The sequence below is a fragment of the Aureibacillus halotolerans genome (assembly GCF_004363045.1).
GTDB classification, from domain to species: domain Bacteria; phylum Bacillota; class Bacilli; order Bacillales; family DSM-28697; genus Aureibacillus; species Aureibacillus halotolerans.
In genome coordinates this window covers 6,327-63,997 of the sequence record NZ_SNYJ01000015.1, presented here as the reverse complement: position 1 = coordinate 63,997, position 57,671 = coordinate 6,327, and the positions used below count along the sequence as shown (strand labels likewise).

Sequence of the window (57,671 nt, the reverse complement as noted above, 5' to 3'; positions counted from 1 at the left end):
CGGTTTCAAATCTATAGAACAGTTTTGACTAATTCAAAAATTACCTTCAACGCTGGGTTGTGCTTGAGAAGAAACAAGGTGCCCGCTTCGTCAAAATACTTCGCTTTCCGCGGGCACGGCTTCAGCTTCCTCGGAAAGCAAGCTTTCCTGCGGGATCTTCAGCTCGCGCTGTTCCCGCAGGAGTCTACGTATTTGACTACGCTGACGTTTGCTTCTGCGTACATTGTTTTTTTTATTGCTCTCGTTAACGGAGAAAACGGAAAAGCGAGTTGAATCGATTTGCTTTAACAAACAAGACAAGCAAGTGCATCGTTTCATGCAAAGTTACATCACCGAGTGCAGTATTGATGCAGCGGTGGACTTATGTTTAGAAAACTCGCGCAGTGTGAATTCAACTTCAACGCTTGCTGTGCTTGAGTGGAAGCAAGGTGAGATAGATCAATTGACCTCTCCAAAACAACGCATGTTGAATTCAGTAAATAGAATGGTGTCGATGCTCACATCCTGTATTTCTAAAAGATCGTCTTACAGTAAAGAAGCTGACTTCTACTAAAGAGTCTTTTTTTAACTGTGATTAAATCATAAATGCGGATCATTAAAAGCAGCTACTAGCGAGACTCCAGCGAGACCACACTGCGCACGAAGTGCCGAGGAGGCTCGCAGTTCGCCCAGCGGCAAAAAAATCAGATGAGGTACTTTCGAATCGATGATGCACTTGTACCCTTTAGGGTGAAAGCGAGCTTATGGCAACTTGTATAGAAAGCAACCCCAACAATGAATTGCAGATTTATCCATCTATATCTAAGCGTGTCTACCAAATGTAAGGTGCGAAAGTTGAGATTAAAGATGAAACAGTTTACGTATCGTTTCTTTGTCAATTGTTCCATGGGGTCCAAAAGCATAAAAATAACGGAGTTGCCATTGTTGTGTTTTCACTGCCTGCTTGTTTACGGGTTTCGTCCACGGTGGATAGACACGGAAGGCCGTCTTTCCTTTTTTGCTATTGTGAGACATAATTCCCTTCTCGATGAGTACTGTTTTATCCAACACAAACTGGCCATGGTTATGAAAATCACTTACACCTATAACGACATAATCTACAGAATCAGTGCTATCAAATGGGATAATGATATCGATAGGACGTTTCCATACTGTGACAAACTGACCTATTTTCGTTGGTGTTGTCTTTGCTTCACGAAAAACGATCCCTTTTCCTTCAAGTTCAAGACGACAAGCACCATACGCAGCACTTTCTTGTTCTCGAATCGCCTTCTTCGTCACTGACATTCCAATAGGTTCATAAACTTGTGTAATAGCCATTTCCAAGTGATCTGGTATAACTTGGTCAACAATTTGCCCCGAATTATCCGATTTATAAGTAGTCATATACCCTTCTTTCTTAGGATTTGATATGTCGTTTTATATTCCCCATGAAACGAAAGCCATAGAAATTGCTTTAATCGTATGTGTTTATACAAAAAAAGACGAGCGAGAACTCGATCTACCATCGAGCCCCGTTCATCTTGGCTTTGTCCCTTCTGCCCACAATGCCCTTATTTTTTCACAGCTTGCAGTGAATCTTGAATAAATAGGTTCGCTATCGAAATGAGGAGTGCCGCAAAAAGGGCCATGACAAAGTTGCTAAGCACAAATGCGTCTCCCATAATAGCCGCTGTCAAATAAAGCGTCGCGCCATTGATGACCAATAAAAACAAACCTAAAGTCAAGATCGTGACAGGCAATGTTAAAATGACGAGAATTGGTTTGACGACCAAGTTTAATATGGAAAGAAGGAAACTGGCCAATAATGCAGCACCAAGCGAGGCAACTTCAATTCCGTTAAGTAGACTGGACATTGCCAACAGTATGCAGGCCGTCACAAGCCATTGCACTAGCCATCTCATCCATTTTCCTCCTTACCCGCCTCGTGTTAAACAGTACGTTCCTTATCTATGGTGTGGACAGTCACTCCACCTGTCCTTGCCGTCGCCACAAGCAGCATCGGGGTAGGTGAGTTTCCCTTTTCAAAGGCAAGTCGTTTCTTAACAACTTCCTTTACATCCTCAAGAACACGAACCTCCGGCAGGTTCACATTCAAATCTCCAAACGTTGAATGCAGTTTCCCCGTAACGGCTACATGCTCAGGCAGTCGAATATCGATTGAGCCACTCGTCGTATTGATCTTCAAATGTTCCGCTTCATTTTCTAATGCTACGGAAATGTTTCCGTGGAAGCTGGACGACACGACACGTTGAAAAGCTCCACGAGCCAAGATTGTTCCATTTACTGTTTCTAGATCAATCGAGTCCGACTGTCCCTCCATATGAATATGGCCATTGACGGTTTCAACTTCCACGTTATCAAATGCCATCTGGGTTTGACTTATTCCACCATTCGTACTTTTAAAGTAGGCGGTTTTACTAGCGATATTGTTCCCTTTTAAAGCACCGTTAAACAATTTTATTGAAATACGATCTAGCTTATGAGAAGGAATGTACACCTTACAATCGGCTTTGATCGTTTTTTCCTCAAGCCGGAACGTAAAACGTCCATCCTCAAAGTCGACACGCGTTTGCTTCATAAATTGCTGCTTTGCCTGTTCTTTATAGGTCACATTGTACACACGCGCATGACATTCAATTCGAACTTCATCAGACGTCGTTGGCACAACTTCAAAATCGCCATTATACAAGTACACGTCAAATTCATGTAAGGCCGTATCATGATACAGGAACGTATGGTGAACTTCTTCGTAAGATCCAAAATTAAGATCCAAATCCAGGTTACGAATTTTACCAACGGCTTCTCCAAAATAATCAGACCATCTCATTTTTTTTGAAGAATGATGCGAGCGAGGCTCATCCTCATCCTCAACAATATGAACATGAGGGGACAAAAACCGCTCTTCTTCTTTTGGAGAATCTGCTTCTTTCGGAGCATCCGCCGCTTTTGGTTTCACTGGTTCATCAAATGGCTTTTCCTGAAATGATGGCTCCTGCTGCTGCTTTTCAGACCGATGCTCAGATTCGAGCAATACGAGTGCTTCATCTATTGTAAGTGTACCTTCTTTGACTTTGTTCAATATCGCCTTACGCTGCTCTTCGCTCATGGGACACCCTCCTGCTTTTTTTTCATTGTAAGCAATACGGCAACTCGCTGGCATCCTACTGAAGACTTAGACGTACTAAGTCTTTTGGAAATCAGTCTATTTAAAGTGTCCTCCACTTCACATTGTATTTACAGGCACTTCTTTCTGTGAAGCTGTACTAATTTGTCTATCTGTCCGCTCCTGATCACGTTTCAATACAGGTTTCAAGTAATGGCCCGTATGCGATTCTGCTACATTAGAAATTTCTTCGGGCGTCCCCGTAGCAACGATTGTACCACCGCCGTCGCCGCCTTCTGGTCCAAGATCGACCAGATGATCAGCCGTTTTTATCACATCAAGATTATGCTCAATGACAAGAACGGTATCGCCATTATCAACGAGTCGCTGCAACACAACAAGAAGCCTGGAAATGTCATCGACGTGAAGTCCGGTCGTAGGTTCATCAAGAATATATAAGGAACGTCCGGTAGATCGTCTGTGCAGCTCAGATGCTAGCTTGACACGTTGTGCTTCCCCACCTGACAGAGTCGTTGCCGGTTGTCCTAACGTAATATACCCGAGACCAACGTCTAAAATGGTTTGTAGCTTTCGATGGATTTTCGGAAAATTGGTAAAGAACGCGACCGCATCCTCAACTGTCATCCCTAAAACATCCGCAATACTGCTCCCTTTGTATTGGACCTCTAATGTTTCACGATTGTACCTTTTCCCATGACAAACCTCGCAAGGCACATACACATCAGGAAGGAAATGCATTTCAATTTTAATGATGCCATCCCCTCGGCAAGCTTCACAGCGTCCGCCTTTTACGTTAAAGCTAAATCGTCCTTTTTTATATCCACGCACCTTCGCTTCATTTGTTGCCGCAAATACATCGCGAATGTCATCGAAAACACCTGTATAGGTGGCAGGATTTGAACGTGGCGTCCGACCAATCGGTGATTGATCAATATCAATCACCTTGTCGAGGTGATCCAAACCGGTCATTTCTTTAAAGGCACCTGGCTTAATTTTTCCTTTGTTCAGCTTTTGAGCCAAATTTTTATAGAGTATTTCATTGACAAGCGTACTTTTCCCCGAGCCACTCACACCAGTGACACACGTGAACATGCCAAGCGGGAAGGAGACGTCTACATTCTTCAAATTGTTTTCTGACGCACCCTTTACTTCAATGACCCGACCATCAGCCTGCCTACGCGTTGTTGGGAGTGGAATAAAACGATCGCCAGAAAGATACTGTCCTGTCAACGATTGCTCCATTTTCATAACCTCTTGTGGGGTACCACTGGCGATGATTTGGCCGCCATGGACGCCCGCACCAGGTCCAACATCGATTAAATAATCCGCAGCCAGCATTGTGTCCTCATCATGCTCGACAACAATTAACGTATTTCCCAGGTCTCTCATTGATTGAAGCGTCGTAATTAGCCGGTCGTTATCTCGTTGATGAAGGCCAATGGATGGCTCATCGAGAATGTACAACACACCAGAAAGGCGTGATCCGATTTGTGTAGCAAGCCGGATACGCTGAGCCTCTCCACCGGATAAAGTACCAGAAGCCCGACTCATTGTTAAGTATTCAAGTCCGACATTGACGAGGAAGTTTAAGCGCTCTGATATTTCACGAACGATTAACTTGGCGATTTGTGTTTCTTTCTCTGTGAGTTCAAGCGTCTCCACCCATTCCGCCGACTCTCGGATGGAAAGGTTGGTTACTTGACTGATGTGTCGATGATTCACCTTGACCGCAAGAGCTTCTTTTTTCAAACGATGCCCTTTGCAAGTTGGGCATGGCTTTTGTGACATGTATTTCTCCATTTGCTCACGAATGTAATCAGAGCTCGTTTCACGATAGCGTCGCTCGACATTCTTAATGACGCCCTCAAAATGAATATATTGCTCACGAACACGTCCAAAATCATTTTCATGACGAAAATAAATTTTTTCTTTGCCGCTTCCTTTAAGAAGAATGTCCTTTTCTTTGCTCGTCAATGAATGGAATGGAACGTCCATATCAATGCCAAAATGATCGCATACACTCTTCAGAAGCTCCGGATAATATTGTGAACTTGTTGGTTCCCAAACAGCAATAGCATGCTTTTTTAACGTCTTAGAAGGGTCTGGAACAATCAAATCGACATCAACCTCAAGTCGATTGCCTAAACCATCACAGGATGGACAGGCCCCAAACGGTGAATTAAAAGAAAACAAGCGTGGCTCTAATTCTCCAACGGAAAAGCCACAAAGGGGACAGGCGTGATGCTCGCTAAACAAAATTTCTTCGTCATCAATAACATCTATCATCACCTGACCTTCACCTAAACGTAAGGCGGTCTCTAAAGAATCGGCAAGGCGCGAAGCAAGACCGTCTTTGACAACCACACGATCAATGACCACTTGGATGTCGTGCTTTTTATTTTTCTCAAGCGAAATCTCCTCATCCGCATCCATCATGACGCCGTCGATACGCACACGAACATACCCTTGTTTTTTTATATCCTCTAGCACTTTTGCATGCATGCCTTTTTTGCCAGAGACTATTGGCGCCAATACTTGCATTTTTGTCCGCTCAGGATATTCCATCAACCTGTCGACCATCTGCTCAACGGTTTGCGAGGTAATTTCAACATCATGATTGGGACAGACTGGTCGCCCAACGCGCGCAAACAAGAGGCGAAGATAATCATAAATCTCCGTAACCGTTCCCACCGTTGAACGAGGGTTTTTACTCGTGGTTTTCTGGTCAATGGAGATTGCAGGAGAAAGACCTTCAATAGAATCAACATCCGGCTTGTCCATCTGTCCTAAAAATTGACGTGCGTAAGCGGATAACGATTCAACATACCGTCGCTGCCCTTCTGCATAAACTGTATCAAACGCAAGCGATGATTTCCCAGATCCAGACAAACCAGTCATAACGACGAGCTTGTCTCTCGGAATGGTAACATCAATGTTTTTCAGATTGTGGGCACGCGCCCCTTTAATTACTATTTTATCTGTTGCCATCAGGCTCATCCCTCCGCTTTAAGCTCAAGAAGCGCATCACGAAGCTCGGCAGCCTTCTCGAAATCGAGGGCTTTTGCGGCTTCCTTCATGTCATGTTCCATTTGTTCAATGACACGCTGCTTTTCTTTCTTCGTGAGCTTTTTCACCGATTTTTCTGCACTGTAATTTGCGTCTTCCTCTGCAACCATTGTTGCTTGAATCAATCCGCGAATCTCTTTTTGTATCGTTTGTGGAACAATATTGTGTTCCTGATTGTATTTTTCCTGAAGCTTTCGTCGACGGGCAGTTTCATCAAGCGCTACTGTCATCGCATCCGTCATTTTGTCAGCATACATGATGACGTGTCCGTTTGCATTACGCGCCGCTCGCCCCATCGTCTGGATAAGCGAGCGTTCAGAGCGTAGAAACCCTTGTTTGTCTGCATCAAGAATCGTCACAAGCGACACTTCTGGGATATCAAGACCTTCTCTCAGCAGATTGATCCCAATGAGTACGTCATACTTGCCAACACGCAAATCGCGGATAATTTCTACACGGTCTAACGTCTTAATCTCTGAATGCAAATACGCAACCTTCACACCCACATCCTTTAAGTAATCGGTTAGGTCCTCCGACATCTTTTTCGTCAGCGTTGTGACGAGTACACGCTCATTTTGCTCTGTACGTATTCGAATTTCAGCAAGTAAATCATCAATTTGCCCTTCAATTGGACGAATCGAAACGAGTGGATCTACCAGACCTGTTGGACGAATAATTTGTTCGACATAGTCTGGGGCATGCTCATGCTCATAATTCCCAGGAGTGGCAGACACATAGACGAGCTGATGAGACTTTTCTTCGAATTCCTCGAAGGTTAATGGACGGTTATCCATGGCAGAAGGCAAACGAAACCCATGGTCTACGAGCACCTGCTTCCTCGCTTTATCTCCATTAAACATGCCACGGATTTGCGGCAACGTCACATGTGACTCATCAACCATCAGCAAAAAGTCTTCAGGAAAATAATCGAGCAATGTATATGGGGTTGATCCTGCTTCACGGAGCGTCAAATGACGTGAATAGTTTTCAATGCCGGAGCAGAAGCCTATCTCCCGCATCATTTCCAGGTCATAATTCGTCCGTTGTTCAAGTCGTTGCGCTTCTAATAGCTTCCCTGCCTCATGCATAGCTGCCAACCGGTCCTTGAGCTCAGATTCGATGCGTTCAATCGCCACTTTCATTTTTTCTTCACGTGTAACGAAGTGGGAGGCTGGGAAAATGGCTACGTGTTCTCGTTCTCCGAGCACTTCACCTGTGAGCGCATCAACCTCGCGAATACGATCGATGTCGTCGCCAAAAAACTCTACACGCAAGCAGTGCTCATCATGGGACGCCGGAAAAATTTCAACAATGTCTCCACGGACACGGAAAGTGCCGCGCTGGAAATCAATATCATTGCGTGCATATTGAATATCAACCAGCTTACGAAGCAACTGATTGCGTTCTATCGCTTGACCAACGCGTAATGAACAGACCATTTCGCGATATTCTTCAGGTGAACCTAAACCATAGATACAGGAAACACTTGCCACAATAATGACATCCTGCCGTTCAAATAATGAGCTGGTTGCCGAGTGGCGAAGCTTATCGATTTCGTCGTTAATGCTTGAATCTTTCTCTATAAACGTATCAGTTGAAGGAACATAGGCCTCTGGCTGATAATAATCATAATAGCTAACAAAATATTCGACGGCGTTATTTGGAAAATACTCTTTGAACTCACTATATAGCTGACCTGCAAGGGTTTTATTATGCGCGATCACAAGCGTCGGTTTATTCACTTCTTGAATGACATTGGACATCGTAAACGTTTTACCTGTCCCTGTTGCACCTAGTAAAGTTTGGTGCCGCTTTCCCTCTTGAAGTCCTTTAACTAATGCTTCAATGGCTTTGGGCTGGTCCCCTTGTGGGCTATATTTTGATACGACTTCAAGCTGACGCACAGTGCATGTCCCTCCATTTCAACTCTTCATAATGTACCTATTGTATCACAACAAAGTGAATAACAACAAAAATAAACGAACGGGTATTCGTATAAAAAAACCCATTTTTTCACTTCAAATGAATGTCTCATCGTTCTTGTTTTTTCAGTTTAGACTGTACGGTTCAATCTTGGAACTCGTATAGAAGCAGCACGGTAATTGTCTCTTGTTCATCCCAATGATCGTGAATTTGGGAATCCATTCGTTAAGATGACCATCCTTATGGCAAACCAGACGACGTGCTCTGTCATTTATTTTGCCCGTGGATGAGATTCGACAAACCCGATACCGTTGATTTCCAAGAAAATGAAAAAGAGACCAATCCCCATGGTACTTTTTGGATTGGTCTCCTTCTCTTCTTCCTTCTCAAGAAAGCTACGTCGCTTTAATAAATTCCCCTAGCTATAAACGCTCATCCTTTGCTACCGGTTAACGCTATCCCTTCAATAATCTGCCGTTGCGCAAAGACATACACCAGTAGGACCGGAACGACTGAGATTGTCGTCCCTGCCATGAGCAGAGCCCAATCCGCTGCGTATAGCCCTTTAAAATAATTCAGGAGCAATGGCACGGTGTACAGCTCTGGTGAAGAAAGAAAGACGAGTGGCTGAATAAAGTTATTGTAAATTTGGATGAACGCAAAGATGCCAAAGGCGGCAAGCGCTGGTCGAACGAGCGGCAAGATCACATGCCAGTATATGCGCATTGGATTTGCTCCATCAATAACAGCGGCTTCTTCGACATCATCTGGAATGCCTCGGATAAATTGGCGAAGCAAGAACACACCGAAGGCATTAAAAATCGCGTTTGGTACAATGACAGAAAGATGGGTGTTGAGCCACCCCAACCATTCCATAATTAGATAAAGCGGAATCAATGTCACTTGCATCGGCACCATCATTGTGGATAGAAACAGCAAAAACAACGCTTCTCGACCAGGGAAGGACAATTTTGCGAAAGCATAGGCTGCCATTGAGGCCGTGATCATCTGTGTCCCCACAACAAGGATAGAAATATAAAACGAGTTGAAATAGGCGCGACCAAAAGGCATCGCCTGAAGTGAATTCGTGAAATTCTCCCAAATAAATTGGGAAGGAATAAGCGTTGGAGGAACAGAAACAATTTCGGCAAAAGTTTTAAAGGAACTTAACACCATCCATAAAAATGGAGCGACCATAAGGGAAGACGCAACGATAAGGATGATGTGTAGCAGAATGCGTCCCCCGCGCACACGCCTCGTTTGTGATTGTGTCTGAGTCTGTTCGTTAACACGATCCAATTCTGTCGTTTTAGCCCTCATAGTGAACCCACCTTTTCGACCCTGCAAACTGAATGAGTGTAAAGATTAAAATGAAAACAAATAAAATGACCGCTGCGGAGGCACTTGCTCCAAAGTCGAACTTACGAAAGGCAGAATCGTACACATGAAACACAAGCGTGTAGCTCCCCTTCCCTGGTCCTCCATTCGTCATAACAAAAGCTTGATCAAAGACCTGAAACGATGTGATGACACTCATAATCGCCACAAAAAAAGTGGTTGGGGAAAGCAAAGGTAGCGTAATAGTGAAAAACTTGCGAATCGGTGAGGCACCGTCCATTTCTGCGGCTTCATAGTATGTTTTGGAAATGCCTTTTAGTCCTGCTAAAAAGATGACCATGTTGTAGCCGAGTTGCCACCAAATACTGAGGATGGCAATGGAAGGGATGACCCAGGTTGTGCTCGAAATCCAGTCGGGTCCATTGATGCCAAAGTTCGCTAGAAATTGATTGATAATGCCGATCTCTGCATTGTAAATCCACATCCAGATCACCGAGATGGATACAGAACTCGTGACAACTGGAGCGAAGAAGCAAAAACGGTAAACGCTTTTGCCTTTACTATTATTTAAAGCAAGCGCAACAAGCAGGGCTAGAAAAATACTCGTTGGTATATAGAGTAATGAATAATACAATGTGTTCTCAAGTGCTGTTTTAAAGGCTGGGTTTTGAAATTGAAGAATAAAGTTCTCTATGCCAACAAATTCTGGTGAACCAAAACCATTCCAATCCGTTAAGCTTAATCCGAAAGCAAACAATAAAGGAATAAATGAAAAAGCAATCAGCCCAATGAGTTGCGGGGCAATTAGCAAGTACCCCCATTTTCGACGCGATCGATTGTGCATAACATTTCCTCCTTAGTCCTCTAAATCCTCAGCCTGTGCTTTCTTCATAAAGCGTGCCATCTCTCCGGCGTCTTTTAATGTCTCTTCTACACTTTTTTCCTGTATGAACATCAACTCATAAATATCTTGAAGCTCTACGGACAAACTGGGAATCCTCGCTTCATGATTTAGCACTTGTCCATGTTTCCGAGATTGGTTTAAATAGTAAGCATGCTCAGGCGGTGCGCCTTCAATAATGTCATCTAATGTGTTTACAGATGGAACGGCATTTCCGTTATCTGAAAGCCGCACCTTTTGTCCTCGAGTCGATGTGTAAAAGCTCGCAAATTTCTTGGCAGCTTCTGGATAGGGCGTGTCTTTATTGACGCCCATATAAGCGATTGAAATAAACGATTTTTGCTCCACATCACCATTGGTTGGAAATGGCACATAATCAAATTCCAAATTCTCAGCCTCGAGAAACATTGGCGTTAGCCATCTCCCAGCCGCGACCATAGCCACCTGTTTCGACAAAAACAACGCTTCTTGTCCTTGCCCTTGTGGAAGTGATCCAGCAAACATCGCATAGTCATTGTCGATAAGAGAGCGCATGTAGTGAAAGGCTTCTTCTGTTTTCGGGTCTTTATCGATCACAACATTGCCTTCCTCATCAAACATTTGTCCGCCATTCGCCCACACCCAATTGTAAATGCCTGTGGCGTTCGCATCCTGGACAAAGGCATATTTCCCACCAGCTTTTAATTGCTCTGCCACCTCTGTAAACGTGTCCCAAGTCCACTCTCCATTTTCATAGAATTGCTGCGGTGAGGGGATGCCCAGCTCTTCAAAGATCGTTTCGTTGTAATACAACAGATTGGGGTTCGTGTCAGGAGGAAGCGCGTAAATGGTTCCTTCCATTTTAGCTGGCCCCCAAACTGTATCTGGAAATTCAGTCAAATCGACATAGCTTTGATCGCTCTGCAAAAACTCTGAAAGTGGCAGCAGCGTGTCGTTGTTCACAAGGAAGCCAATTTGTGTGTCGCTTATATAAAAAACATCCGGTGCTTGCCCCCCTTGCAATCGTGTAACGAGCGACTGATCATACGTTCCAGAAGGGGAAGGGACAAGGGTGACCTCAATACCGTCCTCCAGCTCATTAAACTCATCCACTGCACGTTGATACACGTCAAGCTCTGCAGGATTGCCCCACGCGGTAAAGGTTAGCTCCTTTATCTCGCCTCCTCCAGTTCCCACTGTTGGCGCCGAAGAACATCCAGAAGCTACTAAACTAAAACTGATCATTAACAGCGCTGCGATAAAAAAGTTACGTTTCATTTTGGGTCCCCTTTCTAAGTAAGCGCTTTCAAACCCAAGGATAACATACCCATTTAAGGATCGCAAAATGAAATTTTATTCTATTGTGTATACAACTTAACGCACAAAATAAAAACAAAGCGATCGTTTCCATCTTACTTGATGGTTGTGATCGCTTTGCTTTTCGGATCTATTCATCGATATCAGTAGGGACTTCCTTGTCAGCAGGAACAAAAAGAAGACCTAGTGAGTAATGATCGTTTTCAAAAAAAGCGCGTTGGACGAATCGAGGCTCTCCTCGTTGATCGCTCACCTGCATTTTTGTATAGGCCCGATTGATATGTAGGGCGTCATAAAACTCATTTTCCGACGTCACAGACTGGTCATTGACGCGCTGTATCAACTCACCTACTAGAATCTCCATATCCTCTGCCGGTGTGCCTGGCAGGATAGCCAGAACACGCAAACCCTCATTAGAAATTGTATAATATGGGCTTTTCCTGCGGTCATTGTTTCGACTAACCATCGTAATAGTTAAGCGACCACCAATGGCAATAATGGCAGCGAGCAAGCTGAGAAGAGGAAAATATAGCGCACCTATTGCCAAAGCACTGACGAATAAGGCCAACCAAGCAACCTTTTGTGATAGCCCATCTTTGAGTTGGGGCTTTGCGACACCTTCAACACTTGTATGTAAGCCAATCGGAAGAGGAAATAGTAGAAAATGCACTGGGAAATCAGGAACAATGGGCAATGAAAGCAATGGCCAGTAATCTCCAAAGGCAAGCACGCCTTCGCCACTAGGAACGAGCAGCATGACAGGGAGCAGCCATACTCGCTTCACGCTTTGTCTCCCTTTCCATTTTCCTCGCTTACTTCGATGGATCGTAGGCGAGGCCGAGGCCGTTTGTTTCCTGCGGATGAGCCACCACTCTGCCCAAAGAAGCAGTGCCATCAGTAGCGCTAATGAAAGGGTTGTTGCCGGCGAAATAAACATCCAGTCTGGTACCAGACCACTTACTTGCCCTGTCCATCCTAAAAAAATCAGTACGCTGAACGTATAGGCTGCCGATAAAAATCCACTTCCGCCACACAACGCCACAATGCCTACAAGCAAGGAAAATAACCATAATGCATTGGTTTCAACGCCAACACCAAAAAGCAACACTACTGCACTCACGACTAAAGCTGCTAGAGATGATGGCCAAAGCAAGTGCAAGAGCTCGTGTATGGCGTCTTGTATACGCGTGTTAAACATTCGTCGCTCTCGCTGAACGCGCCACCACCCTTGGATCGCGGCAGCGAGGATAAGCACATAAAGCAATGGTTGAAGAAAAAAGCCGCCGATTCCGAACAAACCTTCAATTACGTATTCCACTTTAGCACCTCCAAGAGCAAAGACATCAGAGTGCAGACAGCATTGCTTCTATTCTCTGTAAAAAGCTAATTGACACAACGCAAAACCTTGTCCAATGAGGAGTTGCCACGATGGCAATGTGCTCCGGACAAGGCTAGGCGCGAGCGGTTGCCAACAGCCTGAAGTGACGAGGAAGCTTATTGCGATACCACATCAAGCGCCTTGTCCAGCTGTTTGTCTCCTTCTTGAGAACGAATCTTTTCAACTAGGCTTTGTTGCAACAGTTCACCTGTCTCTGCCGTTAGTTCACCGCTTGCTTCGATGTTATTTTCCTGTTGAAACGCTTTGACCGCACTTGTCGTTTCCGTTGAAAAATAACCATCTGTGCGTCCAGGATCGAAGCCTAAACCTTTTAACATCAGCTGTGCGTTTTCAATCGCACTACCTGTAGAATCTTGCTTCAGTGGCTCTTCAATGGCCAATGGATGCGTATAATAGTAAGCTGGCTGTTCAACTGGAATCGTTGGCTCAATGCCTTTCTCGTGAATCCAATTTCCATCCGGTGTTAACCATTTTTGCATCGTCAATTTCAGACTGCTGCCGTCTTCAAGAGGAATAACCTTTTGTACAGTGCCTTTTCCAAACGAAGACTCACCAACAAGCTCGTATCCCGCATTTTCTTTAAGTGCACCGGCTAGAATCTCTGAAGCAGAGGCGCTTCCTCTATCAATTAGGCCTACAATTGGATAAGGCTTCGCGTCTGTTAAGTCGGTGAAATACGGAGTCTTCTCCCCATTTCTGTTTTCTTCTTGTAAAAAAGGGTCATCTTTAGGAATAATCTCTCCCGCAATATCTACAACGCTTTGCAAATATCCACCTGGATTTCCGCGGACATCAATGACAAGTCCTTCAATGTCTTCAGCTTCTAATGCTTCAAGCTGTGCAGCGAAGTCAGCTGCCGTCTCCTCAGCGAATGAGGTAATTTCAATTACACCGATAGCTTTTCCATCGACAGTTTCGGTTCTAGAATAAACGGTTTCAATCGGAATTGTATCTCTAGTTACTTCAACATCCACAGTTTCGCTCGACCCAGCTCTTAAGATCTCAAGGGTCACGACACTGCCTTTTTCGCCTCTAATTTTATTTACTGCTTCCTGAAGTGACAGGCCATCTAAAGGTTCACCGTCCACGCTAATGATTTTGTCATTAGGCATGAGCCCTTCTTTTTCTGCAGGTGAATCTTTGATTGGCGATACGATGGTTACACGTCCATCCATCATGCTGACCTCTGCACCAATTCCTTCAAAGGAGGATTCTAATGATTCCATGAGCTGCTGGGATGATTCAACATCCATGTAGGCTGAAAAGTCGTCTTCTAGTGAACCGACCATACCTTGGATGGCACCATCCATTAATTCCTGGCCAGACACGTCCTCTACATAATTCGCTTCAATGGAATTGTACACCTGCTGTAGTTTTTGAAATTGCAGGGCAGCGTCTTCTCCATTATCGGCTTGCTCAGTTGCCGTAGAATCCTGACTAGAGGCAAGCTTGTCATACGCAGCTGCTTTTTCTTTCATCGTATCCCCTACGGCCCAGTATGTACCACCTGCACCAAGGAAGAGGCACAGGATCATTAGAGCGACCGCTGCACTCATTTTGATTTTCATTGGTAGACCTCCTTTTTTACATCTGCCAAACCTTCAAATTTCTTCAGATGTGCAAAAAGCACCACACAGTCGTGCGATGCTTTCCACAGCTATTGATTGTACTATATGCGGATATACTTTATCTCATTCTAGGATTGCTTCCATTTAGAAGTTAATGTAGCTTCTCGGATTGACCGAATTGGACTTCCGTCCGTTCCAAGGACCAACATGCAGTTCAAAATGCAAATGGGCGCCTAGCGAGTAACCAGTATTTCCTAAATAACCTAACGTATCTCCTTTTGATACTGAAGTTCCAGAGCTTACCGTTCGATTTTCCATATGCGCATAAACGGACGTATACACCTGACCGTTAATGTTGTGGGTGACAAATACTACATTACCATACGAGCTTGAGTAATACGAGCGAAAAACAGTTCCATCTGCAACAGCGACTGCCGGAACATGACCGCCACGTTTGCCAATGTCAATGCCTGCGTGCAATTCTCCCCAACGCATTCCATACTCAGAAGTCACCGGGCCGTTCGCTGGGCGCATGAACATTCCAGATGTTACTGGAGGTTTCTCTCCTCCACCGCTATACGCTGACGGCTGGTTTGAGTTCCTTGCAGCGGCTGCTCTTTCAGCAGCTGCTCTCGCCTCTGCTTCACGTTGTTTGCGCAATCGTTCTTGACGCTCCCAGTTCTGAATCTCCGTTTGGATAGCGGCTTCCTGTGCTTTTAGAATCGCTTCTTCTTCTTCAAGGGATTGCTTTTTCTCATGAAGCGCATGCTCTTCAACCTGCAACTGCTCCATAAGCTTGCTTTTCTCTTCACGTTGCACGTTCAACTGCTGGTTGAGAGTTTCAAGCTCTGCAAGTTGTTCTTCAAGATTCTCAAGCTTCAGCTGAACTTCATTTTCTTTCACTTCAAGCGCTTCTTTGTCTGCAATTTGCTGATCCATCATGTTTTTGTCAAATTCTGCAATTCGACTAACATTATTGGCTCTCGTGACAAATTCGGAAAAGTCACTTGCTCCAACCAACACATCCAAATAGTTAAGCTGTCCGCCATTCTGCTGAATAGATCGTAGCTTTTGCTTCAGGATTGCATCGCGTTCTTTAATTCGTTCTTTCAACTCAGCGATTTCCTCTTGCAAGGCTTTAATAGCAGCCTTTGTATCGGCAATCTCCGTTTCTTTTGTACGAATTTGCTTAGACAATGCTGAGATTTTTTCATCGAGGGCACGAATTTGTTGGTCGACCTTCGATTGTTCGCCCTGGTTTTCACTGAGATCTTCATCTGTATTTTGTTGTGAATCATTAACTTCACTTTGTTGTTGCTGATTTTGTTTCATTTTGTTCTGCAGCTCGGTATTTGCTGCATGGGCTACGTCTAGTGGTCCTGAGGAAATCATAAGACATGCTATGGATATCATAGCGAGAGCTTTTACCAAAACTTTCACGAGTGCACCCTGCTCCTTTCAGCACTTAGAAACGTCCTAAATGCCTTGAAAATAACCTACGTGCTGTCATGGTTGACAGGCTTTCGTCTTGAATTACACTTTTAAGAACTTTCGCACGGACACCAAGCTTCCCCAGACACCAATCACTACACCGAGGCCAATTAAGATAAGTGTTAATGAAGAAATTAATGAGGTTAACTCTGGCAAAACAATAATGGATTGATCAATGAGGATTCCGACTAAGTAATAATACCCGGTTCCAAGAGCTAAAATAGGCACTAAAGCACCTAATACGCCCAAAAACAAACCTTCCAAGAAAAACGGCCATCTTATAAATGCATTGGTTGCTCCGACAAGCTTCATAATTTCAATTTCTTTTCGTCGTGAGATGATCGTAATTTTGATCGTGTTTGATATGAGAAACATCGCTGTAAATAAAAGACCAATGGTTAGAGCAATTCCTGTATAGCGAGCATACTCCATAAACGTAAACAATCTGTTAACTGTGCTCTCTCGATAATGCGTTTCAAACACGTGATCCATTTCGTCAATCGACTGTTGAACGAGATTTATATCTCGCGGTACGTTTGGCTTTACATAGAAGACATCATTCAAAGGGTTCTCACCCCTTTGTTTCATGCCTGCATAGGCTTTTCCTTGCTCACCTAAATCCTCGATAAACCGGTCAAGCTCTTCTTCCTTAGAGGAATACTCAACCGAGCCAACCCTGGATAGCTCCCTAATATTGTTTTCCAGGACCTCCATCTGTTCAGTCGTCGCTTCCAAATCGATGAGCACCTGAAGCGTGACGTCCTGTTCAACCGAGTCAGCTGTCGAATTAAAAATGGACAGGAAGATAAGAAATGTCCCTACCAATAATAGTGTTACGGTTACTGCCGAAATGGAGGCAAAGGTCATCCAGCCGTTCCGCCCCAGGTTTTTCAGGCCTTCTTTCATGTGTCTGCCTAGGGTTCTAGCTTTCATAACCGTACACTCCTCGTAGCTCGTCCCTGGCAATGCGACCATTTTCGACCGCGATGACGCGCTTTTTTACGGTGTTTACGATTTCTTTATTATGCGTAGCCATTAACACTGTCGTTCCACGGTCATTAATCTCTTCTAACACGTCCATAATACTCCAGGACGTGGCAGGATCAAGATTCCCCGTAGGTTCATCAGCAACGACCACTTTTGGCCGATTAACGATGGAACGCGCAATCGATACTCGTTGCTGCTCCCCTCCAGAAAGCTCATGAGGCAAAAAACGCGCCTTGTGTTTTAGCCTTACTAGATCAAGAACATCCATCACTTTACGTTTTATCTGTTTCGGATACTCCTCTGTTACTTCAAGAGCAAAAGCAATATTTTCATAGACTGTAAGTGTTTGTAGAAGCTTAAAATCCTGAAAGATAACGCCAATATTTCGTCTCAGCTGAGGAATTTGGCGATCTTTAATTGTTTTAAGGTCGACCCCATTAATTTCAATGGTTCCTGATGTGGGCTTTTCCTCACGGTACATCATTTTCATAAATGTCGATTTTCCTGCACCGCTCGGACCAACGATATAGACAAATTCGCTTTGTTGTATATCAACAGATATCCCTGAAAGTGCAACGACTCCGTTGCCATACGTCTTATGTACTTCCTTCATTTTAATCATCGTTCATCTCCTGAATTTCTCTGAAATGTCTATTGATGTAGAAATGCATCAATGACGTCCTTGTAATAACTCGCCGTAGACGAACGCAACTCTTTAACCAGATATGCAGTTTACATTATACCATTGATCACTAGAAAAATAATGTCGTAATTTGTTACATTTTCATTTCATATAAGGTATTTCGGTAATTTTGTAGAATAGTGAAGAAATTCAGGAACAGCGCGCGAAAACCACAAAAAAAACTGCCTCAAAAGAGACAGTTTTGTCTGGAAAATTCGTATCTATGCCAGCAGTTTATTTTTTACCCGCCAACCATGCTGCAACAGCTTCAGCATCTGCGCCTTCCGCTGCATTTTTAGGCATGTTGCCTGGACCTTCTTTAATTATGTTCAAAATTTCATCTTCGCTGTATTTTGCCCCAATTTCTGAGAGGGCTGGCCCCATGCCGCCTTCTAAATTACTGCCGTGGCAAGACGCACAGTTTTGTGCAAACACTTCCTCTGCTACAGCGGTCGTGTCTGCATCCGCTCCTGAAGCAGAATCACCATCGTTGTCGTCTGCTTGTTCGGTCGTGTCCGAAGTATCGTCAGAAGGTGCTTGATCCTCTTCGCCGCTTCCTCCGCCGCAAGCTGCTAACACTAGAGTTGTCCCAAACAACAATGCCATCAGTTCTTTTTTCATTGTGCTCCCCTTTTCCAAATCATAGTACTATACCCTTTTATTATAACCGACTCCCGTTTGTTTAAAACCATGAAGATTGGTCGTCCTCTACTCAAAACACCATAAATGCGCTATACCATTGCCTTTAACGGTTTGTTTCAATTTTGTGAATGCCTAATAAAAATCCGTTACCGCTGAAAAGAAATTTATTTTATCTTACTCAACTTTCGCACCTTACATTTGGCAAACACCATAGATATAACTTGGTAAACCGTGCAATTTACTGTTGTGGTTGCTTTTTATACAAGCTGCATAAGCTTGCTTACACCCTGAAGAGCACAAGTGAATCATCGACTCGAGAAGACCTCGTCGTGATTTCTTTGCCGCTGCAGTCTCGCTAGTGATAGCTTTTAATGATGCAATCATTTTTTTGTGACATGAATTAACAAAAGACTTATTTAGTGATCTAACTTGTAGTAGGCAGCTTCAATACCTTTTAAAAATACAGAATCGCGAACATTGACACCTCTATATTTTCGAATACAGCAGGCGTTGTTTTGGAGTGGTCCATTGATCTATGTCACGTTCCATTAAATCAAGCACAGCCAATGTGAAGGTGATTTTTGGCTCTACACAAGTTTTCTAAACATAAGTTACCGCTGCATCAATACTGCACTAAGTGATATAACTTTGCATGAAACGATGCGCCTATTTTTCTTGTTTGGATGCGAAACTTTTAAACACGCTTTCTTACTCGTTAGACGAGAACGGGACCAAACAAAAACAAATTACGCAGAAACATACATCAGCGTAGTCAAAATACGTAGACTCCTGCGGCAAAGAAAACACGACGAAGTATTATTGAGTCGATGTTGCACTTGTACCCTTTAGGGTGGAACAGCGCGAGCTGAAGATCCCCTCGGAAAGCTTGCTTTCCGAGGTAGCTGAAGCCGTGCCCGCGGAACGCGAAGTATTTTGACGAAGCGGTCGTATTTCTTTGCACCCTAAAGGGCATAGCCCAACATCGATTCGAAAGTTGTGTATCATAAATGTAACATTTGAATGAAAGTAAACTCTTTATCCATTTATTTTGTCGTTGTGGACACTTAAGCCAAACGTATTTTTTAAACAAAGAAAAACCCGAGCGAATCTACGGAATTCTACTAATAGAATCTCGTAGTCGTTCGGATTTTTGATTTATTGTCTTTATTCACCGAGACGTGATCGTAAATAGCCATCGATAAAGGAGTCAATGTCACCATCCATGACACCTTGCACATTGCCTACTTCAACGTTCGTACGATGATCCTTGACCATAGAGTATGGGTGGAAGACATAGGAGCGAATTTGGCTGCCCCAACCGATTTCCTTTTGTTCGCCACGGATTTCCGCAAGCTCTTTTTCTTGTTCCTCAATTCTCAATTGATACAGCTTGGCCTTCAGCATTTTCATCGCATGGTCACGGTTTTTAATTTGAGACCGCTCGGACTGACAGGTAACTACACTGTTTGTAGGCACGTGGGTAATTCGCACAGCAGAGTCGGTCGTATTGACGTGCTGACCGCCAGCCCCACTAGCACGATACGTATCCACTTTTATATCCTCGGTTCGAATATCAATTTCAATTTCATCATTAAACTCTGGCATGACCTCACACGAAACGAAGGACGTATGACGGCGCCCAGAAGAATCAAAAGGCGAGATACGAACAAGGCGGTGAACACCTTTCTCGGCTTTCAAATACCCGTAACTATTGTGGCCTTTAATCATAAGCGTAACGCTTTTCACACCAGCTTCCTCACCAGGCAGATAGTCGAGCGTTTCTACCTTAAAACCTCGTCGCTCAGCCCAACGTGTGTACATCCGTAGCAACATGGATGCCCAGTCTTGGGATTCCGTGCCTCCAGCGCCTGGATGCAGCTCTAAAATGGCATTATTTTTATCATGAGGCTCACTTAATAAAAGCTCCAATTCAAATTCATTAAAGTCTTTATTCAATTGTGTGAGCTCTTTTTCAAGATCAAGACGCAGCTCTTCATCATCTTCTTCTTTAACAAGCTCATAGGAGATCTGTTGATTTTCATAGACCTCTTGTAATTCGCTAAACTTCCCCGCAATGTCCTTAAGGGCATTCGTTTCGTTAATCGTCTTTTGCGCTTCCTGCTGGTCATTCCAAAATTCCGGTTGCGCCATAACCTCTTCTAATTCAGCGATCTTTTTTTCTTTGCCAGCGAGGTCAAAGAGACCCCCTGAAATCTTGAAGCCTTGCCTCAAGTTTTTCGAGAAGTTGTTTCGTTTCTGCCATGTCCATCATCTATTCCACCTGTCTTTACTGTGTTTGGCTATTTTGCCCGCAGCACTGCTTGTATTTCTTTCCGCTGCCGCATGGACAAGGGTCATTTCTTCCTATTTTCATCTCATTCTTCACAGGCTTTGGCTTGGCTTTCTCGTTTTCTCCCTGCTTAGGGTGTACAGCCTGTCCTTCAGCCACTGGTTCACGTTCAAGGTTGCTACGAATTTGAGCTTTCATAATGTATTTACTGACATCCTCTTCAATCGAAGCGATCATCTGCTCAAACATTGCGAAGCCTTCCATTTGATACTCACGCAACGGATCTGTTTGACCGTACGCACGCAAGTGAATCCCTTGTCGGAGCTGATCCATTGCGTCGATATGATCCATCCATTTCTGATCGACAGAACGCAGCAAAATGACCTTCTCAAACTCGCGCATTTGCTCCGTTTCCATTTGCTCTTCTTTGTCTTGGAGACGTTTTTTCACTTCTGTCATCAGTAGCTCGACCATTTCGTCAGGCTCTTTGCCAGCCAAATCTTTCTCAGAGATGGCCCCATCTTCAAAGAGCGTACCGTTTACGTAATCTGCAACCGACTGCAGGTTCCATTCCTCATCAATATCGGATGCCGTGTGGACTTCAACAGAGCGCTCGATCGTCGATTGAATCATGCGTAACACAATCTCATTAAGGTCATCTGAAGACAACACATCATTACGTTGCTTGTAAATAACATCCCGTTGCTGTCGGAGCACATCATCGTATTGCAAAATCTGTTTCCGAGCGTCAAAGTTGTTGCCCTCAACGCGTTTCTGCGCAGATTCCACTGCACGGCTTACAAGCTTGCTCTCAATCGGCGACTCATCATCCATGCCAAGGCGGTCCATCATGTTGCGCATGTTGTCTGACCCGAAGCGACGCATAAGCTCGTCCTCCATGGATAGGTAGAATCGAGTTTCTCCTGGATCCCCTTGACGTCCTGAGCGGCCTCGGAGCTGATTGTCAATCCGACGACTTTCATGGCGTTCAGTACCAATCACCACAAGTCCACCAAGATCATAAATGCCTTCACCTAGTTTAATGTCGGTTCCACGGCCTGCCATGTTTGTCGCTATCGTCACAGCTCCTCGTTCACCAGCACGTTCAATGATTTCGGCTTCACTTTCATGATTTTTGGCGTTGAGCACATGGTGTGGCACGCCTTTTCGTTTTAGTAGCTTTGAAATGACCTCTGACGTTTCGATAGCCACTGTACCAACAAGTACAGGCTGCCCCGACTTATGTTTTAAGGCAATTTCCTCAACGACGGCATTGAACTTGCCTTCGATTGATTTATACACAGCATCTGGCTGATCCAACCGCGTAATCTGACGGTTTGTTGGAATTGCAACGACGTGCATATTGTAGATGTTGCGGAATTCCTCTTCCTCTGTTTTTGCTGTCCCCGTCATCCCGGAAAGCTTTTTGTACATCCGGAAGTAGTTCTGGAATGTAATGGTCGCAAGCGTCATGCTCTCATTTTGAATATCGAGACCTTCCTTCGCCTCAATCGCCTGATGAAGTCCATCGCTATAACGACGTCCTTTCATTAAACGGCCAGTGAATTGGTCTACAATGACCACTTCACCCTCTTGAACAACATAATCCGTGTCACGGTGCATGCTCACATTCGCACGCATCGCTTGATTAATATGGTGGAATAACAGAGCGTTCACCATGTCAAACAAGTTCTCGATATGGAACGCTTTCTCTGCTTTATTAATGCCTTCTTCTGTCAACTGAACACTTTTTGTTTTTACATCATACGTATAGTCTTCCTCATGTTTTAACCGTGAGACAAACATATTGGCCTGAAGATAAAGATTGGCCGATTTTCGTGCAGATCCCGAAATGATCAACGGTGTTCTCGCTTCATCAATTAAAATGGAGTCAACTTCATCAATGATGGCGAAATTTAATGGGCGTTGAACTCTCTCATGGGGGTACATGACCATATTGTCACGCAAGTAATCAAACCCGTATTCATTGTTCGTCCCATATGTTATGTCAGCTGCATACTGTGTTCGTTTTTCTTCTTTAGACAGTCCATTTCTATTTAACCCAATCGTCAGACCAAGAAATTCAAATAGCTTGCCCATTTCTTCCGCATCACGACTTGCCAAATAGTCGTTGACTGTCACAATATGAACACCTTCACCGCTAAGGGCATTTAAATAAGCTGGCATAGTCGCCGCAAGCGTTTTTCCTTCCCCGGTTTTCATCTCAGCGATATTGCCTTCATGAAGGGCAATTGCACCAAGGATTTGGACAGGGTACGGTGTTAAACCAAGCACACGTGTTGCTGCTTCGCGAACGGTCGCAAACGCTTCAGGTAAAACCGACCTAAGTGAATCGCCTTTTTCAAGCCGTGCCTTTAACTCTGTCGTCTTTCCACGCAGCTGTTCGTCAGTAAGTTGTTTAAAGTCGTCAGCCAAAGCTTCGATTTGTTCAACTTCTTTCTGATGTTTATTAATCATTCGTTGGTTTCCATCACCGAATACTTTTTTGAGTATGCCTATCATGTTCATACGCTCCTCTGTTCATCACATATACACATTATCTTACCACTTTCTGTCGTTGTGTGCCAACAAGGCAACATTCGCTAGCACGAATGAGTGACACAATAAAAATAGGCGATAAAAAAGCCTGCATTTTCTCCCCTAAAGAAGAAAATGCGGGCTTTATAATAGGTATTATTTTAATTCGGTTCAATTAAGCCATATCGACCATCTTTACGTTTGTACACTACATTGGTCACGTTTGTGATGGCATTCGTAAAAACAAAGAATGTATGACCTAGCATATTCATTTGCAGGATGGCTTCTTCTGAATCCATCGGCTTTAGATTAAAACGCTTTGTCCGTACAACTTCAAACAAATCATCATCCAGCTCTTCTTCTGTAGTCGCCTTTAAAGCGGTGTCGGAAGCGGCTTCACTATCCGCAAACAGATGCTTAGGAGAGCCTTCCTGCCGATACTTCCTGTTAACTCTCGTTTTATGCTTACGGATTTGTCTCTCAAGCTTATCAACAACGAGATCCACCGAAGCATACATGTCAGTATTGATTTCCTCTGCACGTAAAAGCAGGCGAGACATTGGAATCGTCACTTCAACATGCTGTTCATCATTGTACACCTTTAGTTTCACATGAACTTCAGAGATTGGCTGTTCAAAATATCTTTGGAGTTTGCTCACTTTCTTTTCTACATAGGTTTTAAGTGCGTCTGTCACTTCTATGTTTTCTCCACGAATATTATATTGCATGAATAAACCCCTCCTTAGATATCTATTGCTTCTAATGCTTTACCTTACTATTTCTTTAATACCACAAAAAACCCTTCATCAAACTAAAAAAGGACGATTCCATAATGAATTCACACATGGCAAATAGTGGACTATAACAATCTTACATTGTCTCATGCCCGGACTGTGGTTTGATTAGCTTGTGCTCTTAAGATGTAAGTACGCTTAAAATTGCCATTACAAGGATGAAAAAATGAATAAAAAAAACGCACCAAGTCGATAGTTCATCGACTGGCACGTTTCTTAAAGGTTTTAAAAACCTCATCGTACGTTATTATCTTTTTACAACATTTTCAGCTTGAGGACCTCTGCTACCTTCGACAATGTCAAATTCAACTTCTTGTCCTTCGTCAATGCTTTTGAAGCCTTCTTCTTGAATTGCGGAGAAATGTACAAAAACGTCGTCTCCACCTTCTCTTTCAATAAAGCCAAATCCCTTTTCTGCGTTAAACCATTTTACTCTACCTTCCATTTATCCCATTCCCTTCAACTTACGAATCGTTAAATCCTAAAGCAACTATAACAGAAGTCTAAAAAAAATGTCAAATAGGATTTATTCAAAAAATAAAATCTGTTGAATTTATTCATCCTCATTGATCAAAGAGACGGCTCCTCTTACCATCGAGAACACGTAAACATGGCGTAGAAATCACGACGAGAGGCACTTCTGAGTCGCTGTTGTACTTGTGCCCTTCAAGGTGAAAAGAAAACACGACCACTTCGTCAAAATACTTCGCTTTCCACGGGCACGGCTTCAGCTTCCTCGGAATCTTGCTTTCCTCCGGGATCTTCAGCTCGCGCTGTTCCCGCAGGAGATTGCGTATTTTGACTATGTTAAAGTATGTTTCTGCGTAGATTGTTTTTATTCAAGGCAAGTTAGTGCATCGTTTCATGCAGGACCATATTACCTGGTGCCCGGAGATCATCTGCTTCGTAGGATAAATGCAGAGGTAGATTGTCCTGTTCTTGCAAATTCTAATCGATCTGTCGGATGAGACTAACTCATGATAAAGCTTAAAGAGAAAAAGCAGTCCCCTCTCGAATGAGGATAAACTGCTTTCTTCTTTACAAAGTCAACTTTCACTGTGCAAAAACCATCTTCAACGATAAAAGTGCTGAAGTGGGTATAATCTACAAAATCACGCCGCTGAAGAAATTTTTTTCGACTAGGTCTATCTCATTTCCGGTGGTCAAAAAATGCTCCGTCAACCGCCGTTTCATAAGGGGATGCGTATGTCTTTTCGTTTGTTCGCTGACGCTTCACCTTGCGTAAATCATGCTGAACATTTGTTAAGTGACTCTGCAGCTGCTCTTGAATGACTGTATTCATTTGCTGGATCTTTTGACCTAGCTCTTGTTCCTTTTTGGTAAACGGCGGAGATAGCTCCATCATGGCACTCTCTCTTTCGTCCATTAAACGTACGACATGCTCCATCATGACTTCTCGCCGGTCCTCTTTAACAGTTCGTTCTACGACGCGAAGTAGATCCTGTGTCAGATTGTAAACGGTCATGACGGCCTCCATTAGGCTTGACCACCTTTTTGAAATTGCTGTTTGCGGACGCTTTTCAATACTTCTTTCCATGTGTCACGAAATTCGGTGACATATTGTTCTGCTTCATTTAAGGCAGCCTCGCTGTTGTTTGTATTTGCCTGCACGAGCTGATGATTGATGTACTCATACATCGACTGCATTTGACCTGCCAAATCATCGTTTCCACGAAGCGTTACACTTAGCTCTGAAATAATTTTCTGTGCTTTCAGCAGCGCTTCATTTTTCCGAGCCTGCTCCCCATTTTTTATAGCGTTTCTTGCTTGACCAATAAATTTTAAACATCCGTTGTACAGCATTAGTGTCAGCTCACCAGGAGACGCCGTTGTTACACTATTTTGCTGATATGCTTGGTATGGGTTCTGTATCGACATCGTTGCTTCTGCTGTCGACTCAATGTTTAACGACGTGCTAAACATTAGGTCGATAACAGATCCACCACCTTTCTATTTTAGGACGTTTGTTTTACGCCCCACTAAATTGACTCATCAAGTATGCCGATTGCTGATTCGCACGCTGAATCGCCATCTCCATTGCCGTGAATTGTCGATAATATCGGTTCTCGACCATTTGCAACCGATCTTCGAAACGAATCATACGATCTTCCATATCATCCAGCTGTTTTCCTAAGCTAAATTGGTCATTCGTTTGCGTCGATTTCCCTGCTTTTTCAGTGATACGGCTCATGTAACCGTCTAATGTGTCATATAGACGTTGTGCAATGCCGCGTTGGCTATCGGTTTCACCGTCCGCAAGAAACAACTCTTTGACTGATTCAGGATCTGTTTGCAACGCTTCCTTTAACTCAGCTTCATTAATGATAAGCTTCCCACCTGACAAGTAATCGGCCGACGTCGTAATGCCTATTTCAGATAAATGATCATACGCCGAATCAATGTTCATGGAAGACACTTTGCCATACAAATCCATACGCATCGCGGACAAAGCTCCACTAAAAATTGGATCACTTCTGAGAAGACCACTCTGAGACTTTTCCTCCCAAAGCTCAATCTGTCTTTCCGACATTCCTTCCTTCTGCTCGTCAGTGAGCGGTTGGAAATCACGATGGCGTTTTTCGGTCAATTTTCCATTTAAAGCGTCGACCACTTCGTTATACTTTTCGACATATTCTTTAATGCGTGTAAATACATCTTCTGTATTGTTTGAAACGGTTAATCGAACAGCTGGATCCGTCTCCGTAAAGGTCCCTTTTAATTGAAATTCAACGCCATTCATTAGAAACTGATTGCTTGTCCGCTCGGTTTCAATTCCATTGATGGTGAATTTCGCATTGACGCCACCCGTTTCAACACCAAGCTTTAACACATCTGTGAGAAAACCACCATACAAGCTTAGCTCATCACCGGTTTTGTTGTAATCGCCTGCAACGGAACGGCTCAGAGAAAAACGTCCTGTGAATTCATCATAAAACGCTTGAACACCAGTATCTGAACGATTCATTTGATTCATCATAGTAGTAAAGCTGTCGCTGCCTTGTATGAACAATGTCGTTTTCTGCTCATTGCCTTTTTCATCGTGCACACCGAATCCAACGGAAGTATAGTTTTGTTGATAGGTGACTTCAATTTTCGCGTCTTTCTTCACGTTTTCATCGGAGTCCAAGAATGTCAGCTCACCTGTCGCTTGATTTAAAACGACCTCGTTCCCACTATTCGTTAGGTCTGCTGGGTCGGTATACACCGTGTACTCTTGCCCATCAACCGTCACTGTGACAGATGAAAGCACGCCATTGGCATCAGCTTCGCCGGCAATTGACTTTTTCGTCAATTGAAATTCATATGAACCTTCTGCAGCGGTAAAACTGTCAGTACGTTCATTTACAACGTAATTAACAGAGATTTGCGAGCTCGCTTCAATCGTCTCTCCAAAGGTCAGCTCGCCTGTTTCTGCATCAAGCAAAACCTCGTTAGTTGTTAAATCCTCCGCAGCCTTATCCGTCACGACGGTATACGATTTCCCGTTCGCTTCAACTGTCGCTTCTGCCACCCCATCGACGACCTTGATGTCCCCTTTTAGAAATGAAAAGGTCTTGCCAGCTTCGTCTGTAACTTGCGAGGCAAACTCGACACTTCCTGCTTTCCAATGGCCAGATGTCATCCCATCAAGGGAATTTCTTTGTGACCAAAGGGATTGATCTAATTCTAGTGTCGTACCATCCTTTTCAATCGATGTTGTACTCAATCGTTGTGCAGCAGTGGCAAGCTGTTCAATAGACGAAATTGTAAAAGAAGAGAGGGATGCCGTAGAATTTGCAGTCGCACTAACGAACTCTGAGTTGGAAGACGACACGTTACGTGAACTGAATGTGCTCGAAAGCTTCATGTCAAAAGTCGCGTCTCTTAGCGCAAGCAGCTTCGTATTCATTTCACGGTATTGGTCTCGTTGCCACTCCAGAACGGTTTTTTTCTGAAATAGCTTGTCCATTGGAATACGTTCTGCTTTCATTAGATCACGAATAATTTGCTCCGTATCTATCCCACTTGCCAACCCACTAATTCGTGAGGTGTTCATTGACGTCATCTCATTCAGTCCCTTCTAGACTTTTTCATCGACTAACACACCAAACCTAACGAGCATTGCATAATAAGCATCAAGCAATTTTTTAGGCGGAATTTCCTTCACCACTTCTTCAGTGGCAGTATCAATCAGCGTAATATAATATTCATTTAGTTTGTCATGCATTTTAAATTGAACATGGGTGTGCAACGGTTTCATTAATTCATTTAAACTGTCCACAACGGCTTTTGCTTGTTCTGTAGATGGGAGTATGTCTCGTTGGCCTTGCATCGTCGTTGTGGCATCGGAAAATTGCTGTTGAAGCGAGAAGTCATTCCCGCGCACTGACACTGGTGGAATTGAATGGATATCCATACATAAAAACCTACCCTCACGTGAAATGGGGAAAGGAGCGCTGTCCAGCAATGCGCTGATTGCCCACTATATTCAATGCATTACGTATACAAATTCATCAACATGCCTTTAATTTCGCCAACCTGCTCTAAAATCTTTAGACCGGACGCTTCCTTTTCCAAAACGGATGCTGTCAGCTCGGCCAGCTTCGCATCTACCGTTTCAACGATCTTAAAAACCTTTGTGCGACCCTGTCGTGTAAACCCTCTATGTTCTTGGAGCTGAAGTCCAACATCAACGGCATCACGCATAAAATCTTTAATGAGTGCTTTGTATTTTCTTAGCTCTTCAACGCTTCTTGTATCAGCTAATGCCTTGCCTTGAGCTTCAATATCCTTCATCAATCCCGTAAGCTTCTCATGCGTTTTTTCAACTCTGCCCTTCGCCATAATCTCTTGAAAAGAAACAGAGGCTTGTGGAGAAGCGGGCTTTGCCTTCGTAGGATGGAGCTCAGTGCTTTGAATCCGACGGACATCTACCATTGATACCCTCCTATCGTTCTCTTAGCCTTAGTAGTTATTGCAACAACTGAAGCACACCTTGCGGCAACTGGTTCGCCTGTGCCAACATGGCCTGTGCAGACTGATTTAAAATATTCGACTTTGTGAATTGTGTCATTTCCAAAGCCATATCAACATCACGAATTCTTGACTCTGACGCGGTCAAGTTTTCACGCGTAATTTTCACATTGTTAATCGTATGCTCTAACCGATTTTGCACAGCTCCAAGTGAAGCACGCTGTGTCGATATTTCCGCAATTGCATAATCAAACACTTCGATGGCGACTGATGCCCCTTCAACCGTCGAGACGTCCAAGCCAAACTCCATGTCCGTTCCTTTGGCAGGCTCAATGTCGCTTGATGATGCGTACGTCACGGTGACCGTTTTGTCCCCAAAGGTCAATGTTCTTGTCTCGCCGTCTGCTTTTGCTGTCAAACCAAGGTCAAAGGCTGACATGCCAGCCAAAGCGACTTCAGCTGTTTGCCCTTCATTGGCGCCGACTTGAAAGACGAGAACATCTTTATACGTTGGTGGGGTATCTTCATCTCCATCAGTTATCTCATCACCAGAAAACGAACCGTCCAACAACTTCATGCCGTTAAACTCGGTGTACTCTGAAATTTTATTGACCTCTGAGGTGAGTTGATTGATTTCCTTTTGTAGCTCTTCTCGGTCTGCCTTCGTGTTCGAGCCGTTGGCCGCTTGAACAGCCAGCTCTCTCATTCGTTGCACCATGGCATGCATTTCAGCCATTGCACCTTCCGCCGTTTGAATAAGCGACACCCCGTCAAGTGCATTGCGTTCAGCTACTTCAAGGCCTCGAATCTGACTTCTCATTTTTTCCGAGATTGCTAAACCCGCAGCATCGTCCGCCGCCTTATTGATTCGCAGCCCAGAAGACAATTTTTCAAGACTTTGGCTCGTCAGGTTTTGATTGTGAGCAAGATTACGATACGCATTCAACGCTTGGATATTGTGATTTATTCTCATTTTTGCGCCTCCTATTTGTATGGCTCTGTTCGGACGTGTGCTTCATAAGACTGCTGGCGTTGCCGACCTAACGGTTCAGCTGGAACGGGCGTTTTCAGGATTGCTTCCTGCCACGCCTCACGAATATCGTTGACTATGGAGATCATAAGAACTACCTGTTCTCTATTTTTGTAAAGGTTCGCTTCGACAGAGCAATCGATTAAATAACTGTACAATGCAGCCAACTGCTCGGCGATAACGCCACCTTGATAATCAATGCCTGTGGAGAGCTTTCGAAATATAGCGGTGCATGTCGACAACGAACGATTTGCGGAAGCAAATTCCTTATTCTCTATCGCTGCCTTTGCCGTTGCTAAATGATCTGAAGCAGCTTCATAAAGCAATGCGGTAAGTTGTTGAGGTGTTTTTTTGTATATGACATCCTCGTTCAGCATAACCGAATCTCTCCTTATGGTGTATATCGGCTTCTTCTAGCAGACTATGAATGATTTTTTTCCATTTCTTCAATGAGAAGCAATACCTCTGCAATGACTTGATAAAGCTGTGGTGGTACTTGTTCTCCCAAATCAATGGAAAGAAGTTCTGCTAACAAGCCCGCATTCTCTTCCATATGCACATTATTGTCTTTGGCCAGACGAATAAGTTCTTTTGCCACTCGGCCGTGCCCTTGGGCAACAACCTCAGGCCCCATCGTTGATTGTGCATCGTACTTTAATACTGCTGCAGATGGGCCGCGTTTTTTCAGGTCAGTATAAGAATAGGTCATACGGAAAAATCAAATCCTTTTGACGAAGTCGTCTCTTTTTCTGGTTGGTCTACGCTTGACTCAGACTGCTGTTGTTCGGTCGTCGTAGTTGAGAACATCTTTTCAAACCGAATGGACTGCACGTTGTATCCGATATCTGCTAAACGTGTTGAGGTCGTTTCCACAAATGGACGCAGCGTTTCTTCAAGACCTTTTGTATCATTATGAATGGCGACAGTGAGCTGACGGTTTTTTGCAATTAGATGGATGCCTAGATCGCCAAGTTTTTTCGTTTCCATCAAAAAGGTCAAATTGCAATTCTCCCAGTCAATGCGCTCTCCCTGGTTTCTGCCCTTGACCATGACTTGAAGCTGATTCGCATCTTTGCCTAAAAGCAGTGGCAGGCTGAAAAACAGATGCTGCAGCGCTCCTGGATCAGGCTTGTTTAGCAATTGCTGCCCGGTTAGCTGCAAAAGCTGCTGTTCGACGTTATGCTTCATCCCTGCATCGGCATCCTTCAGCAAAAGCTGCTGCATAATCGACTTGGTCGTTCTCTGAGATTGTTCTATAGCCTGCGCATCATTTCTCAACAACGCTCTCGATAAATCTGCCTCATGGGAATAGCCCATGCTTTTGAAATGCTCAAAGAGCTGCTTGGCAGATGTGGCAGAAACGGACGGTTGGATGGCTTTTGGGAAAGGCTCTACATACGGTTTTGCCTCTCCATTTACGATCCGCTGCACCTTCTGTTCTGAAGGATGAAATTGGACCCGCTCCAACACCGTTTGTACTTGATTAACGGTTTGCTTTGCTTGCTGCCAGTTGCCTTGCTGCAATGCTTTGCGTGCCTCCGCTAACTGACTGCTTGCTTGAAGCAGCTGTTTTTCTGTTTTCATATCCGCATACAGCATTGCATCACTTTTAAGCAACACCTGGTCGAGTCTACGTATCGTCGTCTCAAGCAATGCATCACTCTGCTGCACAGTTGGTCGAGCTTGTGACTGAAAAGCATCAAGCTGGCGAAGCATGAATCGTCTATCGTTTGTCAACGTATCCTTTGCTTCTGCCATTTGCTGTGTGACGCGGGTCACAAGCACCGTTTTGATTTGAGGCGATAGTTGAAGCGGATCCGTCACTTTTGTCACCATGTCTTGAGCATACGTCATGCCACTAGCAGGGGACGGTGTCATTGACTGGAGCTGTTGAATGGCGGTTTCTAGCGTTCTTCTCGCCGCAAGCTCACGCCCTCCTGCCATTGCTGCTTTAGCTTCGTGCATGGCTTCGGTCATTCTTAATGCGGTCTGCTCATTTTGCCCTTGACGCAATGTCTCCCATTGCTGGAGTATCGTCGACACATCGGCTTGTTTCATCGTGTTCTGGAGTGCTTGCTTCAAAAGCGGCGTCTCTGCCACTTGTTCTACATCCACTCCTTGTGCACTTACAGAGGGCATAAGCTTGTCCAAAGTAGACAGCTGCGAAAGAACGGCCTGTTTCACCTGCTCACTTGCTGAGCTTTTTTGAAGGACCGCTTCAAGCAATGCCTTCGCTTCGACCTCTTTGCCTTGAAGGAGAAGCTTTTGGATCTTCTGTACGACGTTCTCAAGCGTGGACAAATCGTCGATCGATTGCGAAGCAAGCCACTGTGCTGTCCGGTCCGATAGTGAGAGCGCAGTTGACACAGAAGATGATTTCAACGAAGTCGGTGATAGCGCTTGAGCTACAGCTTGAATCGTTGTTTCTGTAACAGGGAGGTTTTTCCTTCCTAATGCCTGCAATACGTCTTTTAGTTCAGAAAAAGACCCTGGATGTTTTTGAATATACTGTTCCAATACGGCTCGTTCAGATCGAGTTAACGCCCGGCCCCCTAGCCATGATTCTGCTTTCGCTAGCTCTGGACTTCCCGGTTTTGCTGTCGATTGGCTTTTATCCGTTGGCTTCTCTTCCGTCTCCACAACACTTGCATCAAGCTTGCCTTGAACGGTGCCATGAACAACAAGCACAGCCTTTCCCTTTGCCAGCGTCCCTTCACGAAGAACGACGTTGTAGTCTTTTCCTTCATAACGCACCTTGCCTTCAGTCGCCGATTTGGTTTCCAATACAGTGACCGTCATCGTTTTTTTCGATCGACTCTCATTTGCAGGTGTTTGCCCAAGTACCGACAATTGTTGAATATGCGCCATCCAAGCACATCCTTTCTGACAAAACTCTCTATTCTTTCTATCGGCAAGAACCGAGTAGTTTTCACAGGTCGATAGTCACTTTTTTCTATAATAAAGCTGTATAAGTATCGGCTTCAACATGTCTCGACATTTAAAAAAGCGGTTGGAAGGATCCGCCGCTTTGGTTGTTTTGCTGTCATTTCATTTGCTGAATCGGTATCATCACGCTTTATGTTTTAATGCCTCCAGCAAGTGTGCAGGTACATTTGCCGCCGCTGTATTTTCCTCTAAAATATGCTCGTAAATTTCCTGCCTCAGAATCTCAACATCCCTTGGTGCTGAAATCCCGAGCTTAATTTGATCGCCGTCGATGGCGACAATCTTAATCTCGATAGAGTCACCAATTTGGATTGCTTCATGCAGCTTTCTTGTTAAGACGAGCATTCTGACGCCTCCTCATTCCGTTCTACCAGAAGTTGGCGCGTCGTATACACCTGATCCTCAAGTATCATCTGCCTTGCTTTTCCCGTACGTTGGTTAATTACAATCGGGGCTTTTAAATTCACCGTCGTTTCTTCAAAAGGCTCTTTTAACGTGACCACAGTGTAGACCGCTAGTTCCTCGCGTGCTTTTACATCCATGGCTTGCTTCGTATGATCATCGAGCGTAAACTGGTAGGTTTCAAAAAACAAAAATGGATTCACTAAAACAAAAGCCAGCTCAGGGGTTTTGACGGACTGTAAAATATAGTACGGTGTGTTGTCTGCGAATGGCAAAAGAACAAACATTTTTTCCGTTTCAAAGCCTGGAAGGCCATTAGGGAATCGTTTGTGGTCCGCTTCAGGAACAGAAATTGCTCCGTGGTATTTTGTTTCGATATGCAAAAAAGCGCCTCCTTCGTTCTGTTCTGCGTTTACGATTAGCGTACCACAGAAATCGACAAGGATGGTTCTTTTTTCACATAAATCTCAACCTTTCCAGGGGTATAAATGCTCTCCGGAGGTCTTGGTGTTACATTAATGACAGGCTTTTGAGGGGTCACATCGACGGTTAAACTCCCTCGGGTAGCTGAAATCTTTACACTAAAAGGGGCAGGAATCCAACCAATAGTAAAGGCATACTCTGGCATAAACCGTGAAGCCGCTGCTTGTCTGCTTATGACATCACCTTTGTTTTCAATTCTCATGAGTGCATCCCCTTGAGAGGCGGTTTTGCCAACGAAAGCTTTAGCCGCCTGGAGCCCCTGAGATGCGGCTTTTTCAATAGAACGCCTAGCAGACAGCAAGCCCATGCTTTCCCATGCCGCCGTTTGGTCAATAGTTAGTCTTGCAGGCTCCGACGCTATTCGCATGATGGCTTTTGGCTGACGTATTGTCATGTCCGCAGAAGGTTGGCGCGTCGACAATTTTGCATCCGACGTTTGAATGCCGATCTCAGCTCGCGTTGACTGCATGGCCAGTCGTGGCATCTCCATCATCATGTCCCCCTTTCCATATACGAAACACGCCCACTTTTAAACGTCAATAGCGTTTAAACGAGGGCGCAGCATAAACCTATCTTAAAAAGTCAATTAAGCTCGGCTGAATCACACGGGCCCCAACGGCAAGCGCTGCACGATGGACCGTTTCCTGTGTTTTCAGCTCAGTGATGACTTTTTCAATATCAACATCCTCATTTTCCGAAAGGACGGTCTTTGCGAAAAGTTGCTGGGAATTCATTCGCTCGCCTACAAGCTCAATGCGATTCGTTTTTGCTCCAACTTCAGCTCGCGCGGAAATAACTGTTTCGAGATGATCATCAATGTCGTTTAGAACCCCATCGAGATCAGCATCGTCTACATTCTTCAAGGCATCTCGGACGTTCGAAACCATTGCAAATAAATCCCCCGTGAACACGTCCTCCGCTTTTGTGGCAACATCGATTTTGACGCCACTTGAAACTTCAATCAAATATGGCGCTTGCCCTGTCGCGTACTGAAAATTACCTTCGTCATCTTTGACAATTGGTGGATTTTCCGTATCCGTTCCGTTAAAAATGTATCGCCCTGCAAACGTCGTATTGCCGACCTCAATTAGATTCTGATGCAACTGCTCGATTTCTTTCTCGACCTTTTCCTGATCTTCAGGCGTCATCGTACCGTTTTTAGCTTGGACGACAAGGTCTCTTATTCGACTTAAGGCTTTCGTGGCATGATTTAAGCTGGAATCCGTATTGTCCAACCAGCTTTGAGCATGTGTAATATTGCTTTGGAATTGCTCGATATCTGACAAACTTTCACGATAGGTGATGCCCCTCATTGCAACGACAGGATTCTGGGAGGCACGACTAATCTTTTTGCCGGTGTATAGCTGGTTTTGTAGCTCAGCAAGCTGTGTAAAGCTGTTATTGATGTTTCTTAACATGCTCCCAGCTAGCATTGATTGTGTCACTCTCATTTAGCTCTCCCTACCTTCCCACGCGGCCCATACCGTTAATAATGCGGTCAAGCATCTCATCGACTGCCGTCATTGTGCGTGCCGCAGCATTGTATGCATGCTGGAACTTGACCATGTTCGTCATTTCTTCGTCAAGTGACACACCACTCACAGCCTGGCGATTTAGATCAACTTGAAGCAAGGCTAGCTGTGAATTGTCACGTAAGGTTTCTGCTTCAGCTGCCGTTACGCCCATCGTACCAATGATTTTTTCGTAGTAGTCTGTAAACGTAAATTCACTGCCATCGCCAAAATCCAGCTCAGATTTCATTAAATCTGCTAAGGCTTGGGCATTGCCGCCGTCCCCTGAAAACTCATTGGACGCTGCCGCAATTAGGTCAGCATTGTCCATAATTTCTTGTGAAACGCGCATCTTGCCTGCAAAGCCTTCAAAGCTTTCATCCTCTGCGAAAGTAAACCCTTCACCGACAAAGAAATTGATGATATCTTCTTCGTCCGAATCCATTTCAACCAGGGAGATCCCTTCCGAATGCTGCGTGTTAAACGCCTTTGCAAATGTATAAGCCAGCTTGTCCAGCTCTTTCATCATGTCAGGATAAATCCCCGCCTCTTGCCCTTGCTTTGTATATCCGTAGGCCTCAACCTTCGCTTTCAATGTGCCAGCAGGTAGGTCAACCGCCGCATCATTAAACGAGAATGTAGTGTCCCCGATAGCAAAGCCGTTGACTGGACCATTCTCGCCATCAAAGGTGACACTAAATTCATTAAACTCATTCGATTTTCCATTTAAAAGCTGTATCGGCGGGTCATAAGAGGCGCCGCTTTCCTTGACAATCTCGATCGAAATTTTCCCTTCTGCGACGCTTGAAGCGTTGCCACCAGGACGAATTTCTGTTGTTTTTATATTCACTAATGAAGAAAGTGCATCGACGAGCATATCACGCTTATCATAAAGGTCATTCGGTACATAGCCATGAGGTTCTACTTCACCAATTTGTTTATTGATGCCGTTGATCCTCTCGAGCATTGAATTAATTTCATCAGCCGACTGACTGATTTCATTCTTCGCTTGTCTTTGAAACTCTGTAATGTTTTCATGCAAGTAATTGAACGTGTTGGCTAACGCCATCCCATTTTGTCGCACTACGCTACGTGCGCCAAGGTCACTTGCATCCTTTGCGAGGGTTTGCAAGGAGTTGAAGAATTCATTAAAAGCGGTAGGCAATCCATTGTCTGACTGTACGTTCATCAAACCTTCTAGACGACTAATCGAATCAAAACGATTTCCCCAATAGGACGCTTTTGTTTGCTCAGTGCGGAAACGGTAATCGAAAAATTCGTTCCGAATACGCTGGATGTCTCCCACCTCAACACCTGACCCAAGATGACCAGGAATTTGTGGCTGATTTCGACCAACTGCCGGAAAGCCATTGCTCGCCTCGAAATTCACTCGTTGTCGTGTATACCCTGGTGTATTGGCATTTGCCACATTGTGGCTCAGCGTTTGCAGCGCTCTTTGTTGCGAATGAATGGCACGTAGCGCTGTTTCCAGTCCGTGAAACGTGGATGTCATTTCCGTTCCTCCTTAAGCCTTCGAGTCAAACGTACGATACGCCCCTTGAGAGGAAGACGCAGGCTGATTTGGTGCATAATTGTAGTCATTGCCCGTAGGTACCGCAATATCTAATGTGCGTTGAACAAAATAAAGGGACTGTTGCACAAGCTGCTGATTTTCATTGTTTACCAGCTTTAGCTTCTCCACGGAACCTAGTAGTTCATTTAATGCTTCATTAGAAAGGCCTCGTTCGGGTTCCTCGAGTGGAACAATGAGTTCGTTCACCTTTTCAACCCCTCCCGTAGAGAGCTCAGAAAAATGGTTGGCGATGTGTCCCACAAGCTGTTCCTCTTGTTCCGTAATACGTTGCAAGTCAGTTATCGAATTGTTTAACAGAGCTACTCGCTTTTGCTGCGCAAGCTCAAGCAACTGCAAATGCAATTCATTCATCTCTTTTAGAACCGATGAAATCATCATTTATCTGTCCAGAATGCAAGCATTTTTTTGGCAGTAAGCGAAAGATCGGCTTCGTACGTACCCTTTTCTATTTGTTGCTTCAAATCCGCAAGCTTCGTCTGACGCTCATCATCATAACTCCGCTGTGTTTGCATGGTTTTTGCCTCATTCGAAATATCAATTGTATCCTTCGCACGGTGCACAGACTTCGGCTCCTCCTGTTGATGTATTTGCTTTTCAGAGGAGGTCCCTTCGCTCCTTTTTGTATAGGTGGACGCTTGCGCCGCCTGATATGGATTGACCTTCATCTTTGTCACCTCTTAACGTTTGTCATTTTTCTTGCTCAGCACATGGTATGTCGGCTGACGGTTCTTTTCTGCCTCACGCGCTTGTTGCATATCAAATGAAGCGAGATCCTTAGCAATGTCTTCTCTACATGAATTGCAGAGCTTATCCTGGTTAATCATCGTATTGCATCGTGCACAAGGGTACCCAAGATTGGGAAATTGCGATGTCCTCAAGCGCCCCTTTTTTATATATTTTATAAGTAGGCTTTCTTTCACACTCGTCTGCTCAACAACCTCTTGCATGCTAGCAGATCGATTTTGTTTTTGTTTTAAAAAGGCATAAACACGATCGAATTGCTCTTCTTCTAATTGAAAACATGAACGACATACGTCCTGTGTGAGCGTTTTATAATATAGTGCGCCACAGCTTGGGCAATTGTCAATGTTCATGGACCTCCCTCCAGTCTTAATCATTATATCGTCCATGTTGTATTGAAGTTTAACGTTTCTCTTCTCGTTTTTTAAAAAGGGACCATCGGCTCATGCACGGATGAGTGTGCAGCTTGCTACCTCCAGAACGCCTGCACCTCGAAGAGTTTTGGCAAATTGATGAACGGTGGCGCCGGTCGTATAGACATCATCAATAATGACAATGCTTTTCGGGAGGTTCGCTGAGAGCAACTTAACCCATGAGCCATCGTCCATATCTAGCCGCTCTACTCGGCCTTTTGCACTTTGTTGCCCTTCTTTATATCGTTCACTTTCAATTATTTTAGGTACCTCCAAAAGCGCCGCAAGTTGATATGCTTGATTAAATTTTCTTTGCTTCCTCCGTTCTTCAGTCAATGGGATAGGCGCGATTGCCTCGGCTTGTGGGAACTGTCTATGAAAAAAGTCCCTCCATTGAGATACAAACAATTGACCTAGAACATAATCCCCTGAAAATTTCCATTGAGACAAATACGACTTCATAAACGCATTGTAACGATATAATGAAACATTTCTCTCTAAAAGGTTCGGATAATGTCGTTCCCAATCTTGGCATTCCAAACACACACCAACCTCATTGATCGCTTTCGCACAACGAATGCAGCCAGCAGTCACCTTTTCAAAAGAAGACTGGCAGTCCTCACAAAGCAAGGAAGGTGTTGCACTCCACCACCAGCTCCAATCAAGCAGTGCGTTGCCTCGTTTTTCACAGAATCCACATTGCCTCATCCAATCAACCCCTCTGCTTTAGCAAGCCGATTCATCTCATGGATGTGTAGGATTGCAGCCTCCATTTCTTTTGTTGTTCCCTCATGAAAAAAGAGAATGTCTCCATTCGGTCGGTCAGCGCTTCTGCCTACGCGTCCGCTAATTTGTACAAGCGCACTTTCTGTAAATACATCCTCATGTGCTTTAAACACGACGACGGCTACGCCCGGTATTGTGACACCACGCTCTAAAATGGTTGTCGTGACTAATATGTCTAACTCCCCACTACGAAACTGCTGTACTTTCGGGATACGCTCAGGGTCTTGGGAATGCACACCTGCGACGTTTGGCGTGACTTGGCGCAAAGCATTGACCATCATAGGAACATCGCCTCGTGTTGGCACAAATAAAAACACAGGCACTTTTTTCTGAAGCCATTGTTTTAGATGCCATTTCAGGCGAAAAGGAACCTTTCCTGCCCGTAATTGCTTGTCTGCTGGCAGCATCCATACTGGTGTCGGAAGCGGGAGAGGATGTCGGTGATAGCGGGCTGGAATTTTCACTGCCTCAAGCCGCCCTTCCTTCAGCTGTTTTTTCATGTCCTTGTCAGGAGTGGCTGTTAAATAAATCTTCGAACTGACTAGTTTAGCCGCATGTTCTGCGGCGTACCGCAGCTTTTGATCAAATGAAAAAGGGAAGGCATCAATCTCATCAATGATCATGATGTCAAAGGCATGATAAAAACGGAGCAGTTGGTGGGTCGTACAAACAATGAGGGGGTGTTGCGCAGCTTGGTCCTCTGTGCCAGCATAAAGCGCAGCGAGAGGTGTATCAGGAAACACGGCTCTTAGCCTCGGAGCAAGCTCCCGAACGACATCAGATCGTGGCGTAGCGATGCAGACACGCTTCTGCAGACGTAACGCCTGTTGAATCCCATGAAATAGCATTTCTGTTTTCCCAGAGCCACACACTGCCCACACACAAATCGTTTTATTGCTGGAGATGGTGTCACAAATGCGCTGACTGGCATGGGCTTGTGCAGGTGAGAGGGATTCACTCCAAGTCATTCGACATTCTACAATCTGGCGTTCTTTGTCCGGTTGTCGTGCTGACCAGCGGAGCAAGGGGGTGCACGTGTCACATCGCCCCATTTGAATACACGCTCGACAGTAAGTGATTGGTCGTTGGCAGCAGGCACAGATGTGACTTGCGAAACGCTCGTTATCTTCGTTTCCGCAACGCTGGCAAACGGGATGTTCATTAATCACCTTTACGCTATCTACAATCGTACTGCTTTGAGGGAGACTCGGCCAAGCAGACAGCTCTGTTGCAAGGTATTGTCTGCCTGCCACAACATCTGTGTGATTTGAGGATTCTTTGGGGAGTTGAAGAGAAGGGCACGTATGAAAGGACAATGACGTCACTCCTTATTTAGTTTAGGGGGATAGCGTGGAAAAGTGGGGTTGGGTAAAAGGCTTTATCTTACTCTTCTTCTACGATGATCGGGCACCAGCCGAAGCCTAAAGCCCCCTCACCTAAATGTGTGCCAATGACGGCACCAAAATAACTTATCATCACTGTGGCTTTCGGAAACATGTTCTTTAACTGAGCTTGATAGTCTTTCGCCTCCTGCGGACGATTGGCATGGATGACCGTAATCGTTAGAGGTTGATCCGCATTAATGTCTTCTTGCATAAGCTGAAATATCCGATCAACTGCCTTTTTTCGAGTGCGAATTTTTTCGTACGGTACAATTTTCGTATCGACAAAATGAAGGATTGGCTTGACTTGCAACATACTGCCCATAAAAGCTTGTGCACTACTAAGACGACCACCCTTTTGCAAGTGCTGTAAATCATCAACTAAGAAATACGCATTCGTTTCTTTCTTTAGTGCCGTAATGGACGAGACGATTTCTTCCGGGGCGATTCCTTCCAACGCCTGCTTTGCCGCTTCGAGGACAAGAAACCCTTGTGGCATACAGCTTACTTCAGAATCAATTGGATAGACTTGAATGCCCTCCACTTGTTGCCCAGCGGTGACGGCAGCCTGATACGTTCCTGAAATACCACTCGACAAATGGATACAGATGACGGAATCATAGGCGTTGGAAAGCTCTTCAAACAACGAGGTGAATGCACCAATTGCTGGCTGAGAGGTTTTAGGGAGTTCCTTTAACTGTTTTACTTTCTCGTAAAAAAGTGCAGCGGTTAATTCTTTTTCTTCTTGATAGCTTTCTCCATCGATGAGGACATTTAGAGGGATTGTGTAAATGTTGTATTTTTCGACAAGCGTATTCGGTAAATACGCTGTGCTGTCTGTAAGAATTGCTGTTGTCATCGAATCTATCACCCGTCCATTGTTCCATACTCAAGCGAATTCATGTTGTATGGTCTTTTTTCACATTGTACATCGTCTAGCAAAAAATTTCATTAAGTCTTGCAAATTCACTCGTTTTGCTTATAACAAGGTACTTTCGATTCGATGTTGCACTTGTGCACTTTAGGGGACAATGAAACAATGAAACCGCGACCGCTTCGTCAAAATACTTCGCGTTCCGCGGGCACGGCTTCAGCTTCCTCGGAGTCTTGCTTTCCTGCGGGATCTTCAGCTCGCGCTGTTCCCGCTGGAGTCTACGTATTTTGACTCCGCTGATGTTTGTTTCTGCGTATATTGTTTTTATTGGTCTCGTATAATGAAGCGCAGGCCGATCAAGGAACACAAGAACGCAGAGATGCTACGATTCTTCGTAATGCATCCAAACGAGTACATGGGCGTTTCCGCAACTTACATACTTAACTGCGTTTGAAGTAAACACCAAACGCATGATAAAGCGAATAGAGAAAAACATCAGCCTTGTTTAGTAAAGTGAAGATACCCATGTCCACTACCTTAAACCTCCAAAAGAAATGAAGCTTCATTTCAAAAGCGATATGTATGAGTAATTTCCTTAAAAAATTTTAAAAGCCATTGCCTTAGCAATAAAAAAGAGTAGCAAATCGACGAGGTCTTATCGAGTCAATGATGCACTTGTACCCTTTAGGATGAAAGCGAGCGTATGTCAGCTTGTATTAAAAGCAACCCCAACAATGAATTTCAGGTTTATCCAATTATATCTAAGTTTTTCTACCAAATTGTAAGGTGCGAAAGTCCAGAACAACAAGAAAAAGCCTCGGTGGTCATCTCACCAAGACTTTCTTTTTTATCGAACGACGACCCAGCCATTTTTTATGGCGACAACAACTGCTTGCGTTCGATCATTCACATTCATTTTCTGAAGGATATTACTGACGTGGTTTTTGACGGTTTTCTCAGAAATGTACAACGTTTCCCCAACAGATCGATTGCTTTTTCCATCTGCTAGAAGCTGGAGAACTTCACACTCGCGACGTGTTAGAATATGTAATGGTCGGCGAATTTCTGCGCCGTCATCTCCGCCAAAAGAACCTACACGTTGCTGAGCAAGCCTGCGATATTCTTTCACAAGATTATGTGTGATCTTGGGATGTAAGTAGGAACCACCGTCACTAACAATTTTGACTGCTTCAATTAGTGTATCGGCATCCATTTCTTTTAACAAATAGCCTGTTGCCCCCGTTTTTAGTGCATGGGTCACGTATGACTCATCATCGTGGATGGACAGAATGATTACCTTTGTTCCAGGGTAGGTCTCAACCAATCGTTTCGTTGCTTCCACACCATTGACTCTCGGCATATTAATGTCCATGATCACGACATCAGGCTTGTACCGTTGGACGAGATCAATCGCTTCATCTCCGTCGTCCCCTTCGGCCACCACTTCAAATGTTCTCTCCAAATCGAGAATTCGTTTAATGCCTTCACGAAATAATTGGTGATCATCAATAATGACTAGTCTTGTCGTCGTCATCAATGCGTCCCTCCTTTATCCTCTAGCAATCAATGATCGAATAAAACGCATCTGTTATTCCTCAGATGCTTCATTCGTTGGTACCATAATGGTGATGTTCGTTCCTTTTCCAAGTGCCGAATGGATGGTCATTTCGCCTTCTAGAAGGTCCACGCGCTCACGCATACCAAGCAATCCAAATGACTTATCATTACGTTCTTCTGGATCAAAGCCTTTGCCATTGTCTTTTACGACAACCATGGATTGTTGATGAGAGATTTCAATTTTGACGTTGATTTCTGTCGCCTCCGCATGCTTGACTGCATTTTGTGTCGCCTCCTGTACTAGACGGAACAAGGCGACTTCCAAGCGCGATGAAATGCGACGTTCTTCCCCTAAATTCCGGAAGTGAATCGTCAGTTTATTGTATTCCTCAATCGTGGCCAAATACCTTTTTAATGTCGGTATTAAGCCGAGATCGTCTAAAGCCATCGGTCTAAGATCATAAATAATGCGTCGAACCTCATACAAAGCAGATCGAACCATCTGGCGCAAATCCCTAACCTCTTTTAACGCTTCCTCTGTGTTCCGCTCTTTAGCAATGCGATCAATCAATTCGGAACGCATCATCACATTGGCAAGCATTTGAGCTGGACCATCATGAATTTCTCTTGAAAGCCTTCGTCGCTCATCTTCCTGTGCCTCAATAATTTTGAGACCAAAATCTTGTTTTTGCTTGGCATCGGCAATCATCTCACCGACTTGCTGAAAGCTGCCCGTAAGATAATTAAGAACGACCGTAATCTGACTCCCGAGAGCTTCTGCTCGTTCGACGGTTTTTCTAAGATTCATAATCCTGCGATCAAGATCATCTCTTCGTTCTCTAAGCTGTTGTTCCTTCTGTCGGTTCATCGTCAGATTCATTTGCAAATTGTGAGCTCGTTCGTAGGCCTCACGAACTTCGGATTCTGAAAAGCGCTTGAAATTTTTACTGACTTCGGATAAACGCATGCGAGCAAGCTTTGTATGCGCCTCTAAGCGATCGCCTTCATCAATAATATCATTCAATTTTTGTCTTGTTTCAAGGCTTTCTTTTTTTAATTGCTCAAACTCCTGACGTGAATGCTCTCCAATATGAAACACTTCATTTTTGCTACTATGTACGGTTTTGACCATTCGGTCTACAACAGTATCCAGTACTTTCACGTCAATCTTTTTGGGACACATTGAATACCTCCGACTGATACCGACAGAACGTCCGTTCATAACTTTCGCCTAGTGTCGGTCGATTTCGACAATAGTAATGGAATTGTAACATATTGTTTATTGGTTTGTATCCACTTTGCCGCAAAACCATTCTATTGACTCATAAATATGCGAATTTCATCATTCTACCTCAAGGTGCAAAAAGCTTAGACCTTTCTAGAGATTTTTTACTGTGTCAATTTTCCAATGCGTAAGACACTATTCAACTTCTTGTTTTTAGTTTCATTCTCAAGACAGTGACTGCAAAAGCCGATATGGTATAGGAGACCCTGCATATGAAAAGCATGCAATTTAATGCAAAAAGGGAATCAAATGCGATACTATATAGAGAAAGTAGGGTTTGGGAGGCTTTTTGTAGTGTTATCTCATTATTATACAGTAAAATCGGAAGGCGAACATGAAATCATCATTCAAAAATCGAGATTTATTGGATCTTGTCGACGCGTGGAATCTGCTGAAGAGGCGATCGACTTTATTCAACAAAAAAAGAAGCAGCATGCAGCAGCAACACACAATTGCTCTGCGTACCTCATCGGTGAAAACGATCTGATCCAAAAAGCCAATGATGACGGTGAACCATCTGGAACAGCAGGTGTTCCAATGCTTGAAGTATTAAAAAAGCAACAGCTGAAGGACACTGTTGTTGTGGTCACTAGATATTTTGGAGGAATCAAGCTAGGAGCAGGTGGCCTCATTCGTGCTTACGGAAAAGCAGTGAGTGAAGCCCTTCTTCATACCGGTGTGGTGAAGCGAACGTTAATGACAATTGTCCAAACAGACATAGAGTATTCCTTATTAGGAAAGGTTGAAAATGAAGTAAGACAATCTCCTTATCCTCTTAAGCAAATGGATTATTTAGAGAACGTTCGCATACAGCTATATGTAGAACAGGATGCCTTTCCACAATTCCAAGAGTGGATGACGGAGCTAACGAATGGTCAAGGACAAATTTCGGTCATCGGAAGCGAATACCTGGAAGAAGATGCTTAACGAGGAATTTTGACACATGAAAAGGAGTAACCACATGATGAATTCCAGGCATGGGAACCGGAGCAAACGAAAGAAAAAGATCTGGTTTCTCATACTAACCCCTATTCTCGTTATAGGAATTGTTGCCACGTCTTACGCGGTCAGCGTAAGCATGTCAGCAAAAGAGGCCGTAAACAATGCACAACAAGAAATTGAGGGGCGAGAGACCACCAATAAATCAGAACTAAGAGAAGAAGTCGTTGATCCTAATGTAGACAACATTTCAATTCTGTTTATGGGCATTGATGACAGTACAAACCGTGGATACGGCGCCTCACACGCTCGAACAGATGCCCTTTTGCTTGCTACATTCAACGAAACTGATAAATCGGTCAAGGTCGTTAGCATTCCCCGTGACTCCTACGTTGAGATCGTGGGTCGTGACTTTTATGATAAAATTAATCACGCGCATGCATTTGGCGGCATTGATATGACGGTCAACACTGTTGAGCAATTTCTTGATGTTCCAGTGGATTATTATGTTCGATTAAACTTCAATGCGTTTATGTCTATCGTCAATACACTCGGTGGTGTAACCGTTGATGTTCCTTTTGAATTCACTGAGCAAGACTCAGAGGATGTCCAAGGCGCCATTACACTCCAAGAAGGACTTCAACAGCTAAACGGTGAGGAAGCCTTAGCCTTTGCCCGTACTCGTGTCGACAGTGATTATCAACGAGGCATCCGCCAGCAACAAATTATTGAAGCGATTATCAAAAAATCCATGAGCTTTGAATCATTAACAAAGTTCGATGATGTGTTTGCAAGTATCGGAGACAATTTAACGACCAATATGAGCTTTGATGAAATGATGTCCTTTCATGATTATATTTTGTCTGGGTCAACCCCAGAAGTAGAGCATCTTACCTTGATAGGAGAAGCGACGTATATCCGCAACAACGCGGGACAGGACATCTATTATTACAAGGTACAAGATCAATCTCTTCAAGAGGTCAAAGATTCGCTTCAAGCGCACTTGGATTTGAATGATACCACCTCCCCTTCCACAACGCTAACACAGCCTGGAAGTTCTGATGCTGATGGGTCTCAAACAAACGAGATCCAACTACAATAGTTATTTAAATAGCTCGGTACTTGTTGGGACTCGTGAAAAGATCATTAAGTCTCGCTAGTGGCTGCTTTTGATTTCTACGCGGAATCGTTTCATTTCTGCTTTTTTAAATCCACCTCTACTTCTACTCTACGAAGCAGATGATCTTCGTGCACAAGGTGATTTAATTCTGCTTGAAACGATGCACATACTTGTCTTGTTTGGTAAATACGCAGAAACAAACTTCAGCGTAGTCAACATACGTAGACTCTAGTGGGATCAGTGCGAGCTGAAGATCCCCTCGGAAAGCCTGCTTTTCCGAGGAAGCTGAAGCCGTGCCCCACAGTAAAGAATACACGATGAGGTACTCTCGAATCGATGTTGACCTTATACCCTTTAGGGTGCAAGCGAAGTATTTTGACGGAGCGGTCGTCATTCCCGTGCACCTCAGTGCATCATCGATTCGAAACTCGTGAATACAGGGGTGTGAGCATTGGCACCTTTAAATTTCCTGAGTACACAAGATGTCAATAGAACTATCTCAAATTGCTTCAACTCAGACACAGTCAACATGAAAAGTGTTTTTTGCTCTGCAAAAGTTGAGTTCATAAATAAAAACGCATCTATTGATAGCAATATCAATTAGATGCGTTTTTTTGTAACAACATAAATGTGAAGTGTGTACTGCATTGATGAAGATACCAACCTGGCCACACCCCACTCATAGCACAACAAAAAGGCCATCCAAGAAGTCTTCGTGACTTCGGACAGCCTTTTTGTTATTTATAGTACGCTTGTAATGTTTTAAAGAGCGCGTCCGCTGCTTTTTCACGGAACCAATCCTGTTTGAGTAAGTGTTCTTCATTAGGATTGGACAAAAACGCTACTTCAATAAGAATGGCAGGGATATTGGTTTCACGAATGACGTGAAAGCTCTGATCTTTTGAACCACGATTATGGGTCCCTAACTCAGACGATAAATAATGAATGGCCAAGTCAGACATCTTCTTGCTTTGTTGCCAGCTTGGGTTCTCTCCTGAATGATAAAAGGATGTTGACCCATGTGATGTCGCACTAAAAGAGTCAGAATGAATGCTGATAAACGCATCTCCACCATTTTGGTGAGCAATATCAACACGACCAGAAAGCGATACATACGCTCCATCAGGTCTTGACTCAATGACCGTTGCACCTGCTGCCTCTAGCTTCGCCTTCAGCTTCTTAGTCACATCAAGGTTTAATGTTTTTTCCAGTAAGCCTGTCACACCGGTTGCGCCATTGTCTCGTCCACCATGACCTGCATCCAGTACAATTTTCTTCCCACTTAGTCCACTAGGAAGAATGTCCAGTTGAACATCTCCACCTGAGTGCCGAACGACATAATGATACCCAGGAGCCAAAATGACTTGAATTTGTTTCCCATAGCTACCATCCGTTGTGTTCACACTTTTAATTCCAGGGTGTTGGAACGGGAAGCTACCAATTGAATTCGCATTCGTGCTAATCGCAACACCGTTGTCTGTCATGATTTGGCGGGTGTTTACATTGCCTTGCTTATGCCAAACAAATGTTGTCCGACCATTGCCGTCAATTTTTTCAGGAGCACTGAGGAATCGAATCAGTTCGCCGTTTTTGTAAAGTGTCACATACCCTGTGTGCACCCATCCAACGAGGCTGCCTGATTGAACCTTCGCCCATGTATCGTTCATCTCAAGGACTTTTGCTTCTTGCCCCTTCGTTAGTGCACCAAGTTTTTGGCTACTTGCACTTCCGCTGCTGCGAACATTGAGGGATGTCGCGGTTACTTTTAACGTCATACCACTTACCTCAGGGGACTGTGATGCGCTAACAGCTGAGCTATGAATATACCCTTTTTCACCGTTATACGATACATAGAGCCAGTTTCCATCATTTTTAAGCACATCCACTTTCGCCCCTTTGTTTAACGTCGCTAAAGTGGAAGAGCTAGCAATCGGAGTCTTTTTTAGCTCTGTTCCGTTTGCCTGGATGGTATTAGTCATGATCGGGTTCGGTGTGTCCGATGGGTTTGGTGGTGGCGTATTCGAATTTTCGTTTCGTTTAATCGTCACCGACTGGGTATCTTGATCCCAATGGACATTCGCGCCGAATGCCTCGGAGAAAAAGCGCAACGGAATTAACGTATAATCATTCTGGATGCTAGGTGCTATCGGCGTTGTGACCGTCTCACCTGCAACGTTGACCTTTGTCGAACCAACCGTCATGATGACTTTCTTGCCGTTGTCTTTGGCAAATACCTGACGTGTGTCATTGTCCCAACGAACAGTGACTCCAAGCGCTTCTGAAATCACCCGAAATGGAACGAGCAAGTGATTGTCTTTCATCACAGGAGTCGTCGGCGGCTTTACGGCCTTGCCATTCACAGAAATCGCAAATGCACCACTCGTTTGATTGGCTACACTGATATACGCCTTGTGAGCGAACGCTTTTTGGCCATTGTATGTAATTTCTAGCCAATCATTCTGTTTCCCTGTGACTTGAACCTGATCACCATTTTGCAACTTTCCTAGCACTGAACCGTCCAGTGAAGGAGCCGACCGGACATTGAGGTTGTTGCCAGTCACCGTTCCTTTTTCAGCAGCGTCAGCCTGACCAGTGAACAAAAACACTGCAAGCACAACCAAAAAGGCTTGTAGAATTCTCCTACTCTTCCCCATCCTTAAACCTCCAAATTGCATAATTCCCGCACATCATCCTTTTCCATTTTTCTCTCTGTTGAAATGAAAGAAAGATTCCTTCTTCTCTCCTGTTAAAGGCCTTCGAACAATTGCACCACCATACAATGATCATTAGACGCTATTTACAGTTTTTTTTTATGAAGGTCAACTATTGTCGTATGTGCGAAGATGCCGTTTCCTCTTTTAAATGTAAGGCTAAACGATGAAAAATTCAAGATAAATTAGGGAGTAGCGTCGAATTCTGTCAGTGTATCCAATTATAAAAACGCCTGATGACTGTTCCAGCAGTCATCAGGCGATTCATTACAATTTCATTACGTGCGCATGGCTCCAAGCGCCTTCGTTGCTGTCTCGTCAGCAAGTGTTTTCAACGACAATGTGACCTTTTGCAGTTCACTCGTTGTATTTGGATCATTTAATTGTTTCACAGTCATCATGTAAAGTTGCTCTGCTGTCCAAGCATCATTGACGTGTCCGATGATTGGCTGTTTTACTTGTTGGCAGAATGCATCAATTTTCGGGTCGTAGCTGACACCAATGAAAGGTGTGTCTGCCGCTGCTGCAAAAATTAATGCATGAAGCCTCATGCCGATGAGCAATGTGCTATCGCGAACCATCGCAAGCTTTTCTTCCAAAGATGCATCATGTGGAAGCATAATCGCCGCATTCGTCATTTTTTCTGCAAGCGCCTGACTTGTTTTCAAATCATGTTCGCCATGAACAGGAAGCAATGCGATTGCATAGCCATCACTGTGCAGGCGATCAAGCACCTCAGCGATTTTGTCCAAATAAGGCTCTTCTGATGACCAATCACGCACAGATACAAGAATGACCTTCTGTTGTATTTCCATTGCATGAAAGGCATTAGGGAACGTACTCTTCGGTTTCATGCCCAGCACAGGATCTGGAACGATGTCAATTGGCTTTTTCACACCTATGGAGCGAAGAAGATCACATGAACTTTGATCTCGTACGGTAATGAGTGCTGCCTTCTTCATCACACTTGCACTAATTCGCTTAGAAGGCAAACTATTGAGCGGTCCAATGCCTTGTGCATAAATAACAATTGGCTTTTTAGCAATGGCAGCGAGCATCATGATACCGGCATAATACGGGACTGTTTTTGCACTTGTCACATCCTGCAACAAGCTCCCGCCCCCGCTAATGAGTCCATCACTAGCACGAATGGCTTTGAAGACATCTCTAATTTTCCAGCGATTAATCGCTTGAACACCGTATTCAGCGGCCGTTTTTTCCGGCTGATTCGAAAGAACAGTGATGTCCACATTTGGCTGCTGCTTTCTTAGTGCATGGATAATTGAGTAGAGGATCGCCTCATCCCCCATATTGTCAAAACCAAAATACCCTGACATGACGATCTTCATCGATTCCACCTCGGCAATAAAAAGCGTTTATACCCCTTCACCGCAAGCTTCCATACATAAATCAGTGCAAGACCAATGAGGAGGCCAAACACGAGCCCATAAACCACTCGCAAGAACGAAAGCCCGAGTGGAATATGCAAATGGGTAAAGGTGTTTACGAGCGACATAAAGCCAATGACCGCTCCAATGTAAAGCACGTTCGCCAATCGGTGCCCTTTCATCACTAGGTACATCGCAAAGATAAAGATTGGGTAGCCGATGAGGAACTCCTTCGTCCTCGGTCGAACGTACAATAGACTTTCCAGTGCCGCACGAATTTGCAGCTCAATGCCACTCACACTCGCGCTGTTCCCACTTCTCATTAAGTAATAGGAAAGAGCGGCAGCGATAACAACGAGAATGACGACCTGATAATAGCGTACCGGCTCTTTAAAATACCCGAACCAAGAGCGGTTTTTAAAGAGCAAGTATAGAGCAATGAGAACAATTGGAGCGACATAAAGAATTTTGACCCCACGGAACTCATCAATCTTCACTAAAAATTCATTGCCGTACAATAAAACAACGATAATCCATGAGCCAGCCAACGCCAATCCGGCTGCAATGACGTAGCGCAAAATAAGGTCCTTCTTGTCTTTCACATTTAACGCTTGTCCTACAGCGGCAACCGGGACAATCATCCCAACGAATAGTGCGAGTGCCTTGGCAATTAAACCAATGTCGAGGACTGCCCAAGCTGCACCGCCAAGCACGATGCCCGCAATACCGATATAAGCAAGTGTTTTATTAAGCTCTAACAAGAGTAATCCTGTTAATGCTGCAATGGCGAGCACCGTCGCTAGCTTTGCCCAAATCGGCTGTGAAATCTCCGCAAAAGGCTGTGCTTTGCCGTGCTCAAATTGATCAGGAATCGCCTGATGAATTCCACGAATCGTGTTCGCCGAATTCTGCAGCATGCCTTCTGGTGTCAAGGAACCTGCCTCAAGCTTGCCTGCATCGAACATATTAACGAACAACACGCGCATATTTCGTTCCTTAACCCCCCGCGCAGCTCGTTCAATGTACGACTCTGGCGGCCGATTATCGTAAAGGTCGAGGCTATGCAAACGAAGCACGCGATTTCCTAATTCATATCCATACGTTTGAAAACCTTCTTGATCATAAAATTCAATTTGCAGAACGCTGAAGCCCTGCTCTTTGAAAAAGTCCGTATATCTCTCCAATTCATCTTCTTTCTGGCTATCATCGCCATTGTAAACAGGCTGCTGCTTCGGCATGCCTAGCACCTTTTCGCCTGTAAATAGCACTTGATCGGCTCCATACGTCTCGCGAATTTGAGCCATTTGATCAATCAAATCATTATTGTATTCATCGACAGCGTTGCTAATACGAAGCACGATGCCAAACCCTTCTGATTTCAGCTGATCAATACGCTCCATATTGTAAGTAATCGGCTTTTCCGTTTGCCATTGGCCGCCCTCAATGAAATAAAGAGGTTGTCCATCTTCATTCGTGTAAGTGGTTTGCTGAATGTTCGGTCCAAACGCGGCGATGGTCTGTTCAAACAATCCGTCATTGCCCTCTGTCGGTGCTATAAAAAAGCCTGTTGCGTTTTGGAACTCCAATGCAGCATCGGGATGCTCCTGCACAAAAGCATGTTTATCGTAATAAACAAGAGCCAAGCTATTTGCGAGAGAATCAATCGTCTCCGGTTCAACCGCAAAGGCATGCACACCTGCATTCTTTAGATGATCCATTACTTGTTGCTCTTCTAAGCCCCAGTTCTCAAATCCTTGCAAATGCAATTCAGGAACCACAACTTCGTATGTATCATTCGCTTGTTCAACACTAAATCGTTCATAGATAAACGGAGCAGTAGCGAGCACTCCAAGAACAAATACGATGAGTAGTAGTTTTTTCAACAGCCTTTACACTCCTTCAAATTGCTTTCATTGACTTACATTCAATTCCATCATATCATATTTTTTTGCTAGGTCGGAACGCCATTTTTCCATTCAAAAAGGCATCTGCTATAGCAATGCAGATGCCTAATAAATTCGTCAGCCTCTATGGCATTCCTACCATTTTAAGATGTGCTAGCCCTGACGTTTTGTCGCCATTCTCCGGAAGAAATTGAGAAGTGGCTTGTACGTATCACTTACAAGACCTACACCTTCTGCGACCAATTGAATGGCAAGCAAGAGAACAACGACGATTCCAATAGCCGCCCAAAGTGTAGATGTGGCTTGTGAAAACATAATGGCTGCTAATCCAAATATCGCTGCCATTGCGTAAATAACGAGCACCGTCGTCCGATGAGAAAGCCCTAAATTCAACAGACAGTGATGCAGATGCGATTTATCTGGCGCTGAGAGTGGCTTTTTATGCACCACACGGCGAATGATTGCAAAGAACGTATCAGAAATCGGCACGCCTAGCATAATCACTGGCACAAGCAGCGAGAAAAACGTAATGTTCTTAAAGCCGAGGATCGCAAGCACTGAGATCATAAAGCCTAAAAACAAGGCGCCTGTATCCCCCATAAAGATTTTTGCCGGATGGAAGTTGTACACTAAAAAGCCGAGCGTGCTTCCCATAAGTAAGAAACCGAGCATTGCGACGAAGCTGTCCCCCATAATAATGGCCATTGTCGATACAGCGATCAATACGATACTCGAAACTCCTGCTGCTAAACCGTCCAATCCATCAATTAAATTAATGGCATTCGTAATACCGACGATCCAGAGCAATGTAAACGGAACACTTAACCAACCTAGCTCCCATAGTCCTACGAACGGAAGATCAATGTACGTAATTTGGATGTTGGATAGGATCACGACGGCTGCGGCAGCGATCTGTCCGAGAAGCTTCCATTTAGCCGCTAGCTCTATCATATCGTCTAGAACACCAGTAACAACAATAATGGTTGCACCGATGAGAATCGGCCAGAGGATCGATTTATCTGGCTGAAAGAACAAAAAACCAATAATAAAACTAAAGAAAATCGCAAGTCCACCTAAGCGCGGCATCACTCGTTGATGCACTTTGCGTTGGTTCGGTTTATCCACAGCACCAATAGCCAACGCGAGCTTTTTTACTAAAGGGGTTAAAAGAACGGATGCAATAAAACAACTTAGGACTGCCATAATTTCAATCATTAAAAGCCAACTCCCTGGTTCGATCAATAAATAAATGAAAGTAGTCAATTCTGTGTATAGGCATTCAAAGACATTCTTAGTTTACTGGTTTCTTTGCGCAAAAAACCTGCCAATGTATGGCATTGCAGCAAATTCCTCACGACGTAGTGCTTTTCCACCAATAACAAGACCTGCATACACCATCGCGCCAATTGGTACAGCGACGATGACATAGAGCAAAGCGGCGCTTCTCGACGATAGCTCGAGCAGTAGCCAAGGGGTCGCAATCACCCCACTCATTACAACGCTCGCCGCAAAACAAACGATCGGTGTTCGCCACTGAATGTCATGTGGCAACACAGTTCGAGCTATTATAGCATTAATTGCCCAAATGAGCATATAAATAATCGTTGTCGCTGCTGCCGCACCTTCAATGCCCCAACCTTGCACGAGCAAGCTATTCATGACTGCCTTCGCAACGACAGCAAGCAAGATAATGACCGCTGCTGCTTTTGCCCTATTTAACCCTTGGAGGATGCCTGTAGTTAATACAGAAAACGATGTGAATAAAGAACTTATGCCCAGCAGTGCAATCGCCGTGCTTCCTTGATTGTCAGTAAATAAGGCGATATTAATCGGCACTGCAAGCGCGGCAAGACCTAACGCAGCTGGCCAACTGACAAGATGTGCCATTTTTAATGACCGAGCTACGACACTTTTCGCCTCGTCCTGTTTCTTTTTGACCATTGCCTGAGTGATCCTCGGGATTAATGGTAGGATAATGGCGCTTGAGAAAACGGTGGCAATTTGCACAAGCGTTACGCCACGGCCATACAAGCCATAGAGCTTTCCAGGTTCCCCAGAGAGTGCGTTAGGAATCGTCAACGAATCAACTAAATTGAGCAACGCCATCGTCAACGTCCCAATTGCCACTGGGATCGATAAGCTTAAAATTCGCTTTCCCCATGACACAAACGTATCCATAGAGTAGGGTGTTGACACCTTTGGTCGGTACGGTGAACGCTGAAAAGTCACTCGCAAATACACAAGAGACACGAGAACACCTGCCACCGAACCATACATGACATACCCTGCTAACGTTTGATCCTCTGTTTGCAGCTGAACAAACACATAGGCGACAACAAGCGTGACACCTGCACGGATACATTGCTCGAACACTTGAGAAAATGCGGTTGGACGCATCTCGTCGAAGCCTTGAAAAAATCCGCGATACACCGCCATATAAGGAGCCAAAAGCAAGGTAACAGAAACAATCGCCAATGCCATTTGAGCGGTTTCGTTCCAAAACCAAGAGGCAAGGGCGCCTGACATAAAATACATGAAGGTAAAACTAATGATCCCGAAGCAAGCTGCTAGTATGGATGACGTGAGAAATATCGCTCGAATGTTTTCCTCACTCTTCTGTGCCCGGGCTTCCGAAATTAATTTTGAAATGGCGATCGGAATGCCTGCCACTGACAAAATTAATGCGACCATGTAAAAAGGGTACACAAAACGGAAGATACCAAACACTTCATCCCCCGCAATATTTTGCAACGGAATTAAAAAGACACTGCCGAGAATTTTAGAAATCAACGTCGCGACAGTGATGACGATAGCACTTTTTAAAAAGGATGGAGGCGCCATTATGCCCTCCCTCCTTTATGTTCTTTTCTTACAGTGGTGATGAACTTCGGCAATGCCAGCATTCGTCGCCACCTTGAAGGCTGCTTGCAAAGGCGGTAGAACCATTCAAGATTCGCTTTTTGAAAGATTGCCGGCGCCCGCTCAACCTTACCAGCGAGGACATCAAAGCTTCCACCGACACCGATAAACACGCCTTGATCAACCGCAGGAAGCGTTTGTACAATCCATTCCTCTTGACGTGCCATGCCTAATGCCGCAAGCACAAGATCCGGCTTGGCCTGTTGAATATCAGCTATAATCGTTTGATCATCAAGCTCAAAAAATCCGTTGCGATAGCCGACGATTTTGATGCCAGGGTAAAGCTCTTGCACTTTTTCAACAGCCCCGACAATGACTTCTTCCTCTGCCCCTATCATATAAACGGACCAACCTCGCTTGGCACAAAGAGCGAACAGCTCATGCATCATGTCATACCCTGCCACGCGCTCTGGCAATGGTTGTCCAATCATTTGCGCGGCCTTCACAACCCCAATGCCATCTGCCGTAATATAGTCCGCCTGTTGAATGCAACGCTGAAAATCAGGCTTGTCTCTTGCTTGCATGACAATTTCCGGATTCGCCGTGACAACAAAGGTTTTTTGCTGCTGTTCTAAACGCGATTCAAGCGCACTCACCATCTCCTGCATCGTTGCTTTTGCAAACGGCACGCCTAGTATACTGACTGTCTCCAATGTTCCACCTACTTTACCCAATTCAACACTTTACTTTATTCGTTTTATTGCGAAATCATGTCCAACTGATGAATATCCTTTTCACCCATCACTTTGTCTGCACGATACATATAGCCAGCAATTTTTTGACCCCAATAAGGATCAGACGCGTAAACCACATTCATGCCGCCATTTTTATTGCCTAAGTACCCTCCGTTGTAGTAAGTTCCCTCTGCATCCGTTAAGTAGTTTTCAGAAATATACTTGGCAGCAAAATCAATGTTTGCTTCTACTGATGGAAACGCAAGTGCGTTTTCCCCTGGATTGACATCATAGGCACGTAGTCCGTAAAGATTGTTTTTTTCCTGTGCAATCTGACTAAAGCCCCATGCACTTTCATGAATCGCATGAGCAAGCAAGTAAAGCGCGTTTACATCATACGTCTCTTCTGCATCTTTAAAGAATTCACCAAGACCAATCAGTGGTGAATCGGGGCGCTGTGAAGCGACATACTCATCAAGCTCTTCTGCTGAATACGATGTTGTCGAACGTAACGGCATATAGGAAAAGTATTGGCGATACGTCTCGTCTTCAAACGTTGCACCATCCCAGCTTTGTATCTGCTCGCCTTCATCAAAGAATGACGGCGCTTCTCCGTACAAATAGGCTTCATATTTATTGTTCACGTAAATATAATGCCACAAAAAGCCATCTCGTTCCTTATAGTAGGACTGTCCTGGGATCAGCTCTGTTGGCAAAAGCGCGATATCGCTTGCGTTCACCGAGCCCTTTAATCCTTGAAGCATCACATGGACACGTTCTTGTCCAGACTCAAGCAGCTTCATCTCAGTTCCTGGAGCGACATAAGTCACCTGCTGTCCACCAAGGGCAACATCGTCTTCTTCCTCACGATAGATATACGTTAGACCTTTGCTGACGGCTAAGCCGTCGGCAATCCAGACGATTTGGTCTCCTTTATACAGAACATCCGCGTCTTTGTCTCCTAGAAGCTCAAGTGCTTCTTCCCACGAATTCACTTCATCAGAAAACTGTGGCTGCCCTTCACTATCAAACGTCGCAGTTCGGTACGCATCTGAAGACGTTTCAGGGGGATCAGGCAATTCCTCCTCAGGAGTAACAGGTTCTTCTGGCGGTGTAATCGGCTCTTCTGGTTCAGGTAGCTCTGCAACAGCAATGGCCTCAAGCATGCGGTGAATAAATGTTGCAGCTTGACCACGTGTCGCCGAATCCTTTGGTCTAAACATGCCATCCTTGCCGCCGGCCACAATTCCCAGCGCGACTGTATGACGGACGTTTAATGGATAAAGGATGTCATCCTTGTCCAAGAAAGTAAGCTCTGCCGCCTCTGGGTCAATATCTTTATATTGAACGGCACGATCTAACATAACGGCCATTTCTTCTCTTGTAATGAAACGTTTAGGGTCAAATAGGTCATCACCAATCCCACGAACAATTCCCGCTTCCGCGGCTGCGCCAACCTCATTATAAAGAGGGTGTTCCTCAGACACATCTGTAAATGTAGCTTCACCTTTGGAGAGCGACAACGAGCGGCTCACAAACGCCGCAAATTCAGCTCGTGTCACATTTTGATCTGGCTTGAACTGGCCATTCCCATAGCCGTTCATGATTCCAGCTTCCTCTAGATCACGAATCTCCACTTCAAAATAATGACCTGACACGTCATCGTTGGCTGCTCCAGCGTGTACTGGGACAGCAAGCACTAGCCCTGCCGCCAATAGCCATGTTTTTTTCATTCTTTTGTCACCCTACCCTATGCATAGTCATTCTTCAGGCTGGTGAGAAACGCTCGCTTTCTTCGTTGCTTTGCCTCGTTCGGTGCTCATTGCCCGTGTGGCAACTCCGCGCCTCTCTTGGCTTCGCGCCTCGAAAGACAAACGTTTTCATCCAGCCTGATGGTGTTTGGTGAGAAACGCTCGCTTTCTTCGTTGCTTTGCCTCGTTCGGTGCTCATTGCCCGTGTGGCAACTCCGCGCCTCTCTTGGCTTCGCGCCTCGAAA

50 protein-coding genes are annotated in these 57,671 nt (G+C 44.5%); 2 read left to right on the top strand and 48 right to left on the bottom strand.

The window, feature by feature from the left end:
* Positions 1–840: 840 nt before the first annotated feature.
* The 40 genes from EV213_RS15450 to EV213_RS15255 all read right to left on the bottom strand — a co-directional run bounded on the left by EV213_RS15450 (position 841) and on the right by EV213_RS15255 (position 43,918).
* On the bottom strand, positions 841–1,386 hold the full coding sequence (locus EV213_RS15450) for a MepB family protein (RefSeq protein WP_166639353.1): 546 nt from the start codon (positions 1,384–1,386) through the stop codon (positions 841–843).
* A gap of 167 nt (positions 1,387–1,553) precedes the next feature.
* On the bottom strand, positions 1,554–1,904 hold the full coding sequence (locus tag EV213_RS15445) for a phage holin family protein (RefSeq protein WP_133581463.1): 351 nt from the start codon (positions 1,902–1,904) through the stop codon (positions 1,554–1,556).
* 26 nt (positions 1,905–1,930) lie between these two features.
* On the bottom strand, positions 1,931–3,109 hold the full coding sequence (locus EV213_RS15440) for a DUF4097 family beta strand repeat-containing protein (protein WP_166639352.1): 1,179 nt from the start codon (positions 3,107–3,109) through the stop codon (positions 1,931–1,933).
* Between the two features lie 117 nt (positions 3,110–3,226).
* Positions 3,227–6,115, bottom strand: coding sequence for an excinuclease ABC subunit UvrA (uvrA, locus tag EV213_RS15435; protein WP_133581461.1), 2,889 nt, complete (start codon positions 6,113–6,115; stop codon positions 3,227–3,229).
* Between the two features lie 5 nt (positions 6,116–6,120).
* The gene (uvrB, locus tag EV213_RS15430) at positions 6,121–8,097 is read right to left on the bottom strand and encodes an excinuclease ABC subunit UvrB (RefSeq protein WP_133581460.1); all 1,977 of its coding nucleotides are present in this window, start codon (positions 8,095–8,097) and stop codon (positions 6,121–6,123) included.
* Positions 8,098–8,548: 451 nt separating this feature from the next.
* Complete coding sequence (locus tag EV213_RS15425; RefSeq protein ID WP_133581459.1) at positions 8,549–9,436, bottom strand: carbohydrate ABC transporter permease; 888 nt, start codon at positions 9,434–9,436, stop codon at positions 8,549–8,551.
* Positions 9,426–10,298, bottom strand: a complete 873-nt coding sequence (locus tag EV213_RS15420; protein WP_133581458.1) for a carbohydrate ABC transporter permease — start codon at positions 10,296–10,298, stop codon at positions 9,426–9,428. Before EV213_RS15420 ends, EV213_RS15425 begins: the two co-directional genes overlap by 11 nt.
* 12 nt (positions 10,299–10,310) lie before the next feature.
* A complete protein-coding gene (locus tag EV213_RS15415) occupies positions 10,311–11,612 on the bottom strand; it encodes an ABC transporter substrate-binding protein (protein ID WP_133581457.1) in 1,302 nt (433 codons plus the stop codon).
* A 169-nt stretch (positions 11,613–11,781) separates the two neighbouring features.
* A complete protein-coding gene (locus EV213_RS15410; protein ID WP_133581456.1) occupies positions 11,782–12,969 on the bottom strand; it encodes a PDZ domain-containing protein in 1,188 nt (395 codons plus the stop codon).
* Between the two features lie 176 nt (positions 12,970–13,145).
* Positions 13,146–14,612, bottom strand: a complete 1,467-nt coding sequence (locus EV213_RS15405; RefSeq protein ID WP_424923065.1) for a S41 family peptidase — start codon at positions 14,610–14,612, stop codon at positions 13,146–13,148.
* Positions 14,613–14,762: 150 nt separating this feature from the next.
* Positions 14,763–15,950: a murein hydrolase activator EnvC family protein gene (locus tag EV213_RS15400; protein ID WP_166639351.1), complete on the bottom strand. Its 1,188-nt coding sequence runs from the start codon at positions 15,948–15,950 to the stop codon at positions 14,763–14,765.
* Between the two features lie 201 nt (positions 15,951–16,151).
* Entirely contained in the window at positions 16,152–17,042 is an 891-nt protein-coding gene (ftsX, locus tag EV213_RS15395; RefSeq protein WP_133581454.1) for a permease-like cell division protein FtsX, read from the bottom strand.
* On the bottom strand, positions 17,032–17,718 hold the full coding sequence (ftsE, locus tag EV213_RS15390; RefSeq protein ID WP_133581453.1) for a cell division ATP-binding protein FtsE: 687 nt from the start codon (positions 17,716–17,718) through the stop codon (positions 17,032–17,034). Before ftsE ends, ftsX begins: the two co-directional genes overlap by 11 nt.
* Before the next feature lie 294 nt (positions 17,719–18,012).
* The gene (gene cccB / locus EV213_RS15385) at positions 18,013–18,399 is read right to left on the bottom strand and encodes a cytochrome c551 (RefSeq protein WP_133581452.1); all 387 of its coding nucleotides are present in this window, start codon (positions 18,397–18,399) and stop codon (positions 18,013–18,015) included.
* 1,185 nt (positions 18,400–19,584) lie between these two features.
* A protein-coding gene (gene prfB / locus EV213_RS15380) for a peptide chain release factor 2 (RefSeq protein WP_133581503.1) occupies positions 19,585–20,689 on the bottom strand; the annotation gives its coding sequence in 2 pieces (ribosomal slippage) (positions 19,585–20,616 and positions 20,618–20,689; 1,104 coding nt in all).
* Between the two features lie 18 nt (positions 20,690–20,707).
* Positions 20,708–23,233 carry a preprotein translocase subunit SecA gene (gene secA, locus EV213_RS15375; protein ID WP_133581451.1) on the bottom strand — a complete coding sequence of 842 codons (2,526 nt, stop codon included), beginning with the start codon at positions 23,231–23,233 and terminating at the stop codon, positions 20,708–20,710.
* Positions 23,234–23,409: 176 nt separating this feature from the next.
* Positions 23,410–23,976, bottom strand: a complete 567-nt coding sequence (hpf, locus tag EV213_RS15370) for a ribosome hibernation-promoting factor, HPF/YfiA family (RefSeq protein ID WP_133581450.1) — start codon at positions 23,974–23,976, stop codon at positions 23,410–23,412.
* A 313-nt stretch (positions 23,977–24,289) separates the two neighbouring features.
* A complete protein-coding gene (locus EV213_RS15365; RefSeq protein WP_133581449.1) occupies positions 24,290–24,487 on the bottom strand; it encodes a cold shock domain-containing protein in 198 nt (65 codons plus the stop codon).
* Between the two features lie 705 nt (positions 24,488–25,192).
* Entirely contained in the window at positions 25,193–25,540 is a 348-nt protein-coding gene (gene fliT / locus EV213_RS15360; protein WP_133581448.1) for a flagellar protein FliT, read from the bottom strand.
* Positions 25,540–25,941 (bottom strand): flagellar export chaperone FliS, encoded by a 402-nt coding sequence (gene fliS / locus EV213_RS15355; RefSeq protein WP_133581447.1) that lies wholly within the window; start codon positions 25,939–25,941, stop codon positions 25,540–25,542. Before fliS (EV213_RS15355) ends, fliT begins: the two co-directional genes overlap by 1 nt.
* Before the next feature lie 91 nt (positions 25,942–26,032).
* Positions 26,033–28,099, bottom strand: coding sequence for a flagellar filament capping protein FliD (gene fliD, locus EV213_RS15350; protein ID WP_166639350.1), 2,067 nt, complete (start codon positions 28,097–28,099; stop codon positions 26,033–26,035).
* Positions 28,100–28,123: 24 nt separating this feature from the next.
* Positions 28,124–28,459 carry a flagellar protein FlaG gene (gene flaG / locus EV213_RS15345; RefSeq protein ID WP_133581445.1) on the bottom strand — a complete coding sequence of 112 codons (336 nt, stop codon included), beginning with the start codon at positions 28,457–28,459 and terminating at the stop codon, positions 28,124–28,126.
* A gap of 80 nt (positions 28,460–28,539) precedes the next feature.
* Positions 28,540–28,980: a YaaR family protein gene (locus EV213_RS15340; RefSeq protein ID WP_133581444.1), complete on the bottom strand. Its 441-nt coding sequence runs from the start codon at positions 28,978–28,980 to the stop codon at positions 28,540–28,542.
* Positions 28,981–29,014: 34 nt separating this feature from the next.
* Positions 29,015–29,989, bottom strand: coding sequence for a flagellin Hag (gene hag, locus EV213_RS15335; RefSeq protein WP_133581443.1), 975 nt, complete (start codon positions 29,987–29,989; stop codon positions 29,015–29,017).
* Between the two features lie 11 nt (positions 29,990–30,000).
* Complete coding sequence (fliS, locus tag EV213_RS15330; RefSeq protein WP_133581442.1) at positions 30,001–30,423, bottom strand: flagellar export chaperone FliS; 423 nt, start codon at positions 30,421–30,423, stop codon at positions 30,001–30,003.
* A 44-nt stretch (positions 30,424–30,467) separates the two neighbouring features.
* Positions 30,468–30,755 (bottom strand): EscU/YscU/HrcU family type III secretion system export apparatus switch protein, encoded by a 288-nt coding sequence (locus EV213_RS15325; protein WP_133581441.1) that lies wholly within the window; start codon positions 30,753–30,755, stop codon positions 30,468–30,470.
* The gene (locus tag EV213_RS15320) at positions 30,752–32,914 is read right to left on the bottom strand and encodes an NfeD family protein (RefSeq protein WP_133581440.1); all 2,163 of its coding nucleotides are present in this window, start codon (positions 32,912–32,914) and stop codon (positions 30,752–30,754) included. Before EV213_RS15320 ends, EV213_RS15325 begins: the two co-directional genes overlap by 4 nt.
* Before the next feature lie 201 nt (positions 32,915–33,115).
* A complete protein-coding gene (gene csrA, locus EV213_RS15315; protein WP_133581439.1) occupies positions 33,116–33,337 on the bottom strand; it encodes a carbon storage regulator CsrA in 222 nt (73 codons plus the stop codon).
* On the bottom strand, positions 33,325–33,777 hold the full coding sequence (gene fliW / locus EV213_RS15310; protein ID WP_133581438.1) for a flagellar assembly protein FliW: 453 nt from the start codon (positions 33,775–33,777) through the stop codon (positions 33,325–33,327). The genes csrA and fliW overlap by 13 nt, the downstream gene beginning before the upstream one ends.
* Positions 33,778–33,812: 35 nt before the next feature.
* Positions 33,813–34,373, bottom strand: coding sequence for a DUF6470 family protein (locus EV213_RS15305; RefSeq protein ID WP_208112771.1), 561 nt, complete (start codon positions 34,371–34,373; stop codon positions 33,813–33,815).
* A 73-nt stretch (positions 34,374–34,446) separates the two neighbouring features.
* Positions 34,447–35,328, bottom strand: coding sequence for a flagellar hook-associated protein FlgL (gene flgL / locus EV213_RS15300; protein ID WP_133581436.1), 882 nt, complete (start codon positions 35,326–35,328; stop codon positions 34,447–34,449).
* 10 nt (positions 35,329–35,338) lie between these two features.
* Entirely contained in the window at positions 35,339–36,901 is a 1,563-nt protein-coding gene (flgK, locus tag EV213_RS15295; RefSeq protein ID WP_133581435.1) for a flagellar hook-associated protein FlgK, read from the bottom strand.
* A 12-nt stretch (positions 36,902–36,913) separates the two neighbouring features.
* A complete protein-coding gene (locus EV213_RS15290) occupies positions 36,914–37,360 on the bottom strand; it encodes a flagellar protein FlgN (RefSeq protein ID WP_133581434.1) in 447 nt (148 codons plus the stop codon).
* Positions 37,357–37,647, bottom strand: a complete 291-nt coding sequence (gene flgM, locus EV213_RS15285) for a flagellar biosynthesis anti-sigma factor FlgM (protein WP_133581433.1) — start codon at positions 37,645–37,647, stop codon at positions 37,357–37,359. Before flgM ends, EV213_RS15290 begins: the two co-directional genes overlap by 4 nt.
* Before the next feature lie 12 nt (positions 37,648–37,659).
* Positions 37,660–38,076, bottom strand: a complete 417-nt coding sequence (locus EV213_RS15280) for a TIGR03826 family flagellar region protein (protein WP_133581432.1) — start codon at positions 38,074–38,076, stop codon at positions 37,660–37,662.
* Positions 38,077–38,166: 90 nt separating this feature from the next.
* Positions 38,167–38,844, bottom strand: coding sequence for a ComF family protein (locus tag EV213_RS15275; protein ID WP_133581431.1), 678 nt, complete (start codon positions 38,842–38,844; stop codon positions 38,167–38,169).
* Positions 38,841–40,238 carry an ATP-dependent helicase ComFA gene (locus EV213_RS15270; RefSeq protein ID WP_243740202.1) on the bottom strand — a complete coding sequence of 466 codons (1,398 nt, stop codon included), beginning with the start codon at positions 40,236–40,238 and terminating at the stop codon, positions 38,841–38,843. The genes EV213_RS15275 and EV213_RS15270 overlap by 4 nt, the downstream gene beginning before the upstream one ends.
* A gap of 67 nt (positions 40,239–40,305) precedes the next feature.
* Entirely contained in the window at positions 40,306–41,163 is an 858-nt protein-coding gene (locus EV213_RS15265; RefSeq protein ID WP_133581430.1) for a DegV family protein, read from the bottom strand.
* Between the two features lie 862 nt (positions 41,164–42,025).
* Positions 42,026–42,712 carry a response regulator transcription factor gene (locus EV213_RS15260; protein ID WP_133581429.1) on the bottom strand — a complete coding sequence of 229 codons (687 nt, stop codon included), beginning with the start codon at positions 42,710–42,712 and terminating at the stop codon, positions 42,026–42,028.
* Between the two features lie 54 nt (positions 42,713–42,766).
* Positions 42,767–43,918 (bottom strand): sensor histidine kinase, encoded by a 1,152-nt coding sequence (locus tag EV213_RS15255; RefSeq protein ID WP_133581428.1) that lies wholly within the window; start codon positions 43,916–43,918, stop codon positions 42,767–42,769.
* A 396-nt stretch (positions 43,919–44,314) separates the two neighbouring features.
* Here EV213_RS15255 and EV213_RS15250 point away from each other — a divergent pair, with 396 nt between their 5' ends.
* Both EV213_RS15250 and EV213_RS15245 read left to right on the top strand, forming a co-directional pair.
* Positions 44,315–44,947 (top strand): YigZ family protein, encoded by a 633-nt coding sequence (locus EV213_RS15250; protein WP_133581427.1) that lies wholly within the window; start codon positions 44,315–44,317, stop codon positions 44,945–44,947.
* A 34-nt stretch (positions 44,948–44,981) separates the two neighbouring features.
* Entirely contained in the window at positions 44,982–46,061 is a 1,080-nt protein-coding gene (locus tag EV213_RS15245; protein ID WP_133581426.1) for an LCP family glycopolymer transferase, read from the top strand.
* Between the two features lie 755 nt (positions 46,062–46,816).
* Here EV213_RS15245 and EV213_RS15240 read toward each other — a convergent pair.
* The 8 genes from EV213_RS15240 to EV213_RS15205 form a co-directional block, all read right to left on the bottom strand.
* Entirely contained in the window at positions 46,817–48,733 is a 1,917-nt protein-coding gene (locus EV213_RS15240) for an N-acetylmuramoyl-L-alanine amidase (RefSeq protein ID WP_166639348.1), read from the bottom strand.
* Between the two features lie 335 nt (positions 48,734–49,068).
* Complete coding sequence (gene csaB, locus EV213_RS15235; RefSeq protein ID WP_133581424.1) at positions 49,069–50,139, bottom strand: polysaccharide pyruvyl transferase CsaB; 1,071 nt, start codon at positions 50,137–50,139, stop codon at positions 49,069–49,071.
* Positions 50,136–52,061: a DUF5693 family protein gene (locus tag EV213_RS15230; protein WP_133581423.1), complete on the bottom strand. Its 1,926-nt coding sequence runs from the start codon at positions 52,059–52,061 to the stop codon at positions 50,136–50,138. The genes csaB and EV213_RS15230 overlap by 4 nt, the downstream gene beginning before the upstream one ends.
* Positions 52,062–52,235: 174 nt before the next feature.
* Positions 52,236–53,297 (bottom strand): glycosyltransferase family 4 protein, encoded by a 1,062-nt coding sequence (locus EV213_RS15225; RefSeq protein WP_133581422.1) that lies wholly within the window; start codon positions 53,295–53,297, stop codon positions 52,236–52,238.
* Positions 53,298–53,378: 81 nt separating this feature from the next.
* Complete coding sequence (locus EV213_RS15220; protein ID WP_133581421.1) at positions 53,379–54,923, bottom strand: putative polysaccharide biosynthesis protein; 1,545 nt, start codon at positions 54,921–54,923, stop codon at positions 53,379–53,381.
* Positions 54,923–55,654: a WecB/TagA/CpsF family glycosyltransferase gene (locus EV213_RS15215; RefSeq protein ID WP_243740200.1), complete on the bottom strand. Its 732-nt coding sequence runs from the start codon at positions 55,652–55,654 to the stop codon at positions 54,923–54,925. The genes EV213_RS15220 and EV213_RS15215 overlap by 1 nt, the downstream gene beginning before the upstream one ends.
* A gap of 44 nt (positions 55,655–55,698) precedes the next feature.
* The gene (locus EV213_RS15210; RefSeq protein ID WP_133581420.1) at positions 55,699–57,408 is read right to left on the bottom strand and encodes an S-layer homology domain-containing protein; all 1,710 of its coding nucleotides are present in this window, start codon (positions 57,406–57,408) and stop codon (positions 55,699–55,701) included.
* A gap of 34 nt (positions 57,409–57,442) precedes the next feature.
* On the bottom strand, positions 57,443–57,671 hold a 229-nt coding region (locus tag EV213_RS15205), incomplete at its 5' end, for a hypothetical protein (RefSeq protein ID WP_208112770.1).

Coding starts and splice junctions, on each gene's coding strand:
- EV213_RS15450 (WP_166639353.1), bottom strand. CDS start 1,386: ATGACTACTTATAAATCGGATAATTCGGGGCAAATTGTTGACCAAGTT.
- EV213_RS15445 (WP_133581463.1), bottom strand. CDS start 1,904: ATGAGATGGCTAGTGCAATGGCTTGTGACGGCCTGCATACTGTTGGCA.
- EV213_RS15440 (WP_166639352.1), bottom strand. CDS start 3,109: ATGAGCGAAGAGCAGCGTAAGGCGATATTGAACAAAGTCAAAGAAGGT.
- uvrA (WP_133581461.1), bottom strand. CDS start 6,115: ATGGCAACAGATAAAATAGTAATTAAAGGGGCGCGTGCCCACAATCTG.
- EV213_RS15425 (WP_133581459.1), bottom strand. CDS start 9,436: ATGAGGGCTAAAACGACAGAATTGGATCGTGTTAACGAACAGACTCAG.
- EV213_RS15420 (WP_133581458.1), bottom strand. CDS start 10,298: ATGCACAATCGATCGCGTCGAAAATGGGGGTACTTGCTAATTGCCCCG.
- EV213_RS15415 (WP_133581457.1), bottom strand. CDS start 11,612: ATGAAACGTAACTTTTTTATCGCAGCGCTGTTAATGATCAGTTTTAGT.
- EV213_RS15400 (WP_166639351.1), bottom strand. CDS start 15,950: ATGAAACAAAATCAGCAACAACAAAGTGAAGTTAATGATTCACAACAA.
- ftsX (WP_133581454.1), bottom strand. CDS start 17,042: ATGAAAGCTAGAACCCTAGGCAGACACATGAAAGAAGGCCTGAAAAAC.
- ftsE (WP_133581453.1), bottom strand. CDS start 17,718: ATGATTAAAATGAAGGAAGTACATAAGACGTATGGCAACGGAGTCGTT.
- cccB (WP_133581452.1), bottom strand. CDS start 18,399: ATGAAAAAAGAACTGATGGCATTGTTGTTTGGGACAACTCTAGTGTTA.
- secA (WP_133581451.1), bottom strand. CDS start 23,233: ATGATAGGCATACTCAAAAAAGTATTCGGTGATGGAAACCAACGAATG.
- hpf (WP_133581450.1), bottom strand. CDS start 23,976: ATGCAATATAATATTCGTGGAGAAAACATAGAAGTGACAGACGCACTT.
- EV213_RS15365 (WP_133581449.1), bottom strand. CDS start 24,487: ATGGAAGGTAGAGTAAAATGGTTTAACGCAGAAAAGGGATTTGGCTTT.
- fliT (WP_133581448.1), bottom strand. CDS start 25,540: ATGGAGGCCGTCATGACCGTTTACAATCTGACACAGGATCTACTTCGC.
- fliS (WP_133581447.1), bottom strand. CDS start 25,941: ATGTCGATACAGAACCCATACCAAGCATATCAGCAAAATAGTGTAACA.
- fliD (WP_166639350.1), bottom strand. CDS start 28,099: ATGAACACCTCACGAATTAGTGGGTTGGCAAGTGGGATAGATACGGAG.
- flaG (WP_133581445.1), bottom strand. CDS start 28,459: ATGGATATCCATTCAATTCCACCAGTGTCAGTGCGCGGGAATGACTTC.
- EV213_RS15340 (WP_133581444.1), bottom strand. CDS start 28,980: ATGGTAGATGTCCGTCGGATTCAAAGCACTGAGCTCCATCCTACGAAG.
- hag (WP_133581443.1), bottom strand. CDS start 29,989: ATGAGAATAAATCACAATATCCAAGCGTTGAATGCGTATCGTAATCTT.
- fliS (WP_133581442.1), bottom strand. CDS start 30,423: ATGCTGAACGAGGATGTCATATACAAAAAAACACCTCAACAACTTACC.
- EV213_RS15325 (WP_133581441.1), bottom strand. CDS start 30,755: ATGACCTATTCTTATACTGACCTGAAAAAACGCGGCCCATCTGCAGCA.
- EV213_RS15320 (WP_133581440.1), bottom strand. CDS start 32,914: ATGGCGCATATTCAACAATTGTCGGTACTTGGGCAAACACCTGCAAAT.
- csrA (WP_133581439.1), bottom strand. CDS start 33,337: ATGCTCGTCTTAACAAGAAAGCTGCATGAAGCAATCCAAATTGGTGAC.
- EV213_RS15305 (WP_208112771.1), bottom strand. CDS start 34,373: ATGATGATGGAGATGCCACGACTGGCCATGCAGTCAACGCGAGCTGAG.
- flgL (WP_133581436.1), bottom strand. CDS start 35,328: ATGAGAGTGACACAATCAATGCTAGCTGGGAGCATGTTAAGAAACATC.
- flgK (WP_133581435.1), bottom strand. CDS start 36,901: ATGACATCCACGTTTCACGGACTGGAAACAGCGCTACGTGCCATTCAT.
- EV213_RS15290 (WP_133581434.1), bottom strand. CDS start 37,360: ATGATGATTTCATCGGTTCTAAAAGAGATGAATGAATTGCATTTGCAG.
- flgM (WP_133581433.1), bottom strand. CDS start 37,647: ATGAAGGTCAATCCATATCAGGCGGCGCAAGCGTCCACCTATACAAAA.
- EV213_RS15280 (WP_133581432.1), bottom strand. CDS start 38,076: ATGAACATTGACAATTGCCCAAGCTGTGGCGCACTATATTATAAAACG.
- EV213_RS15275 (WP_133581431.1), bottom strand. CDS start 38,844: ATGAGGCAATGTGGATTCTGTGAAAAACGAGGCAACGCACTGCTTGAT.
- EV213_RS15265 (WP_133581430.1), bottom strand. CDS start 41,163: ATGACAACAGCAATTCTTACAGACAGCACAGCGTATTTACCGAATACG.
- EV213_RS15260 (WP_133581429.1), bottom strand. CDS start 42,712: ATGACGACGACAAGACTAGTCATTATTGATGATCACCAATTATTTCGT.
- EV213_RS15255 (WP_133581428.1), bottom strand. CDS start 43,918: ATGTGTCCCAAAAAGATTGACGTGAAAGTACTGGATACTGTTGTAGAC.
- EV213_RS15245 (WP_133581426.1), top strand. CDS start 44,982: ATGATGAATTCCAGGCATGGGAACCGGAGCAAACGAAAGAAAAAGATC.
- EV213_RS15240 (WP_166639348.1), bottom strand. CDS start 48,733: ATGGGGAAGAGTAGGAGAATTCTACAAGCCTTTTTGGTTGTGCTTGCA.
- csaB (WP_133581424.1), bottom strand. CDS start 50,139: ATGAAGATCGTCATGTCAGGGTATTTTGGTTTTGACAATATGGGGGAT.
- EV213_RS15225 (WP_133581422.1), bottom strand. CDS start 53,297: ATGATTGAAATTATGGCAGTCCTAAGTTGTTTTATTGCATCCGTTCTT.
- EV213_RS15220 (WP_133581421.1), bottom strand. CDS start 54,923: ATGGCGCCTCCATCCTTTTTAAAAAGTGCTATCGTCATCACTGTCGCG.
- EV213_RS15210 (WP_133581420.1), bottom strand. CDS start 57,408: ATGAAAAAAACATGGCTATTGGCGGCAGGGCTAGTGCTTGCTGTCCCA.